The following is a 56,146-nucleotide window of genomic DNA, read 5'->3' as shown; positions in this document are numbered from 1 at the left end:
CAAGGCCCCTTCCCCACGCACGCGGGAAAGGGGCCTCGGGTTTCAACACGACCGTGGGTGATTCAGCTCCGGCGGCGGCGGCTCACCGCCAGCGGCAGCCCCGCCAGCGCGAGCGCCCAGAACGGAGCGCTGCTCGCGGCGGCGCAGCCTCCGCCCTCATCCTCGCCGCCGCCCGGCTGCTCCGCCACGGGCGAGCCATTGCCCACCTTGATGCTCAGCTTCGTGGACGCCGCGCGGTCGCCGTCGCTCTTCTGGTCCGCGTTCGCCGAGTTGCCCGCGCCGAAGAGGTTGAGCGTGACGTCCGTGGCGGGCGAGACGAGCGAGAAGTTGAAGCGCAGCTCCGTGCCCGTGAAGGCCTGGGGCGCGGAGTGGGACAGCTCGGTGCCCAGCTTCTTCAACCCGGTGCCGGCCACGAGGCTGGCCCCCGCGCCGTCCACGGCGATGCCCGCGCCGCCCGTCTTCGCGGCCCCGCCCCGGATGATGAGGGTGTACTGGCCGGTGGCGCCCTTCTCCAGCGTCGAGGGGCCCTCGAACTCCACGGTGGGGGCCTCGCCGCCCTTGTGGCAGGTGTTGCAGGTCGCCGTGTCCTTTCCGGAGTTGCCGCTGATGCCCGTGCTGGTGGCGAAGGCGGACGTCGCCCCCAACAGCGCAATGACAAACACGCCCGCGTGACGCATCGAATTGCTGTTCATGGTCTTGTGTCCTGGGACTAGCGCAGCTGGAGGAAGGAAAAGGACAGGCCCTGCGTCTTCACCGTGGGCTTGCCGTTGTCGCCCAGCACCCGGAAGGTGGTGGACGAAGCGCCGGCGCCGAACTCGGTGTAGAGCGTCTGGTTCTCGGACTCGAAGAGGAAGACGCTGCCGGAGGTGGACGGGAAGTCGGCCTTCCGCGTCGCGGTCAGCGTGGCCAGGTTCAGCTCCCACCACTGCCAGCCGGTGCCGCTCGCGAGCGTGCGCGGATGCGAACCCTCCGGCACCGGAGTGATGCTCTCGTCGAGCACGCGCACGTACGCCATTCCCGGCGTGTGGCTGGGGATGAGCGCGCCCGCGGTGCCACCGCCCACCAGCTCCGCCAGCGAGCGATAGAAGGTCTTGTCGAAGTCGCGCGTCGCAGGGTCGAACCGGAGCAGGCAGGGCTCCGGCGACTCCTCGCCCACCACCCGGCGCGACGCCGCGCCGTAGGCCTCCGTCGCGATGTACACCTTGCCGTCCGTGCCGAGCGCGGCGTCGTGCGTGTAGCCGCAGCGGTCATCCGTCGCGAGCGTGACGGCGTCCGTCGCCGTGTCGATGGAGACCACGCCCGCCTTCTTCGTGACGCTGTTGCCCTCCACCGGCCGCCAGCCCACGGGCATGAGGATCTGCCCACCGGTCTGTACGACGGCGCCGGAGAACGCCATGACCGTGTCCGGGAGGACCAGGGCATCCAGCGGGCGCGTGCCCGTCACGGTCATGTCCTTGGGGTTCCAGATGACGATCTTCGCGGCGTTACCGTCGAAGAAGTACGCCTTCGTCTCCGAGACGAACTGGAAGTTGGCCTGGTACTCGCCCAGCGACGTCACGCCCTGGGGCGCGAAGCTCACGGTGCCCGAGGCCTCCAGCTTCCCCGCGCTGTTCAGCGTGTAGCGGGTCACCGTGGCGCTCACGTCGCTCACCACGTAGACGGAGCCCGTCTTCGGGATGCCCACGCCCAGCGCGCGGCCAGAAATCTTGATGGCACCGTCCAGCGACAGCGTCGCGGCCTTCTCCGCGTCCGGCGTCACCAGGACGTAGCTGTCGGAGGGGTCCTCCGCGAGCATCTGGGTGGTGATGGCGTACAGCGGACCGTTCGTGTCCGTTCCTTCCTCTTCGTCGTCGCCGCAGCCCACGAACAGGGACAGGGCAATCGCCGCGGTGGAGAGTCGCAAGGAACGCAAGGCAAACAGATGCTTCATCAGCAATGGCCTCTTGGAGTGGGGGGATGAGCGCCTGCCCTTTCCAGCCGGGACGGGGACCCGGATATGAAAACGATAAGCATTCTCAATTTCACCCCCTCTAGAGGTCTGGACGCGTGATGTCAAGAAAGAGACGTGTTCTCCTTGAACCCGGACTACCTTGGGCCGGGTGGGCCCCGGGCACTCGCCCCTATAGTCGCCTCATGAAGGAAGCTTCCGCCCCGCTCCGCTCCATCGTCGCGCTGCCCCTGACGCCGGAGGGCTTCGCTCCGTTTGGCGACGTCGTGTCGGCCGGGCTCAAGAGCGGCGCTTCGGCGAACCAGGGCACCGCGGTGCGCTTCGACTGGTCGGCGCGGCTGGAGAACGGCCGGCCGGGTGCGCAGCCCAACCTCGCGGTGTTCCGCTCCGTGCCGCAGCCGCTTCCCTTCACCGTGAAGCTGCTCGAACACCATCCGCGGTCCAGCCAGGCGTTCCTGCCCATGCGCTGCTCGCGCTTCCTCGTCTGCGTCGCGCCGACCGCGCCTTCGGGCGGACCCGACCTGGACGGGCTCGTGGCGTTCGTCTGCGGCCCCGGCCAGGGCGTGAACTACCACCGGGGCGTGTGGCACCACCCCATCATCGCGCTCGATGAGCCGGCCGAGTTCGCGATGCTGGCGTGGGAGGACGGGGGCGCGGAGGACTGCGTCGTGCGGCAGTTCTCCACGCCCGTCTCCGTCGTCGTCGGGGGCTGAGCGGTCCCCTACCCTTCCGTCTTCGGCTGACGCGCGAGCCACGCGCGCCACTCCTCGGCCGTTTCGTACTGCTCACCGGAGAGCTGCTTCAGCACCAGGACCGCGGGGTCGCGGTTGATGGGCAACGTGAGCGCGGACATCCGGACCAGGTGGTCTCCCAGTTGGCGGAGCAGCCCGGCACGCTGCGCCTTCAGCGCCTCGGGTGAAAGGTCGTCCAGCAGGTAGTTGAGGAGGTGCGTCGCCTTGTTGCGGTCACTCGCCTTCGGCATCGTCACCGCGTCCGCCACCGTCGCCACGTCCAGCAGGGGCTTCGCCGCGGCTTCCTGCGTGGACGCCAGCACCCGCAGCACGCCGTTGCGCACGCCGGACTCCGGATCCCGGATGAAGGGCTGCAGCCGTTGCGCGGTCTCCTCGAGCGTGGGTGCGTAGGCCAGCAGGTAGGCCGCCGCGACCCGCTTCTCCGGGTCCGCATCCTCGCGCAGGACGGCGGTCAACGCGTCCAGCTGCGTTGGCACCTTCGCGAGGAACTCCGGCTCGAAGGACGCGAGGTCCGGATGGCCGAACCCACCGATGCAATTCGCGACCTTGCAGCTGGAGTCTTCAGACATCTTCCCCTGCATCTGGAGTTGCTGCAGGCGCTCCACATAGTCGTTCCACCGGGCGACCAGTCCTTCCGGATCCGGGGGGTGCCCCTTGGGCGCGGGGAGGAAGCGCAGCCGGGCTGCGTCCTCGGCGTCCACCATGTCCACCACCACGAAGGCGGAGCCCTTGCGCTCCGCGGCGAAGTAGATGGACATGCCCACCTGGGCGTAGGCGAGGCCGTACTGCTCACGCAGCGCCGCCTCCTTCTGCCTGAAGATCGCGCCGCTGTGCACGATGGGCTTGCCCACCTCCAGCCCCATCAGCCGCTGGACCGCCTCCTGGTCCACCTTCCGCGAACCAAACGCATCCACCCCCATGAGCGTCATCGTCATGAAGGGCGCTTCGGGTGCCTTCGCCAGGTTGGCGCGGGCCTCCGCCACGATGCCGCTCCACGCGGGCAGCGTGTGAAGCGCCGCCAGCTCCGGGTTGTATTCGAGGTGATCCGCGTCGTAGTAGCCGCCCTGGACCGCGCGCTTCAGCACGTCCACGGCCGCGTCCGCGTGGCCCGCGAGCGAGGCGCATCCCGCGGCCCGGTAGAAGGAATCCGCGCGATCCGGCCCCTCCTGGGACGCCTCGCCGGCAGCCTGGAACCGCTCCGCGCACCGCTCGAAGTCCAGCGCCTTGTAGGCCTGCTCTGCTTCCTCCGAGAGCTGCTGGGCCCGCGCGGCCGGGTCGTCCGCCGGCTTCGGAGCATGGGCACAGCCCGCCCCCAACGCGACCACGCTCAGCGCCATCATGAATCGCATCTGGACCAACCTTTCGAGAAAGCGCGTATCTCATGCAAGCTGCGAGCAGGTTTCAAGGAGCTCAAAGCATGGCCAACGCCATCTCGAAGACCGCGTACTACACCCTGGCCTGCCGGGCGGAGGACGCGCGCAGGCCACGGCCGCTGTGCAATGACACCTTCGCGGCCCGCTTCATGGATGACGAAGCGCGGCAGATCTGGTCCCGCTTCCAGTCGTTCGACCGGCCAAACGCGAGCAACGCCGCGCGGCATCAGATCATCGACGCGCTGGTTCAGGAGGAGTTGGACCGCGCACCCGACGCGCGGGTGGTGGTGCTGGGCGCGGGCTTCGACACGCGGGCCTACCGGCTGCGCGGAGGCCGGTGGCTGGAGGTGGACGAGCCCGCCATCCTCACGCTCAAGGACGCGAAGCTGCCGGTGACGGAGGCGAAGAACCCGCTCGAGCGGCTCTCCATCGACTTCGCGACGGAGTCACTCGCCCGGAAGCTGGAGCCATACCAGGACTCGCGGCGCACGCACGTCATCATCGAGGGCGTGCTCATGTACCTATCGCACGCGCAGCGCCGGGACATGCTCGCGGTGCTCCAGCAGGTGTTCCCCCACCACGCCGTGTACTGCGACCTGATGCGCGCAAGCTTCCAGCGCGAGTACAGCCGCGAGCTGCACGCGGTGCTCGCCAGCATGGGCGCGTCCTTCCAGGACATGACGGACACGCCGGAGTCCCTCTTCCTGGAGGCGGGCTACACGGCCGCGTCCTCCACCTCCGTCCCCCTGCGCGCCCTGGAGCTGGCCGGGAAGCGCGTCCCGGCGTTCATCGTCCGGCGGTTCATGCAGCCGGTCCGCGACGGCTACCGCATCTGGAAGTTCGAGCGGCGCTGACGCGTCACTTCGCCTTGGGCGCGGAGGAGGACTGCCCCAGCGCCACGCTCCCCAGGATGAGGGTGCCCGCCACCATCATGGTGGGCGTCAGCGGCTCGCCCAGGAGCAGCCAGGCCCAGGTCAGCGCGAACAGCGGCACCAGGTAGGTGACGACGGCGGCGCGCGGCGCGCCGATGCGCTGGATGAGGCGGTAGAACACCGCGTACCCCAGGCCGGTGCAGATGACGCCCAGGGCCGCTCCCGCCAGCCAGGGGCGCATGCCAATGGACTCCGTGGGCCACGTGGCCACCGCGAAGGGCAGCAGCAGCACCGCGCCGCAGGCCAGCGTGGCGGAGGCGACCGCGGCTGCCGGCAGTCCGGCGAAGTGGCGGCGCACCAGGTTCCCTCCGATGCCGTAGAGGAACGCGCCCGTGGTCCCCGCCGCCACGGCCCAGGCGACGCTCGCGCCCGCGGACCTGCCGCTGGCCAGGACCACCACCCCGGCGAAGCCCGTGAGCAGCGCCACCGCGCGCCGGGCCCCGATGCGCTCGCCGTAGAAGACGAAGGCCACCAGGGCGGTGAAGAGCACCGCCATGCTGTTGGTGATGGCCCCGACGCCCGCGGGGGCCTGCCGCGCGGCCCAGGCGAACAGCGAGAAGGGCACCGCCGCGTTGATGACGCCCACCAGCGCCAGCCGGGGCCACAGCGCGGGAGGAATGGACGCGCGCGCACGCCAGAGGAAGGGCATCAGCACCGCCGCGCCCAGCACCAGGCGCAGCTCCACCAGGGGGATGGGACCGAAGGCCGGCGCCGCGATGCGCAGGAACAGGAAGGACGCGCCCCAGATGGCGGCCAGCCCGCCCAGCTCCAGGGGCGTGAGCCACGCCCTGTTGAAGGTAGGAGTCACGGCCTGGGGATGGGTGAGACCGGATGCGCTCATGGCGGCCCTCGTGCGAGGAAGGAATCTGATTCCTGTCTGGCCCTCTCTTCACGCCGAGGCCCTTTCTTCACAAGCGCATCCTTTCCGTGGCAGACATGAGCCAGATTTGAGGCTCGTCCCCATGCACCTGCGCACCGACCTGCTCCCCGCCCTGGCGGCCTTCGAGTCCGCCGCCCGCCACCAGAACTTCGCCCGCGCCGCGGAGGAGCTGCACCTGACCGCGAGCGCCGTCAGCCACCACGTGCGCAAGCTGGAGGACCGGCTGGGGGTCGCCCTGTTCCAGCGGCATGCCCGGGGCGTGGCCTTGACGGCCGAGGGGCGCCAGCTCGCGGACGCCGCCAGCAGCGCGCTGTCGGACATGGACCACGTGCTCGGGGGCCTCAAGCACTCACGGGGCGAGGACGCCGTGGTGCGGGTCACCACCGTGCACTCGCTGACCTACGCGTGGCTCTTGCCGCGCATGCCGGACTTCACCACGCGGCATCCGCGCGTGCGGATCCACGTGGACACGGAGATGGCGCTCACCCGCTTCGACGAGGGCGGGCCGGACCTGGGCATCCGCTATGGCCAGGGGCCCTGGCCCGGCCTCAGCGCGCAGCCGCTCATGGACGACGCCCTGTTCCCCGTGGCCTCCCCGCGGCTCGCGGGCATCGAGCACGTGCGCGACGCGGAGGGTGTAGCGAAGCTCCCGCTCATCGCGGACCTGTCCCGTCAGGGCTGGCAGGACTGGTTCCGCTCGGCGGGCGTGCGCGGGGCCCGGTTCGAGGAGCGCTACAGCTTCAGCGACACCACCGGCGCGCTGATGGCCGCGGTGCAGGGCCTGGGCGCGGCGCTGGCGCGAGAGAAGATCGCCACGCCCTACTTCGCGGACGGCCGCCTCATCCGGCTGCCCGGGCCCATCGTGCCCACCCGCGCCAGCTACTTCGTGGTGTACCCCGCGCACCGGCGGCTGCGTCCCGCCGCGCGCCTCTTCGTGGACTGGCTGCTGGCGCAGCGCGACACCACGTCGGTACCGCCACCGCTCGCGACGCAAGGCGTTGCACCGTCACGCCGGAAAGTTTCCCAACAACACGCCCCAGCCCAGGGTGACGACAAACCCTCCCAATGACATGCATTGACTTGTCTGGGAAACAGGCTCACGGTGTCCGCGCCGTTCCCTCACGAGGAGCACGCATGCGCACGTTGGTGAAGTCCCTGTTGACTGCCTCCGCTGTGTTGTCGCTGGCCCCCACGGTTGCCTTTGCCATTCCGCCCCAGTGCAGCTACATCGGTTGTCGCACCATCCTGTGCGAGGAGTCGTGCTACATCGGACTCACGTTCGAAACGACGTGTGGCGAGTACACGAACTACATGTCCTGCGGCGGGGCCGCGATTGTCTCCGAGCCCACGGCCTCCCTGACCGAGGACGCTTCGCAAGTGTGCAGCGAGGAGCACCCCGCCGCCGAGCAGTCCGTCACCGCCGACACCTGAGCCGCTCCCCCAATCCTTCCAATGACATGCAAGGAGCACGCATGCGCACGTGGGTGAAGTCCCTGTTGACGGTCTCCGCGGTGTTGTCGCTGGCTCCCACGGCTGCCTTTGCCCTGCCGCCCCAGTGCAGCAACAGCTTCTGTGAAGCCAACTCCTGCGACACGGAGTGCTACCTGGGGCCCAAGTATTCCATGACGTGTGGTGAATACATGGGCACCCCCTGTCTGAACGGGACCCCTGCGCCCTCCGAGCCCACCGCCTCCGTGACCGGAGACGAGGCCCGCCAGGCCGAGGAGGCCTCGCAGGTGTGCAGCGAGGAGCCCCCCTCCTCCGAGCAATCCCTCACCGCCGGCACCTGAGCCACGGCGGTCCGCTTCCTCGCGAGGCCCGGGCTTCATGGCCGGGCCTCGCTGTCGTTCCAGCCGTGCCCCCTACCGGCCGTGCGCTCCGACGGTGAGTCCCCCCCTCTGCCCCTCGGCGGCCAGGCATCCCCCGTACTTTCGCTTGTGCCCGCCTCCCCTGCTCCGTAGGTTGCGGGCATTTATATGGGCTCCCATACAAATCGAACGCCGACGTCCCCCGACGTGTCCGGCGAGGTGCGCGCGGCCATGGACGCCGTGCGGCGGCTGGTACGCCTGCTGCGGGTCTCCGCTCGCGCCTCCGAACGGCTGGTGGGCATCAGCGGCGCCCAGCTCTTCATCCTCCAGGAGCTGGCGGAGTCCGGGCCCTGCTCCATCAACACGCTCGCGGAGCGCACGCTCACGCACCAGAGCAGCGTGTCCGTCGTCGTCACCAAGCTGATTGAGCAGGGGCTGGTGAGCCGCCGCCGCTCCGACGAGGACGGCCGCCGCGTGGAGGTGGCGCTGGAGCCCAAGGGCCGCGCGCTGGTGCGCAAGGCGCCGCCCATGGCCCAGGCGCGGCTCATCTCCGGGTTGCGTGGGCTGAAGCCCGACGTGCGCGCGGGACTGGTCCAGGGACTGGACGCCTGGGTGCGCGCCCTGGGGCTCGACGGGGACGTGGCCCCGCTCTTCTTCGAAGAAGAAACCTCGCGCCCTTCGCGGCGCAGCAAGACACAGGAGCACACCGATGAAGAAACCTGACGTGGAACGCATCGAAGAGGGCCTGGGTGAGGGGGCAGAGGCGCGGTCCAGCCTCCCCGTGGCCCCCTCGATGGGCCCCGCGCTCGCCAGCCTGCGCACCCCTCCCATCTCCGTGGCGGTGGACTCGCGCACCGTGCTCATCAGCGGCCTGGCGGTGGTGCTCGCGATCGCCGCGGGGCTGGTGGCGCAGGGGCTGGGCGCCCTCATCCACTTCGTCACGAACCTGGCTTTCTTCGGGCGGCTGTCCTTGCAGCCGGTGTCGCCCGGGGACAACACGCTGGGCGGCTGGGTGGTGCTGGTGCCCGTAGTGGGCGCCATCCTCGTGGGGTTGATGGCGCGCTACGGCTCGCGGGCCATCCGGGGCCACGGCATCCCGGAGGCCATGGAGCAGGTGCTGTTCAACCAGAGCCGCATCCCGCCCCGCATGACGCTGCTCAAGCCGCTGTCGGCGGCGGTCGCCATTGGCACCGGCGGTCCGTTCGGCGCGGAGGGGCCCATCATCGCCACCGGTGGCGCGCTGGGCTCGCTGCTGGGACAGGTGCTCCACGTCACGGCGGACGAGCGCAAGGCGCTGCTCGCCGCAGGCGCCGCCGCGGGCATGGCCGCCACGTTCGGCGCGCCGGTGTCCGCCGTGCTCCTGGCCGTGGAGCTGCTGCTCTTCGAGTTCAAGCCCCGCTCCGTCATCCCCGTGGCCCTGGCCACCGCCACCGCCACCGGCGTGAGAATCGCCTTCATGGGCGGCGCGCCCGCGTTCGCCATCCCGGACCTGACGACTCCGTCCGGCAGCGCGCTCGCGTTCTACGGGGTGCTGGGGCTCATCATCGGCGCCGCCTCCGTGGCGTGCACGCGCGCGGTGTACTGGCTGGAGGACATGTTCGAGAAGCTGCCCCTCCACTGGATGTGGTGGCCCGCGCTGGGCGCCATCGTCGTGGGCGTGGTGGGCTACTTCTCCCCGCGCACGCTGGGCGTGGGCTACACCAACATCGAGGACATCCTGTCCGGCCGCTTCGTGGGCACGGCGATGCTCCTCTTCTGCGCGCTCAAGTTCATCTCCTGGTCCGTCGCGCTGGGAAGCGGCACGTCAGGTGGCACGCTGGCGCCCATCTTCACGCTGGGCGGCGGCCTGGGCTCCGGCCTGGGGCTCCTGGCCACGCAGCTGTTCCCCAGCCTGGGCGTGGACGTGCGCGTCGCGGCGCTGGTGGGCATGGCCGCCCTCTTCGCGGGAGCGTCACGCGCGCTGCTCGCGTCGGTGGTGTTCGCCTTCGAGACCACGCGGCAGCCGCTGGGCCTGCTGCCGCTGCTCGCCGGCTGCGCGGCGTCCTACCTGGTGTCCGCGCTGCTCATGCGGCACTCCATCATGACGGAGAAGCTGGCCCGCCGCGGCGCCCGCATCCCCACGGAGCTGGGCGCGGACGCGCTGGGGACGGCGCTCGTGCGCGACCACGGCCTCAAGGTCGTGGTGACGCTCCAGGGGGACATGCTCCTGGAAGAGGTGCGCGCGTGGCTCGCGTCCGACGCCTCGGGCTCCAAGCACCAGGGCTTCCCCGTCGTGTCGCGGGAAGGGACGCTCGTGGGCGTCGTCACGCGCAGGGACCTGCTGGATGGCCACGGAAGCGAAGGCCGGCGGCTGCGGGACGTGGTGAAGCGGCCGCCCGCGGTCGTCTTCGATGACAGCTCCCTGCGCGAGGCGGCGGACCTGATGATGGACGAAGGAGTGGGCCGTCTGCCCGTCGTCACCCGCACGCGGCCCCAGCAGGTCGTGGGCATCCTCACCCGCAGCGACCTGCTCGCGGGCCACCGGCAGCGTCTGGCGAACGCCCGCACCCGCGAGCGCGGCCTGGGCCCCGCGCGTCCCCCGGCCCCCCGGCCCGCGTGAGCGGAGCGCTCCGGCCCAGGTCCTCGCGGCGACCCGGGCCCCGGAGGCCACACCCGCGGAGCAGTTGGCGGAGGTCTTCTGGGCAGGGCTGCACAGGATCATCCGCCTCAAGCTCACCTGCTCCGGATTCCAGGGATCTCCAGCAGAAGTGCTGGCGCAGCCCCTCGTCGCCACGCGGGTGCAGGGCCCGAAACCCGGAAAGCGCTCCCGGTAGCGTTCACCTCCACCCGCAGGGTGGCCTCTTTCGGCACGCGCGCGTCCACGTGTCCGATACCGTCTTTTTGCGTCTTGTATTGGATGGCGTCCTGTTTCATGGGGAAGGCTGGCGCGCGACCGAGGGGCCGCCAACTGGCATCCCGGCAACACGCTGTGTGAACATTGGACGTCCCATGAAAAGGTCCCATTCAACCCATCCCGGTGAGTCGGGTCAGGCGCTCGTGGAGTCCGCGCTGGTCATCCCGGTGATGGTGTTCCTCATCCTGGGCATCCTCCAGTTGGGCACGCTCCACCATGCGCGGCTGATGACGGAGTACGCGGCGTACCGGGCGGCTCGCGCGGGCATCGTCAACAGCGGCGACTGCGAGATCATGAAGAAGGCCGCCTACGTGGCGCTGCTGCCCACGCTGGGTCCTCCCAAGTCCGGCGGCAAGGGCCGCGTGGACACGCTCATCAACGTGGCGCTGGTGCATGACGCGTACACGGACGAGAACCTGGCGGACCAGAACCAGCGCTACGAGCAGGTGGACCTGGAGCGCGTGCGGGTGGAGGTGCTCAACCCCCGGCGCAGCCAGCTGCCCACCCTCTTCTCCTCCTATGGCTCGCACCTGTCGGGCCTGGAGGTGGACTTCGACGACATCCGCAACGCGCAGGTCATTGAAGCCAACCTCCTCACGGTGCGCATCACGTACTTCTACGAGATGCGCATCCCGTTCGCGAACTGGCAGCTGCACGCCTTCTACATGGGCCGCGAGGCGCTCAACGGCCTGGCCATGCGGGGCGTCAACTTCACCACCCAGAAGGTGAACGGCGGCAGCCTCACGGCCCACCTGGAGGACCAGGGCGCGGGCCAGAGCGACGACCACCAGAAGATCCGCACGCTCGCGGACAGCAACGTCTTCGCCATCCCCGTCGTGGCCACCTATTCGATGCGCATGCAGTCCAACTTCCTCAACGGCGCGCATGGCCCCACCTCGTGCGCCGTGGACGGCTAGCGTCCCCCCGGCGCTGGCCAGAAGGACCCCCTCGGATGTTCCGGATGATGCGAAGACTGCGCCGCGACGAGCGCGGGCAGGCCATGGTGCTTGGGGTGGTGGTCATGCTGGTGCTGGCCGTCACCATCATGACGTCGGTAGGCATTGGCCAGGGCGTCTACGAGAAGATCAAGCTGCAGGACGCCGCGGACGCGCAGGCGTACTCGCTGGCGGTGAAGGAGGCGCGGGCCTACAACTTCCTCGCGTACACCAACCGCGCGATGATCGTGCACTACTCCGCGATGCTCACGCTGATGTCCTACGTGAGCCACGCGGTGTACCTGGACCGCACCATCGGCGTCGCGGCCAAGTACCTGCAATACATCCCCGGCATCGGCGCCGTCTTCACGGCCGTGTCCACGGCGATAAAAGCCTGGAAGGTGACGGTAGAGACCGTCTCACGATTGCTCATACCCGTGATTACAGCGCTCAACATCGCGCTGTGGCTGGCCCAGGAGGCCATGCTCACGGGGACCCTCTTCGACCTCTACACCACGAAGGGGCACGGGGACGTCATCTCCAAGACGGACCCCCGGGCGGACGTCACCGAGGACATGGACTCCGGGCAGTCCTTCAACAACGCGTCCGTGTCCTCGCTGTTCGGCAACCCGAGCGACATCAACTACTCCAACGCCAAGAACTTCCTGCACGTCCTGGACGACGGCCCCTTCAGCAGCAGTCCCACCATGGGCGTGGACCCCACCGGCATGCTCACGCGCGGGAAGCTGGTGACGGGCAACAAGCTGTCGGATCCGAACATGGCCAAGTACCGCCTGCTGATGGGCAACCTGGCCAACGGCGTGCGTCGGCCGTGGACGGCCGAGGGCGAGGGGCCCATCCTCATCGGGCGCAGATGGGAGTTCCGGCTGTGCGTCGGCATTGGCGAGCTGCGCATCCGCAAGACGGCGGACAGTCAGATCAAGAGCTTCGACGAGAACTTCGAGAACAACCGCAAGGATCAGCTCTTCGCGTCGGACGACATCCGCATCGAGGTGCGCCCCACCTGCTTCCTGTTCGGCTGGAGCGACGTCTTCCGGCTGCGCTTCCGGGCGGCGGCGGACAACCGGGGCGGCTTCCACCAGGAATACGGCTCCAACAAGACGGATGACCACCACCCGTGGCTGGGCATCACGCCGTTCATCACGTCCGACACCAGCTTCGTCAGCCCCCGGCAGAACCACTTCGGCTACCCGTGCAACCTCATCGTCCTGGGCAAGGACATGGGCGCGGAGCGCAGCGGCAACAAGCCCGTCTACGAGCTGGAGAACCTGAAGAACAACGCGTTCATGGAGGGCAGCGGCAACGGCAAGTACAACACCGCGGAGAACAACGACGAGGGCATCCGCGAGTCGTACCTGGACATGACCTGGGAGTACGTGGGCGGCAAGCAGGACGGCTACGCGGCGGACTTCCGTCAGCGCACGGGCGGCATGATGGCCATGGCGGTGGGCCGCGCCGTCTACCACCGCCCCAACGCGTGGAAGGAGGAGCCCAACTTCTTCAACCCGCTCTGGACCGCGCGCCTGGCGCCCGTGCAGACACACTGGGACGCGGATCACCTCAGGTGGCTGGTGCCCGCATGGGAGGACAGCGAATGGCTCATTCAAGGCATCAACTACTGATGCGCCCTCGTCCCCTTCACGTCCGCCGCGCATCGCGCGGAGCGGCCACGGTGGAGCTGGCGCTGCTGGCGCCGCTGCTCGTCGTGCTCGTCCTCTGGGCGAACTACTTCTGGGAGGTCCAGCGCGCGCGCATCAAGATGGCGGAGCTGGCGCGCTTCGTCGCCTTCGAGCGCACCATGCGCCAGGACGTCTCCACCATCGCGGCGGAGGCGCGGCAGCGCTACCAGGACCTGGATGGCTCCACCAAGACGGGGAATCTGGGCACGGCCTACCGCAACGGCATCACCATCCAGGTCCAGGCCCAGAACGCGGACGCGCCGCTCGAAAGCGTGGAGATGTCCAAGATGGGTGGGCAGGCCGGCGTGGGTGGGCTGGCGGGCGCGGCCATTGGCGCGCTGGGCGGTTCGCCAGAGCAGCTGGTCCAGGACATGGGGTTCGACCCCAGCGTGGGGGCGGTCCAGGCGGACGTGCAGGTCCGGCTGGTCAACCGCATCATCCCCCGCGAGATCGCCCTCTACACGACGGGCTTCGACGGCAACCAGCTGGACCTGAACTTCCAGGAGCGCTTCTACCTCTTCCACGACACGTGGAAGGCGTGGGGGCCGGGTGATGCTCCGTCGCAGACGTATCCGCGCGTGGAGCAGCTCACGCATGACCGCTCCAGCCAGATCGTCTACGCGGGCGTCAGCGGCGGGGCGATGAACTCCATCTCGGCGGTGCTGTCCGTGCTGGGACTCGATTTCCCCTTCTCCGACGAATACATCCGCCAGTCCGTGGTCATCCGCGCGGTGCCGGACGCGGGCCGCTTCAACGCGGTCCGGCCCACGCGCACGGTGCCCGGCGACGTGCTCCAGGCCGCCTACTGGCGCAACGACACCAGCTACTGCTACGGCAACTGCGAGCCCAACGCCATCCGCACGAAGCGCGGCCTCTCCAACTCCGGAGGCCGGGGCGACAACTGGCCCATGCGCTCGTACCGGTGCCGGGGGAACTTCTTCCAGGGCGCGACCATCTCCAACCAGCCGGAGTCCGTCTACACGCAGTCCACGACGGCGGCGGCGGCGTACTTCCACTACAACAGCGACGCCTGCACCCCATGAGCGGACTGACGGACCACACGGGCGCGCTCACGCGCTGGCTGGGCCTGGGCGGGTTGCTCGCGCTCGTGGCCACCGCCGCGCTGCTGAAGGACCCGCCGGCCCCGGCGACGGACGCCCCGGCGAAGCCTCCCGCCACGCCGGAGGTCGCCCTGCCCCCAGCGCCGCCGTTTCCGGATGCGGGCGTGGGCCGGGTGACGCGGGTCATCCCGCCCTTTCCCGGCGCGGTGATGGTGCCCATGGGCCGGCTGGTGACCAACGGCAGCCCCATGGAGATGCTCTACTTCGAAACGGACCACCCGCCGGGCGAGGTGCTGGAGTTCTACGCGCGGGAGTTCCGGCTGAAGGGCCGCCACATCGTCACGCAGGACGACGGCGCGGGGGGCGGCTCCGTGAACTACTACGACGAGCGGCTGGGCGCGCTGGTGGCCGTCACCACCATCCGCGTGGGTGGCGCCAAGACGCGCACGCTCGTGTTCCCCTCATTGGTGGAGGCGCGCGAGGGCATCCACCTGCAGGGCACGGCGCCCGCGTCGCTGCCGCAGCCCCCGGGCGCGGTGACGGTGCTGCGCGTGGACGAAGGCAACGAAGGGCTGGGCGCGGGCAGCACCACGCTCACGCAGGTGGCGCACGGCACGCCCCAGATGCTCGCGGAGTTCTACCGGGCGCAGCTGCCTTCCAAAGGCTACGCGCCTTCGGGCCGGCGCCTCGCGCGCGGCGTGGAGGTGCTCGACTTCGAGCGCCCCGGTGAGCGGCTGTCGCTGACGCTGGCGCCGCTCGACAAGGACGGTCCCCCCGAATCCCTCATCACGTTCGTGCTCGAGCGTGCCCAGCTTCCCCAGGAGTCGAATCGATGAATGGCTGGTTGTCGCGTGGCTACCGGTGGATGCGGCGCTCCCGCTCGCGGGGGCAGGCCATGGCGGAGTTCACGGTGCTGCTGATGGCGTTCATGTTCGGCGTCGGCGCCATCACCACCTTCGCGCCGGAGATGTTCGCGGCGCTCACCATCTACATCCGCGGCTTCTACTGCGTGCTGGGCTACCCGTTCGGCTGAGGCCTCGGGTCAGGGCACGGGCAGCCGGGGCAGCGACAGTGGCACGGAGTCCAGCGAGGGCCGGGCCCCGGTGCCGCTCTTCTGCGCCGTCCAGGTGACCTCCGCGTCGCGCAGGGACTCCACGCCGAACACGGGCACCCGGGCCGCCGTCACCACGGTCATCTGCTGGCCGGACTCCAGGCGGAAGGTCTCCTCGCGGCCCTTGCCCGCGAAGGGGCCGGCGCGCACATCGGTGTCGCGCTGGCGGACGGGCGTCCCCCGGAGCGCGGCGTGGTCCGCGAGGAGGTCCACCGGGATGGCGACGGGGGTGTTGGGCGGCACGGTGATGGCCAGCCGCTCCACCATGGCGCGGCCGGTCCCCGCGCGAGCCACCCAGGCGATGAGGAGGGCGCGGGGCGCCGTCTGGTAGTCCAGCTCCACCTGGTAGAGCGTGTCGCGTTCGCGCGGCGTCTCACCCACGACAGCCGCGCGCACGGGGAAGGTGACCTGCTTCGAACGGACGGTGTATTCCACCCACGTGCCCACGACGGGCTGGAACTGGCCGTAGAGCAGCAGGGGCGGCACCAGGGCGCGCGCCTCCGCGAGGCGCTCGGGGGCGATGGGCGGATCCGCGGGGGCGGGCGTCCCCGCGTCGGCTGGGGCCACCGTCGTGGCGGGAGCGAGGCCCGCGTCGGGCGCGGCGGACATGGCCGGCGTGGCGGAGAGCAGTACGGCGGTGCACACGGGACACAGGAGGCGGCGCATGGGAACAGCACTATCGGTCCGGGGCTCCACGCCGGACAAGTCCGGGGGACACATGGGACGGTTCCTGACGCTGCTCGCGTTGCTGCTCGTGGGCCTGGGGGCCCTGCCCGCGCGGGCCCAGGACAGCGCGCCGGATGCGTTGTTCGGTCTGCCGCTCGTCGGGCGTGAAGGCGGCTGGGCGCGCTACGTGAACATGTCGCCGGACGGGCCCCCACAGTTCGTGATCAAGATGGGCGGTGCCGGCCGCCACGAGGGCAAGCGCGGCCGGTGGGTCATCATCGAGCTCGACGTGCCCGCCGCCGGACGCGTGGGCTTCGACTTCCTGGTGGAGGGCGAGCGCTTCAGCGCGAAGAGCGTGCTGCTCCTGCGCCTGCGCGTGCCCGGCCGTCCGCCGAAAGACACGCCCGCGCCGTTCAACCAGCCGGGCGCCGACCGGAGACCCCACCCGCTGCGGGAGACGACGGAGGACATCGCCGGAAGGAAGCTGGCGGTGTCGGAGTACTCGTACGCGGGAGGCATCATCGCCCAGTGGTCTCCCAGCGTCCCGGTGCTGGGCCTGGTGCGCGTCTCCGGCACGCAGTCCTTCCAGCTGGAGGCCTTCGGCGTGGGCGGAGACCCGTGGAAGGACGCTACCGCCGCCGGGAAGTAAGGCCGGCTCCGACGAGCGCGGTCCGCACCGCGTCCTCGTCCGCGCTCGCGAGCCGCGCGGCCAGCAGCAGCCGCGTCCCGTGCCCCGCCTGGAGGCGCACGCGGGGCAGGTCCCCCTTCTCCCGCTGGAACGTGAACCACTCCAGCCGGGAGAACGGCGTGCGCCGCCCCAGCGAATCGATGAAGCCCGTGGGGCCCAGGAACAGCGCGGGCACGCCATGCAGGCCCACCCCCGCGAGCCACCCGGCGACGCCCAGGCAGAACGTGGCGAGCGCGGGCCGCCCCTCCGAGGAGAAGAGCCGCAGGCCCACCAGCGCCAGCACGGCCATGGTCGCGAGCACCAGCGCGTAGGTGCCCATCTCCGCGCGTGAGCGCAGCGCCAGGAGTCTTCCGCTCCGCAGCAGCCCCACGAGCGCGCCCAGCGCCACGAGCGCAAGGCCCGCCGAGGCCACCGCCACGCCCAGCGCCATCATCCCGGGGCGGCCTCCCAGCTCCCGCGACTCGCGAACGAGCCACGCGGCGCAGCCCGTGAAGAAGGCCAGCGTCACGCCCTGGAAGGCGGCCGTGGAGACGGGGCGCGTGGGGAGGCTTGGAGGCGTCACGAGGTCTTCCTACACCATCGCGCCCCGCCGGGAGCACTCAGGGCGCGGTGTACTCCCGCCGGCGGTAGTCGAGCCGGACCGCCTCCGTCTGCCCATGCAGCAGCGGGTCCTGGTAGATGCAGACGCCCCCGGGCAGGTCCGCGCAGCGCGGCGGCAGCATCCGTTCCATCACCTGACGGATCAGCGCGTCCGACAGCGCCTGCCCCTCGAAGTGCGCGGACCGCGCGTGGATGAACCGGGAGAGGGCCAGCGGCGCGACCCAGGACGTGGTGGCCCGGGTGATGGGCAGGATGTCCACGCCAAAGGCATCCACCTGGAGCAGCGGCGTCCGGTTGTGCTCGAAGGGCCGCTGGGGCAGCACGCCCGTATTCACATACACGTCCGCGTTGGCCTGCCCCGGCCAACCGCCGAGGGACGCATGCGCTCCCCGGCCCTCCGCGTCCAGGCCGGACTCGAGCACCGAGAAGAACCCCACCCGCAGCCGGTTGGGAAACAGCTCCGACGCGAAGTCGAAGGGGTTCTCCTCCGGGCTGACGGCGTCGATGGCGGCCTGGGCCGTGAAGACGCCCGGCGTGTGGAAGAGCGCGGCATAGATGGGCGTATAGGCCGCCAGCTTCCCGCGCAGCACGGAGTCGTCGGGGAGGGGCCCCTGGCAGGACGCCAGCCAGTCCTCGCGCACCGAGGCCAGCGTCACGCCCGAGCTCAGGTTGACGTAGCGCACGCCGTGCTCCGCCATCAGGGTGCGCAGCCCGTCCGCGACGACCGAGGCCTTTGCCCGGAGGCGCTCGAAGGACGCAGGCGTCCCGGAGGTGTCGCAGAACTCCTCGGCCGCGAAGGTCTGGAAGCGCAACGTGTCCAGCAGGACCAGGGACTGGTGCGGATTGGTCTCCACCAGCACCGAGAACACGAAGCTGCCATGGCCCGCGCTGTCGTTGGCCTGGTCGGGGTACGTCTCCGAGAGCAGCGGCTCCAGCGAGCGCAGCTGCTCCGCGGGGATGAAGTCCGGCGACGCGAAGGACTGGAGCACCCGGTAGAGCGTGACGGGGAGCCGCCAGGAGAAGGAAACCGGCGTCAGCCGTCCCTGCCCGTCCACTCGGAAGTACCCCCGGAGGCGGTTCTGGTAGCGCAGCGTCCGGAGCGGCAGCGTGGGGAAGTCGTCGATGACGAGGATGGCCTCGCCGCTGTCGTGGCGCATCGCGAACGCGCCAGGGTCGAAGGGGAAGTCGCCCCACTCACACCCGTCCCCGCCCGGCCGCTCCCGGAAGCATGTGTCCGCCAGCACCGCCTCGCGCGCCGCCTGGAGCCGCGCGGCCAGGGCGGGATCCATCTGCTCACTCAAGGGCGGGTCCCCGGGAGGGGCCGGCTCGGGGACAGGGGTGCCGCAGGCGCAGAGCGCCCCCAGGAGCAGCGCGGAGAACCAGGACCAGGGTGGGACGGGTGGCATCACGGCCTCGCGGGAAGACGGTGTCGCCATGCATACGACCCCAGCCCCGCATCCTGGCGCGAGGAGGTCCCCTTTCGCGCGCGGCTACTTCAGCTCCGCGAGCACGTCGAACACGGAGGGCCGGTGGGGCTTCCAGCCCAGCGCGCGGGCCCGCTTCGCGCGGATGCGGCTGTTGGACGCGAGCGCCAGCCGCCCCAGCTCCACGCCCCAGCGCTTCTCCCCTTCCTGAAGCGGCACGCTGCCCACGGGCAGGTGGAGGCTCTTGCCAATGGCCGTCACCACGTCGCGGAAGTTCGCCTCGCCGTTCTCCGCGAAATAGAACGTCCCGGCCGGCGCGCGCTCCAGCACCAGGAGGTACAGGTCCGCCAGGTCCTCGATGTGCACGTTGGACCAGACGTTCTCCCCCTTGCCGATGTAGCGCGCCGTGCCCGTCTCGCGCGCGTATTGGATGAGCGGCGGCAGCTGCACGCTGTCCGGGTTCAGCCCCAGGCCCTTGCCGTAGATGAGGCACGGGCAGATGACGTTCGTGTGGATGCCGTCCTTCGCGGCGTCCAGCACCGTCTTGTCCAGCGAGATGCGCGCCACCTTCTCCGGCACGGGCTCGATGGGCGTGTCCTCGTCGTGCACCCCGGCGGTCAGCTCGCCGCCCGCGTCGGTGGCGACGATGCTGGAGCCGCTGGTGTGGATGAAGTGCTTGCCGGAGCCTTTCAGCGCGGCGAGCAGCGCCTCCACCACCTTGCGCTCGTCCGCGGACGCCGCGTTGATGACCGCGTCGGCTTCCTTCGCCAGCCGCGCGAGCGCGTCCAGGTCGTCGAACGACGCGACCGTCGCCTGGATGCCGCGCGCCTCCAGCTCCCGCGCCTTGTCCTGCGTCCGGGCGGTGCCCACCACCTGGTGTCCCGCCGCCATCAACCGCGCCGCCACCGACCCGCCGATGTACCCCGTCGCGCCCAACACGAAGACTTTCATGATCCGCTCCCGTGAATGGGAGGGAACGTGCAGTGTTCCCCCGTGGACGGGTAGTGGCTTGTCGGGCACATGTCCTGTTCCTAGAGTTCTTGAATGACCCTCATCCAGGAGCCGCTCGCCGGGCTGGGCGCCTTCGTGCGGACGCTCGAGACGGGCAGCTTCAGCGCGGCGGCCCAGGCGCTCGGCGTGTCCCCTTCCGCGGTCAGCAAGACGGTGGCCCGCCTGGAGGGCCGGCTGGGGGTGCTGCTCCTCCAGCGCGGCACCCGGCGGCTCCAGCCGACACCGGAGGGGCTGTCCCTCTTCGAGCGGGGCCAGCGCATCGTGGCGGAGCTGGAGGCGGCGCAGGGCGAGCTGCGCGAGTCGAAGGGGCCTCGCGGCCCGCTGCATGTCACCGCGCCCATGGACCTGGGCCGTCACTGGCTGGTGCCACGGCTGCCGGCGTTTCTCGCCGCGTATCCCCAGATCCAGTGCGCGCTGGGGCTCACGGACCGCTTCATCGACCTGGTGGAGGAGCGCGTGGACGTGGGGCTTCGCATGGGAGAGAGCGCGGACACGCGGCTCGTGCGGCGGCGGCTGGGAGAATCTCGCGCCGTCATCTGCGCCTCGCCCGCGTACCTGCGCCGGCACGGCACGCCCCGGAAGGTGGCGGACCTCCAGCGCCATGCGTGTCTGGCCTACCTGCGCGGCGGGCAGCGCGTCTCGTGGCGACTGGATGGCAAGGAGGTGGAAGTGCCCGGCCCCTTCGCGTCCGACAACAACGAAGCGCTGCTGACGTTGGCGCAGGAGGGCATGGGCATCGCGCGCCTCCCGGAGTTCGTCGCCACGCAGGCGCTGGCCTCCGGACGGCTGCGCGCCGTGCTCGGCGAGGTGCACTCGCCGGGGCCCGACGTGTTCGTCGTCTATCCGGAGCGCCGGCACCTGTCGCCCCGCGTCCGCGTGTTCGTGGACTTCGTGGCGGACGCGTTCGCGCGCGAGGAGGCGAGGCCGGGCACGAAGCCCCGGCCCCGCCGGTGACGGGGGTCAGTAGACCTTGTCGCCCTTCTGCACGCCGAAGCCGGAGGCCGGCATCTGGACGCCGTTCACCGACGTCCCTCCGTTGTGGATGGAGGGGAACATGGGCTCCATGCTCTGCGGGAACCCGAACGCGGGCTTCGTGAGCTCGTCCAGCCGGGCCATCTCCTCGGCCGTGAGCTTCACGTCGGCGGCCTTCACGTTGTCCTCGAGCTGCGAGATCCGCCGCGCGCCGATGATGGTCGAGCCCACGCCCGGCTTCGCCATGACCCAGGCCAGCGCCACGCGCGCCGGGGTGCTCTCATGCGCCCGCGCGATGGCCTCCAGCGCGTCGACGACGGTATAGGTCTTCTCGTTCAGGAAGGGCTCGAGGAAGGCGCCGCGGTCTCCCTTCAGCTGGCCCGCGTTCTTGCGGGTGTACTTGCCGCTGAGCGCGCCGCTCTTGAGCGGGGACCAGGGGGTGATGCCCAGCCCGTGCTCCAGGGCCATGGGAACGAGCTCCTGCTCCACGCTGCGCTCCAGCAGCGAGTACTCAATCTGCAACCCGATGAAGGCTGACCAGCCCCGGAAGCGCGCGGTGACGTTGGCCTCGACGACCTTCCAGGCAGGCGTGTCGGAGACGCCGAGGTAGCGGACCTTGCCGGCCCGGACCAGGTCTTCCAGCGCGGCCATCGTCTCGTCCATGGGCGTGTGCTTGTCCCAGTTGTGCAGCCAGTAGAGGTCGATGTAGTCGGTCTGCAGGCGGCGGAGCGAGTTCTCGCACGCAGAAATGATGGACTTGCGGCCGGAGCCGCCCCCGTTCGGGTCGCCGGGGTAGAGGTTCCCGCTGAACTTCGTGGCGATGACCAGGCGGTCGCGCCGGGCAGCGTGCTTGCCGACGTGGTCGCCGATGATCTTCTCGGAATGGCTCTTCGTGTAGAAGTTCGCGGTGTCGATGAAGTTGCCGCCCAGTTCGATGAACCGGTCGATGATCTGCTCGGACTCCTTCACGCTGGTGCCCCAGCCGAGGTCTTCACCGAACGTCATCGCACCAAGGCACAGCGGGCTCACGCGCAGGCCGGAGCGGCCGAGCGTGACGTAGTGGTCGAGAGGCATGGGGTCTCCTGGGGTTGTGTTACCGTTTCAGGGAGGCCGAATTGGTTCAGCCTTGAATTGATTTAATTTTGTACCAATTTCCGCGCAAGGGCCCATGTCGAAGATCGACCCGGCGAAGATCTGGTCGCTGAACTACAACCTGTTGATGTCGGTCATCGCGGGGGTCTCCCCTGACATCAGCGGGCTGGGGTTGGACACGAAGGAGCTGTTCGTGCTGTCGCAGGTGGAGGAGCACCCCTACCCGGCCGAGCTGGCGGCGACCCTGAGCATGCCGAAGCCGACGATCACGGTGTACGTGAAGCGGCTGGAGGCGGCGGGCTTCCTGCGCAGGGAGCTCGACGCCGAGGACCTGCGGCGGCACCGGCTGCAGGTGACCCCGGCGGGTCGCAAGGTGACGGCGAAGGGGCTCGCGATGCTGTCGGAGGCGTTCGGCGCGAGGCTCGGCCGCTTGAGCGCGGCGGAGCAGGCGGAGCTCCGGAGCCTGCTGGAGAAGATGAGCTGACGGCGGCTTGAATCCAGCCGATCCCCTGGGGCGTAATTCAGGCCATGACGCCGAGGCGGTTTCCGCACGGCCGGGAGTTCCCCACACATGCAGACGCGTCGCGCGGGTGAAGTGGTTCTGGGTGCACTGGTGTGCTGGATGCTCGCGGCCTGTGGCGGCGGCGACAAGGTGAAGGTCCGGGGCCACGTCACCAACGGAGGCGGTCAGCAGTCGCAGGGGCTCATCGACGGTGCGCCCGCGCTGGCCGGGGACGGGACGGTTTCGGCGGCGGCCACGGTGCGGATCAGCCGCGTGGTGGCGTCCGGTGACCTGGCCACGCTGGCGGAGGCCGACGTCGCGGCGGATGGCAGCTACACGCTGGAGCTGGACGACGCGGGGCAGCGGCTGGTCATCGAGGCGGTGAACCGGGCGGGTCTCACGGTGGGCTCCGCGGTGCTGGACTCCACGACGCCGCAGTCCGGTCAGGAGGTGCGCACGGCCCCGCCCATCACCAGTGAGTCCTCGCTGGAGGCGGAGGTCTTCGTCCAGATGGCACGGGACGGGGACGCGGCGAACAGCGTGGACACGGTGGACCTGCGCGCGCGGCTGAACGCGGAGCAGGCGGCGGCGGTCCGGGGGCAGCTCAAGGAGACTGCGACCGAGTCCGTGGAGGCGCTCGCCGCGGCGGTGCGCGTGGCGCAGGCGACGCGGATCAAGGCGTACACCCGGGCCGGAGTGGCCGTCACGCAGGAGCAGCTCTTCAGCGCGTCATTGGATGCGTCCGCGCAGCTGGACGCGGCGCTGGATGCCGGTGGACAGTCCGCGGCGGGTGCCTACGACACGTTCTTCGCGGCGGTACGCGCGGCCACGCCCCAGGCGAACGACGCGCAAGACCAGCAGGCGGAGCGCGAGGCCAGCGTGGCCTATCGCATGGCGGTGGATGCGCGGCTGTCGTCGGGAGCGGGGACCGCGGTCGCGGACGCGTCGATGCGGGCCGCCGCCGCGTTGGAGGCCCGGGCCACCGAGGCCGCCGTGAAGGCGCTGCTCCAGGGCGCGAGCGCCACCGACCTGACGGTGCAGCAGGCGAACACCGCCGCCACGTCGCTGCGCGCGAACCTCTCATCCGCCACGTCGGCCAGCGCCGCCGCGACGGCCTGGGCGAACTACAACGCTCAGCTCGCCACCGGCGGCAGCACGTCAGTGATGGGAGCGCAGCTGGGGGTGACAAGCAGCAACCAGCTCGCGTTCGACTCGGCGGTGCATACGGGAGCGCAGGCGGGCGCGACGCTGGAAGCCACGCTGGGCACGGTGCTGGAACAGTCCGGCAAGGCGTCCGCCACGGTGCTCTCGGACGCGGTGGTCAACGCCTTCTCCACCTATGACGCCGCGGTGCGCGGAGGTGCCACCGCCACCCTGACGGCCTTCGGCCCCAAGGCCACCACCGGAGTGGAGCTGCTGATCATCGCCGAGGGCTCGTTCCGGCTGCGGTAGGTGTGGCACCCGAGGCCGCGTCCATACGGACGTGGCCCCGGTGTCAGGTGGCGGAGTCCTCCGTCCGTGCACGGCTTCACAGGGTCCATTTGACTGTAGGAGCCTCACGGGAACGGATGTGTTCCCGGGGGGCTCCGCATGCGGATCCATTGGTCGTTACCGCTTCTGCTCCTGGCCATCGCCGGATGCAGTGGTGCCTCTCGCACGGTGCGACTGGACACAGGTGATGGGCCGTCCGTCAGGTTCCTTCCGCGCGCGGCTGACGCGCCAGTGCGGGTGGACACGCATGACTTCGTCAGAGCCGTGGAGAAACTGGCTCGTTCCGTAAGGCCCTCAAATCAGCCCCAGGAAGCAGCCCGACGCCTGTGGCAGGTGGAGCCGCGCAGCGGGTCATACCTGTTCGACCCGAGGAGCCGTCGCATCACACCGCTCGGCCCAGGCGAAAACTCGGAGGAGTACGCGTCTGCTTCGGACGCAGACCTGACGCGCGCCTACCTGCACTGGTGCGAACGCACAGGCAGACCTGGCGACTGTCTGCGACTACTGGTGGAAGGCCCCACGGTCACTGGGGATGGGCGCTATGCACTGGCCATGGCACTCGCCCAGGGTGTCGTCCTGGAGGAGTTGCAGGATGCATTCAGGGACATGGCCGATCCGCAGGCGGTGCTGACAACCGTCCTATGGACCTGGACCACGTATCTCATCCTGCTCTCGGTGCCAGAGCCCCTTTCCAAGGGGGTCGCGGCGGTGATGACCGCCACGCTCATCGCCTACGTGGGCGTCGACACCTTCTGGAACCTCATCGTGGGCTTCAAGCAACTGGTGGAAGCCGCGGACCGGGCCACCACCTTCGGAGCACTGCGGGAAGCAGGGGAACGTTACGGCAAGGTCATGGGCCGCAACGCAGCACGAGCCTTCGCCATGCTCACCACGGCGGCGATCGGCTCCACGGCCCCCTCATTGGCGACGAGGGTCCCCAGGCTCCCCGGCTCCGCACAGGCGGCCCTGCAGGCGGAGACCCAGATGGGAGTAGTGCTCACGGCAGTGGGAGACGTAACGGCGGTTTCGGTAGGTGCCTCGGCTGTCACGCTCACTCTTGCCCCCAATGCAGTAGCAATGAGCGCGCGGGACGCGCCCCCGGGTGGCACTTCCCTGATTCGCATCGGCATTCCAGAAGGAAGGGCGAAGCACATCTTCCGCTCGGCGCCTGGGCATCTCCCGGATACCCCCAGCAACCGGCGACTGCTCCAGGAACTGGCGGCGGATGAATCCGCGAGGATTGGAACCGACCGGTTCGGCAACATGTGGTCCGCGAGACTCAATCCGGATGGCACTCAACTCTGGGTCCAGGTCCGAAAAGGAGAGATCATCAACGGTGGACTGAACCCGGTGGCGCGCGACTACAACACCTAGATGGGACTCTCCGCTCCCACCCGCCCCTGAGGCCATGATGAAAGACGTGCTCACGATTAAAGAGGCCTACGCAGCGATGTACGAATACCTCAAGGGGCTGTACGCGCTGACTCCTTCGGACGAACTCGGCGGACTGCTGGGGAGCATGTCCCTGCTCGATGACGGCACTCCCGCGGACCCCGCCGTTTGGGCGGACTGGTTGCTCGCCGTGCAGAAGGCGCGGCAGGGCGCTGTCGACATGCGACTGAAGCTCAATTCGGAGTGAGCTCATCGGCAGGGCGACTTCGCCCCTGCTCCTGCTCCTCCCGCCGCAGCGAGCGGTCCAGCACAAAGTTCCCGAACGGCACCAGCGACGCACCGAACACCGCGAGCGAACGGCGCGCCGTCCAGCCGTGCTCGGACGCCGCGCGGAACAGGGACGACATGAAGAGCAGGAACAGCAGCCCGTGGACGCTGCCTGTAATCCGCACCGCTAGGGGCTGATCCAACAGGTACTTCACGGGCATCGCGATGAAGAGCAGCCCCAGGAAGGACATCCCCTCCAGGAAGGCCACCCACCGCAGCTGTCTCAGCGCATTCATGTGTCCACCCACGGCCAGCGCGGCCGGAAGACCATCAGCACCAGCACGCAGAAGAACGGCACGGCCGCCCAAAGCGCCCCCGCCACCGTGCGCTGCCCTCGGGTCGCCATGGCCACCAACGCCAGCTGCGACACCAGTGACAGCGTCAGCCCGCCCAAAACCCACGCCTCCGTCAACGCGATGTTGAACTGGAGCGTGAGCAGGTAGCCCGCCGTCCATGTCACCACCAACCCCGGTGACGCGATGGCGTGCACCGCGCGCTTGCGGTCCCGGGACTCCGTCGCGGCCAGCGCCCCCACGAGCCCGCCGCCGTAGAGCACCACACCCACGAACTTCAGCAGGAGCAGCAAGCGGTAGATCAACACCCGTCACACGTCCCCGACACGCAGTGGCGGCCATCGCCACGAAGCCCCGTCCGTATGACACGGCCCCCGCCTCCACCGTGAGTGGCGGAAACGCCATCTTTCGACGACTTCCCGCCACGGCCCCCTGGCTGGCGGGAACACCCCTGCCCTGGCATCTTCCCGCCATGCACACCGTGGCCATCGTCGCGCTGGAGGGAGTGGTGCCCTTCGACCTCTCGATTCCCACCGAGGTCTTCGGCCGCGTGCGGCTGCCGGGCGGCGGCGCGGGCTACGCGGTCCGCGTCTGCGGCGTGACGCCCGAGGTCCACGCGGGCGCGTTCCGGGTGAAGATGCAGCACGGCCTGGGCGTGCTGGCCCGCGCGGACACCATCGTCCTGCCGGGCATCGCGGATGTCTCCGCACCCTTTCCACCCCAGCTCCTGAAGGCACTGCGCGCGGCGGCCCGCCGGGGAACGCGCATCGCGTCCATCTGCTCCGGGGCCTTCATCCTGGCCGCGAGCGGGCTGCTCGACGGGCTGCGCGCCACCACCCACTGGCTGGGCACGGAGGAGCTGGCCCGGCGCCATCCCCTCATCCAGGTGGACCCGAACGTCCTCTACGTCGACAACGGCCAGCTGCTCACCTCCGCGGGCGCGGCGGCGGGCCTGGACCTGTGCCTGCACCTGGTGCGGCGCGACCATGGCTCCGCCGTGGCGGCGGACGCGGCGCGGCTGGCCGTGATGCCGCTGGAGCGCGACGGCGGCCAGTCCCAGTTCATCACCCACGCACCGCCTTCACCGGAAGGCGCGTCGCTGGAGCCGCTCCTGCGCTGGATGGAGGACCACCTGCACCGCCCGCTCACGCTCCCGGCCCTCGCCCGGAAGGCGGCGATGAGCGAGCGCACCTTGAGCCGCCGCTTCCGGGAACAGACCGGCACCACGCCGCTCCAGTGGCTCCTGCGCGCCCGCGTGCGCCGCGCCCAGCACCTGCTGGAGACCACCGGCCAGTCCGTGGAGGCCGTCGCGGCAGAAGTGGGCTTCCATTCGCCCACCACGTTCCGCGAACACTTCCAACGCTTCGTCACCACCAGCCCCCTCGCCTACCGCCGTGCGTTCCGGGGAGGAGCACGCCTCAGTGCTGGTGGCCGAAGCGCACCTCCACCCGCGGGTGCGCCGCGACGAAGGCGCGCAGCTTCTTGAAGCTCTCCACGCCGCGCGGCCCATCCTCCGTGAAGGTGCCCGGCTCCACGTCGTGCTCCCAGCCCCAGCGCGTGTGGCTGGCGTCGCCCAACAGCAGCACCGGCCCCTTCGTGGAGCGCACGAGGTACGCGGTGCTGCCCGGAGTGTGCCCCGGCACCCAGAGCGCCCACACGGAGCCGTCCCCGAAGATGTCCACCGCGCCGTCGAAGAGGCCCTTCGGGTCGGCCGTGTAGTTCCACTCCGACAGCGCCGGCTTGCCCTCCAGCGCGCGGTCCGTGGCGCCCTGCACCACCAGGTTCCGGAAGGCGCGCAGGCCCGCCTCGCCCGGGCCGGTGTAGACGGGCGTCCCCGCCGGCGCGTCCGCCATGCCGCTGATGTGATCCGGGTGCAGGTGCGTGAGGAAGACGCCGGAGAGCGGCTGGGGCTGCTTCGCCAGCCACTCGCCCAGCGGCGCCAGCACCTTCATCTTCTCCATGTGCATCGCGCTCGTGATGATGCCGCCCAGCGCCGAGCGCTCCGGCGCGTCCCGCAGCGCCGTCTCCACGCCGGTGTCCACGATGTACATCCCCTTCGTCGGGTGGCGCAGCGCGTGGAAGAAGACCTGCACGGGCTCGTCCCCGTCCTCCAACCGCGCTGCCTTCGCCGTCGGGTGGTCCAGGTTGATGAGGCCACTTCGGTCCACCGCCCAGTCGCACGAGGTGACCGTCTCCAGCTCCACCGGCCCGGGCACGTCCAGCTCCGCCAGCACCGCGTCCGCCGGCCGCGTCACGCCGAGCGCGGACTTCTGGACGGCGTGCGAGGACGTGGCGCAGCCGGTGGTGAACCCAGCGATACCGAGGCAGAGCGCGAGCAGGGAGGACTTCATGGCGGACTCCTTCTTCCTTCCGGCGCGAGGCACCGGGCGTTCGGGACAGGCGGCAAGATGCGAGATGCGCCCGTGGATGGAAATCCGCGAAAACGGCATGATGCCATCCATTCATGGATATCTCCTGGGATGACGCCCGGCTGTTCCTCGCCATCGCGGAGACGGGCAGCTTCAGCGGGGCCGCGCGGCGGCTGCGCATCGGACAGCCCACGGTGAGCCGGCGGCTGGCAGCGCTGGAGTACGCGGTGGGCTCGGCGCTGTTCCGCCGGAGCGTGGATGGCGCGGCGCTCACGGCGGCGGGAGAGCGGCTGCTCGTGCCCGCGAAGAAGATGGCGGAGTGGGCCGGAGAGCTGCACCGCGCGGCGGAGTCCGCGGACAGCTCGCCCCGGGGCATCGTGCGCGTGACGGCCACGCCCTACATGAGCTTCGACTTCGTGGCCCCCTTCGCCGCCTTCGTCTCCCAGAAGCACCCGGGCCTGCGCCTGGAGGTGCAATCCCAGATTCAGTACCTGGACCTGGGACGCGGCGAGGCGGACCTCGCGCTGCGCGGACGGCCTCCCACCAGCGCGGACCTGAAGCTCGTGGACACGCTGGAGGTCCCCAACGCCGTCTTCGTGTCCAAGGCCCTCAAGGCCCGGCTGCCAAAGAAGGTGACGCTCCAGCAGCTGCCCTGGGTGGCCTGGGCGCCTCCCTTCGAAGCCGTCCCGCCCAACCCCCAGCTGGAGTCGATGATCCCCGGCTTCAGTCCGTCATTCACGGCGGACCACTACCTGGTGATGCTCTCGGCGGCGGAGGCGGGCCTGGGCGCGATGGTGATGGCGCGCATGGAGCACCGCTTCACCCGCCCCACGCAGCTGGTGCCGCTGGAGCTGGACCTGGGGCCCTTCTCCCGGAGCCAGACCCACCTGGTGTGCGCGAAGTCCGCGCTGGACATTCCCCGCGTGCGACGCGTGTCGGAGCTGTTGTTGGAGGAGTTCCAACGAATTCGCCTGGGTCGATGAAAACCCCCAACGGCCGGAACCCCGCGTATTGTCCCCGCCATGCAATCCGTCCGCCCCGCCGCAGCATCCTACGTCCTCATCGACGCCGAGAACGTCGACTGGGCCGTCTCCAACATCGTCGGGCGCAAGCCCGAGCCCCAGGACCGGGTGCAGTTCGACCGGCTGGTCGCCTTCTGCGACACCTACTTCCCCAAGCCGGTGCGCTGCGTGGTGGTGCTCAACGCGCGCGGCGAGCAGCTGCCGGACGCGATGATTGGCTTCGTGCGCGCGCTGAAGTCCGCGGGCTGTGAGGTGGCGCTCCTGCACGGCCGTCCGGACCAGAAGGTCGTGGACCTGGGCATCCTCAAGCTGCTGGAGAACATCCGCACCCAGCGCCCGCAGGCGGCGGTGGGCCTGGCCAGCCACGACGGCGCGGACTTCGCGGAGGCGCTCAAGCCCCTGCTGGAGGAGAAGCGCCAGGTCGCCGTGCTCGGCCTGCGCGAGTACGTGAGCCAGAAATTCCGCGAGCTCACTCCGATGGGCCTGAAGGTCGTCGACCTGGAGCTCAACGCCCGCGTGTTCCAGCGCCCCCTCCCTCGGCTGCTGCCGGTCAACGTGGACGAGTTCGATCCTTCGCTGTTCGTCTAGCCGCGGTTTCCCTTCCGGAGTCCGTCCATGTCATCCGAGTCCGTCCCCCAGCGCGGCGCCGCGTCCGCTTCGCTGCACGCCCTGCTGGAAGCGGAGTGGCAGTACTCGCTCCAGCAGTACCCCACCTATGCGTCGCTCCTGGGGGACCGGCGCTGGAATGACCGGTGGGATGACCTGAGCCTCGCCGCGCTGGAGGCGGATCATCAGCACAGCCATGCCGTGCTGCGCCGGCTCCAGGACGTGGACCGCGCCGCGCTGGACAGCGACGCGGACCGGCTGCACCTGGACCTCTTCCGCCGGATGCACGAGACCTGGATTGAAGAGTACGGGGTGAAGTGGCACCTCATGCCCCTCAACCAGATGGGAGGCCTGCCGGAGGGGCTCAAGCAGCCGCCGGGGCTCCAGACGGCGTACCAGCTCGCGGACACCCTGCGCTTCGAGACGGTGCGGGACTACGAGGACTGGGTGAAGCGGCTGGAGGGCTTCGGCGCCTACGCGGATCAGGTGGTGGCGCTGATGCGCGAGGGCATGCGCCAGCACCGCATCCACCCGCGCATCGTGCTCCAGCGCATCCCGCCGCAGCTGGAGCGGCAGGTGGTGAAGGATCCGACGCAGAGCGGCTTCTACGGTCCCTTCAACCGGATGCCGAAGGGCTTCTCCGCCGAGGACGCGCGGAGGCTTTCGCAGGCGGGCCGTGACGCCATCGCGAACACGGTGGTGCCCGCGCTGAAGCGCGCCCTGGACTTCGTCACCTCGGAGTACCTGCCCGCCGCGCCGGAAGCCGTGGGCGTGTGGCAGTTCCCGGATGGCGAGGCGCTGTACACGGTGCTCGCGCGCCGGCACACGACGACGCGGATGACGCCGGAGGAGATCCACGCGGTGGGACTGGCGGAGGTCCAGCGGCTGCGCGCGGAGATGCACGCGGTGATGGCGCGCACGGGCTACACCGGCACGCTCCAGAGCTTCTTCGAAACGCTGCGCACGGAGACGCGCTTCTACGAGCCCACGGGCGAGTCGCTGCTCGCGCGCTACCGGGCGCTGGCCCGCCGCATTGATCCGCTGCTGCCTCGGCTGTTCCGGACGATGCCAAAGACCCCCTACGTCGTCGAACCCATCCCGGAGGCCATGGCCCCGGACGTGACGACGGGCTTCTACTTCCCGGCCGCCGCGGACGGCTCGCGCCCGGGCACCTTCCAGGTGAACCTCTACCGCCCGGAGACTCGGCCTGTCTGGGAGATGGTGCCCCTGACGCTGCACGAGGCCGTGCCCGGCCACCACTTCCAGGTGTGCCTGGCCAACGAGCAGACGGATGTGCCCGACTTCCGCCGCTTCACGTCCTACGTGGCCTTCGATGAAGGCTGGGCGCTCTACAGCGAATCCCTGGGCGACGAGCTGGGGCTGTACGACGACCCGCACGACAAGTTCGGCCAGCTGGCCTACGAGATGTGGCGCGCGGTGCGGCTGGTGGTGGACACCGGCCTGCACGCGAAGCGGTGGACGCGGAAGCAGGCGTTGGACTTCTTCATGGAGAACGCGCCACGCCAGGAGCTGGACATCACCAACGAGGTGGACCGCTACATCGCGTGGCCCGGCCAGGCGCTGGCGTACAAGGTCGGCCAGCTGCGCATCCGCGCGCTGCGGGACAGGGCGGAGGCCGCGCTGGGGACGCGCTTCGACGTGAAGGCCTTCCATGACGTCGTGCTGCTGACGGGCTCGCTGCCGCTGGACGTGCTGGAGGCGAAGGTCGACGCGTGGGTGGCCCGGGAGTCCGCGTGAAGCATCCGCTCGTCGCCGGGCTTCTGCTGGGCGGCGTGGCCCTGCTGGCGATGGCGGCCTGGGTCGCGGTGCGCAGCGCGCGCTACATCTCCCAGGAGGTGCACCCGCCCCGGCAACCGGTGGGCAGTCCTCCCAAGGACGCGGAGCTCGCGGGCCTGCGTGACGTGGCGTTCCAGGACCGTGATGGCCTCCAGCTCAAGGGCTGGTACCTGCCGCCGCGCGACGGGGCGCTCGTCGTCCTGGTCCATGGGCTCTCAGGCAACCGCACGCAGCTGTTGCCCGAGGCCCGCTTCCTGGCCCGGGCCGGGTACGGGCTGGTGCTCTTCGACCTGGGCGCGCACGGCGAGAGCGGCGGAACGGTGTCCACCTACGGCGACCGCGAGGCGGCCCAGGTGCGGGCTGCGGTGGACTTCGCCGCGCTCCAGCCGGAGGTGGACGCGAAGCGCATCGGCGCGCTCGGGTTCTCCCTGGGGGGCTACTCCGTGCTGAAGGCCGCGGCGGAGGATCCGCGCCTCAAGGCCGTGGTGGTGGAGGCCGCGGCGGTGGCACCCGCGCAGGCGCTCCAGGACGAGCTGGGCCACTGGGGTCCCCTGGGCCTGTGGCCGGCGCTGGGGGTGATGAAGCGCGCGGGCGTGGACGTGAACGCCGTGCAGCCCGCGCGGGACATGGCCGCGCTCGCGGGCCGCCCCGTGCTGCTGGTGGCGGGCGAGTCGGATCCGTGGGTGCCGGACGCGGCCCTGGACGACCTGCTGCGCCAGGGACAGGGGCCCTGGGAGAAGTGGCGCGTGCCGGGCGCGGGGCACGAGAGCTACCTCGCGATTTCGCCCGAAGAATATCCACGCAGGGTGCTGGCGTTCTTCTCGCGCTTTCTCTGAATGTGGTGGTTGGGGAGCGGCCGAGAGGCCGTCCGGATGTAAGGAATCTGCCCAGACGCGATCATTCCACTCCAGGCATGGCATGCTGCGTGACCGGTTTGGCCCGTCTTTCCCATCCGCTTCAATCTCAAACGCTCGGAACCTGACGGTCGGATAACCCTGGGGGAAAAGTCCGTGGACGCAGCGCTCATGCAGACAGTGGTGGTGCGTTTCACCGCGCAAGCGTCCCGGACGCCTGATGCCGAGGCGGTCCGGTTCGAGGGAGTGGGGCTGACGTACGCGGCGCTGGACCGCCGCTCCAACCAGCTCGCGCACCACCTGCGGGGCCTGGGCGTCACCACGGACGTGCTCGTGGGCGTGTGCCTGGAGCGCTCGGTGGAGATGGTGGTGGCGGTGCTGGCCGTGCTGAAGGCTGGCGGCGCATATCTGCCATTGGACCCGGCCTATCCCGCGCCACGTCTGGCTTTCATGTTGGAGGACGCGAAGGCGCCGGTGCTGCTCACCCAGGCGAAGCTGCGCGCGGGACTGCCGGCCTTCGCGGGCCCGGTGCTGTGCCTGGATGAGTCCCCTGCCCTCTTCGCTCCGGAGGCCCCGGCCTCGCCGGTGGACGCGTCCGGCCTGGAGGGGCTGGCCTACGCCATCTACACGTCCGGCTCCACGGGCACGCCCAAGGGCGTGGCCATGGGGCACCGGCCGCTCGCCAACCTCATCGCGTGGCAGCTGGGCCAGTCCATCGCGGGGCCGGGCACGCGCACGCTCCAGTTCTCCCCGCTGTCCTTCGACGTGTCGTTCCAGGAGCTGTTCGGCACCTGGTGCTCCGGCGGAACGCTGGTGCTGGTGCGGGACGAGTTGCGGCTGGACGCCGTGCTGCTGTTGCAGCTGCTGGCGGACGAGCGCGTGGAGCGGCTGTTCCTGCCCTTCATCGCGCTACAGAACGTGGCGGAGATCGCCACCTCGCACCAGAAGGTGCCACCCGCCCTGCGCGAGGTCGTCACCGCGGGCGAGCAGCTCCAGGTGACGCACCACCTGCGCGCGTTCTTCGCCGCGCTGCCGGGCTGCGCGCTGCACAACCACTACGGCCCGTCGGAGACGCACGTCGTCTCCAGCTACGTGCTCCGGGGCTCGCCCGACACGTGGCCCGCGCTGCCGCCCATTGGCAAGGCGGTGGACGGCTGCGAGCTGCTGGTGCTGGACGAGCAGCAGAAGCCCGTGCCGCAGGGCGAGTCCGGCGAGCTGTTCCTCGCGGGCGTGTGCCTGGCGAAGGGCTACCTGCACCGCGAGGCGCTGACGGCGGAGCGCTTCGTGCCGCACCCGCTCAAGCCCGCTACCGGCGAGCGCGCGTACAAGACGGGCGACCTGGCGCGCGTGCTGCCGGACGGCAACGTGGAGTTCCTGGGCCGCATCGACGGACAGGTGAAGGTGCGCGGCTACCGCATCGAGCTGGGCGAGATTGAAGTCGCGCTGGGCAGCCACCCGGCGGTGAAGCAGGTGGCGGTGGTGGCGCGCGAGGACGTGCCCGGCGACAAGCGTCTGGTCGCCTACGTCGTCCCGGACGGCACGCTGGAGCACGCGGCCGGGGCGCTGCGGCGCCACCTGTCCACGCGGGTGCCGGACTACATGGTGCCCTCCGCGTTCGTGGTCATGGACGCGCTGCCGCGCACGCCCAGCGGGAAGATTGATCGCCGCGGCCTGCCCGCCCCGCTGCCCACACGGCCGGAGCTGCAACAGGCGTTCGTCGCGCCGCGCTCGCCGCTGGAGCGCACCATCGCGGACGCGTGGGCGCAGCTGCTCCGCATCGACCGGGTGGGCGTGCACGACAGCTTCTTCGAGCTGGGCGGCAACTCGCTGCTCGCGCTCCAGTGCGTGGCGCGGCTGCGGCAGGCGCACGGGCTGGAGATCCCCATCGTCCAGCTGTTCCAGTCCCCCACCGTGGCGCAGCTGGCGGCGGTGCTGACGGGGGATGCGTCGCGCCCCTCGCTCAAGCAGCTGGCGGAGGCGCGGCAGGCGAAGCGGCGGCAGGCCGCGGGCGGCGCGGAGCCGGTGGCCATCATCGGCATGGCGGGCCGCTTCCCGGACGCGCCGGACATCGAGACGTTCTGGAAGAACCTGGTGGGCGGCGTGGAGTCCGTCGCCACCTTCACGCGCGAGGAGTTGGACCCGTCCGTGCCCGCCGCCGAGCGCGACGCCCCCGAGTACGTGCGGGCGCGCGGCATCCTGGACGGCGTGGAGCTGTTCGACGCGGCCTTCTTCGGCATCATGCCGAAGGAAGCGCAGGTGATGGATCCGCAGCAGCGCCTGTTCCTGGAGACGGCGTGGGAGGCGCTGGAGTCCGCCGGCTGCGTGCCGGAGACGTACCCCGGCCTCATCGGCGTCTTCGCGGGCACGCACAACAACAGCTACCAGCCGCTGCACGTGCTGCCCCGGCAGGACATCGTGGGCCGGGTGGGCGCCTTCCAGGCGATGGTCGCCAACGAGAAGGACTACGTAGCCACCCGCGTCGCGCACAAGCTGGACCTGCGCGGGCCCGCGCTGTCGCTCAACACGGCGTGCTCCACGTCGCTGGTCGCGGTGGCGCAGGCCTTCTGGGCGCTCCAGACGCACCAGTGCGACGTGGCGCTCGCGGGCGGCGCGTCCGTGACGGTGCCGCAGAGGTCCGGCCACCTGTACCAGGAGGGCGGCATGCTCTCCCAGGACGGGCACTGCCGCCCCTTCGACGCGAACGCCACCGGCACCCTCTTCAGCGACGGCCTGGGCGCGGTGGTGCTCAAGCGCCTGTCGGACGCGCAGGCGGACGGCGACGTCATCCACGCGGTGCTGCGCGGCGTGGGCATCAACAACGACGGCGCGGCCAAGGTGAGCTTCGCGGCGCCGGGCGTGGAGGGCCAGGCCACCGCCATCGCGACGGCGCACGCGAACGCGGGCATCGACCCGCGCACCATCCGCTACGTGGAGGCGCACGGCACGGCGACGCCGCTGGGTGACCCCATCGAAGTGGAGGCGCTGTCGCAGGCGTTCCGCGCGCACACGTCCGACACGGGCTTCTGCGCCATCGGCTCGGTGAAGAGCAACTTCGGCCACCTCACCGCCGCGGCGGGCGTGGCGGGCCTCTTGAAGACGGTGCTCTCGCTGAAGCACCGCGAGCTGCCGCCGACGCTGCACTTCCAGACGCCCAACCCGAAGATCGACTTCCCGCGCAGCCCCTTCTTCGTGCAGGCGAAGCGCTCCGCGTGGCCGGAGGGCACGGGCCCCCTGCGCGCGGGGGTGAGCTCGTTCGGCGTGGGCGGCACCAACGCGCACGTCGTGGTGGAGGAGGCGCCGGAGCGTCCCGCCTCCGGCCCGTCGAAGCCGCGCCAGCTCCTGACGATTTCGGCGAAGACGCCCGCGGCCGTGACGCAGGCGGCGCTGCGGCTGGCCGCGCACCTCCAGGCGCATCCGGAGGATTCGCTCGCGGACGTGGCGCACACGCTGGCCACGGGCCGCAAGGCGTTCCCGTTCCGCCGCGCCGTGGTGGCGGGCACCCACGAGGAAGCGGTGCGGGCGCTGACGGCCGCGGAGCCGGAGGCCTCCGGGCTGGAGTCCACGCCGCCGGTCGCGTTCCTCTTCCCGGGTCAGGGCTCGCAGCACCCGGACATGGCGCACGGGCTGTACCGCCACGCGCCGGCCTTCCGCGCCACGGTGGATGCGTGCGCGGAGGTGCTCAAGCCGCTGCTCGGGCGCGACCTGCGGGAGGTGCTCTTCCCCAAGGACCCGGAGTCCCCCGAGGCCGCGGAGGCGCTGCGCCAGACGTCGTTCGCGCAGGCGGCGCTGTTCACGGTGGAGTACGCGCTCGCGCAGCTCTGGTGGAGCTGGGGCGTGCGGCCGGGCGCGCTCGTGGGCCACAGCGTGGGCGAGTTCGTCGCCGCGTGCCTCGCGGGCGTCTTCACGCTGGAGGACGCGCTGCACCTGGTGGCGAAGCGCGGCCAGCTGATGCAGGCGCAGGCGCCGGGCAGCATGCTGTCGGTGCGCCTGTCCGCCGAAGCCGTGGCTCCCAAGCTGACGGACGGACTGGCCATCGCGTCGGACAACGGGCCGCGCTTGTGCGTGGTGTCCGGGCCCACGGAGGCCGTGCAGCGGCTTCAGGCCGCGCTGGAGGCGGAGGGCACCGCGTGCCGGATGCTCCAGACGTCGCACGCGTTCCACTCGCCGATGATGGACGCCGCGGTGGCGCCCTTCCTGGAGACGGTGAAGGGCATGCGCCTGTCCGAGCCGCGCATCCCCATTGTGTCCACCGCCACGGGCACGTGGCTGAAGGCCTCCGAGGCGACGTCCCCTGAGTACTGGGCGCGACACCTGCGCGACACGGTCCGCTTCTCCCCCGCGTTGCGCACGCTCTGGGACAAGGGCGACCACCTGCTGTTGGAGGTGGGCCCGCGCGTGACGCTCGCCACGCTGGCGCGGCAGCAGGCCACGGCCGACCAGCGCTCGCGGGTGTTTGCCTCCCTGGGCGAGTCCACCGGCGATGCCGCGGACTGGACCGCCCTTTTGACTGCCGCGGGCCAGCTCTGGCGCCGGGGCGTGGCCCTGGATTGGCGGGCCTTCCACGCCGACGAGCAGCGCCAGCGCGTCACCCTCCCCACGTATCCCTTCCAGCGGCAGCGCCACTGGATCGACCTTGAGCGGGCGTCCGTGCCCGCCCCCATCCTCTCCACCGGAGCCTCCGTGAGTCCCGCCCCTGTTCCCCGTGCCGAGCGTCTCGTGCCCACCCTGCGCAACCTGTTCGAGGAGCTGAGCGGCCTGGAGCTGGCCGACGCGGATCCGGGCGCGAGCTTCCTGGAGCTGGGGCTCGACTCGCTGGTGCTCACGCAGGCGGCGCTCGCGGTGCAGAAGCAGTTCGGCGTGAAGGTGACGTTCCGGCAGCTCTTGGAAGAGGTCCCGTCGCTGGGACAGCTCGCCGCGTTCCTCGACGGCCGCATGCCCCCTGAGGCCGCGCCCGCGCCGGTGGCCGCCGCGCCGACCGCGCAGCTCACCGCGAACATCCTCGGACAGCCGCAGGTCGCCCCGTCCGCGGGTGCCGCGTTCCCAGTCCAGGCCGCTGGCGCCTTCCCCGCGCAGGCCGTGCCCGCGCAGTTCGCCTCCGCCGGTGCCGCGTTCCAGGCCCAGGCGATGGCCGCGCCCGCCGGGAGCCTCCAGGCGGTCGTCGCGCAGCAGCTCTGGTTGATGACCCAGCAGCTCGCGCTGCTCTCCGGTCAGCCCGCGCAGGCCGTGGCCCCGCAGGCCTTCGCTCCGGCGCCCACCGCGCAGCCGCAACCCGCTCAGGCGCCCATCGCGCAGGCCCAGGCCGAGCAGGCTTCCGCCGCGCAGCCGCAGGCCGCACAGGCCGCCCCTGCTCCGGCCGCCGCGACGGATGAGGCCGACCTCAAGGGCCCGGTGAAGTACGACGTGAAGAAGGCCTTCGGCGCCATCGCGCGCATCAGCCTGGCGCCGAAGGACGCGCTCACGCCCCGCCAGCAGACGTTCCTGGAGGACTTCACCCGCCGCTACAACGCGAAGACGCAGGGCTCCAAGCGCTACGCCCAGGACAACCGGAGCCAGCTGTCGGATCCGCGCGTGGTGACGGGCTTCCGCCCACTGCTCAAGGAGCTCATCTACCCGCTCGCGGTGAACCGCTCCAAGGGCTCCAAGCTCTGGGACATGGACGGTAACGAGTACCTGGACGCGCTCAACGGCTTCGGGTCCGTGATGTTCGGCCACGCGCCGGACTTCATCACCCAGGCCGTGCACCAGCAGGTGAACGACGGCTACGAGTTGGGGCCCATGCACCCCTTGGCCGGCGAGGTCGCGAAGCTCGTCTGTGAGTTCACCGGCGCGGACCGCGCGGCGCTCTGTAACACCGGCTCCGAGGCGGTGATGGGCGCGATGCGCATCGCCCGTACCGTCACCGGCCGCAGCACCATCGCCATCTTCAGCGGCAGCTACCACGGCATCTTCGACGAGGTGCTGGTGCGCGGCACCAAGAGCCTGCGCACCGTGCCGGCCGCCCCGGGCATCATGGCGGGCGCGGTGCAGGACGTGCTGGTGCTGGACTACGGCACGCCGGAGTCGCTCGAAATCCTGCGCGCCCGCGCGGACTCGCTGGCCGCCATCATGGTGGAGCCCGTGCAGAGCCGCCGCCCGGACTTCCAGCCGCGCGAGTTCCTGCACCAACTGCGCGACCTCACCCAGAAGTCCGGCTCCGTCTACATCTTCGACGAGGTCATCACCGGCTTCCGCATGCACCCGGGCGGCGCGCAGGCCCTCTTCGGCGTGCAGGCGGACGTGGCCACCTACGGCAAGGTCGTGGGCGGCGGCATGCCCATTGGCGTCATCGCGGGCAAGCGCCCGTTCATGGACGCGCTGGACGGCGGCCACTGGCAGTTCGGCGACGACTCCGTCCCCACGGTGGGCGTGACCTACTTCGCGGGCACGTTCGTGCGCCACCCGCTGGCGCTCGCCGCCGCGAAGGCCGCGCTGGAGCACATGAAGGCCGCGGGCCCGGAGCTCCAGCGCGGCGTGAGCGCCAAGGCGGACACGCTCGCCAGCACGCTCAACGCCTTCTTCGACGAGGTGGGCGCCCCGCTGCGCATCAAGCACTTCGGGTCGCTGTGGAAGACGTTCGTCACGTCGGACGTCGCCAACGCGGACCTGCTGTTCTGCCTGCTGCGCGACAAGGGCATCCACATCTGGGATGGCTTCCCGTGCTTCTTCACCACGGCGCACTCGGACGCGGACCTGCAGCGCCTCATCACCGCGTTCCAGGACAGCGTCACGGAGCTGCAGGACGCGGGCTTCCTGCCCGGCACGGCCCGGCCCCAGCCGCAGGCCCCCGCCGCCTTTGATTCCAACCAGCCCCCCGTCCCCGGCGCGCGCCTGGGGCGTGATCCGCAGGGCAACCCCGCCTGGTTCGTCCCGCACCCCACGGTGCCCGGCAAGTTCGTCAAGCTGAGCGAGACCCGATGAAGACCCCCGCGACCCCGATGCAGGACCTGCCCGACGACTTCGACCCGTTCGCCGGGCCCGCGCTGCTGCTCACCGCGCCGTCCACCGAGCCCCAGCGCGAGGTGTGGACCGGCGTGCAGATGGGCCCGGACGCGTCGTGCGCCTTCAACGAGTCCATGTCCGTGCGGCTGCACGGCTCGCTGAACGTCGAGTGCCTGCGCGCCGCGCTCCAGGACCTGAGCGAGCGGCACGAAGCGCTGCGCACCACGTTCAGCGCGGATGGCCTCACGCTGTGCGTGGCCGCCTCCACGCCCTTCCCGCTGGAGGTGCTCGCGCTGGACGCGCTGCCGTCCTCCGAGCGCGACGCCCGCGTCCGCGAGCTCGTGGCCCAGGAGGTGGAGACGCCGCTGCCCCTGGAGTCCGGGCCGCTCTTGCGTCCGCGCCTGGCCCGGCTGTCCGCGGAAGAGCACCTGCTGACGCTGACCGCGCACCACATCGTGTGCGACGGCTGGTCCATGGCGGTGATGCTGCGCGACCTGGCGACGTTCTATTCGGCGCACGCGCGGCGCACCCCGCATACGCTGGCGCCCGCGCCCACGTTCAGCGACTACGCCCGCGCGCAGGCCCAGCTGGCCACGACGCCGGAGTACGCCGAGCACGAGCGCTACTGGCTGAAGCAGTTCTCCGGCTCGCTCCCGGTGCTGGAGCTGCCGTTGGACCGGCGCCGTCCGCCGTCCAAGACGTACAGCTCCCGGCGTGAGGACTACACCCTGGAGCCCGCGCTCGTGGAGCAGCTCAAGCGCGTGGGCGCGCGCCACGGTGGCAGCTTCTTCACCACGCTGCTCGCGGGCTTCAAGGCGCTCCTGCACCGGCTGACGGGGCTGGAGGACGTGGTGGTGGCCATCCCCGCCGCGGGCCAGTCCGTGGCCGGGCTGAAGGACCTGGTGGGCCACTGCGTGAACTCGCTGCCCCTGCGCAGCAACGTCTCCGCGGAGGCGCCCTTCACGCAGGTGCTCAAGCAGCTGCGCACCACGATGCTCGATGCCTACGAGCACCAGGAGTACACGTTCGGCACGCTGCTCAAGCAGCTGGCGCTGCCGCGCGACCCCAGCCGCCTGCCGCTGGTCAACGTGCTGTTCAACGTGGACCAGGCCGTCACGGGCGAGCAGCTGGAGTTCCAGGGCCTCACCTGCACCCTGGCGAGCAACCCGCGCCACTACGAGAACTTCGACCTCTTCATCAACGCGGCCGAGGCCCACGGCCGCGTGGTGCTGGAGTGCCAGTACAACACCGACCTCTTCGATGGCTCCACGGTTCGCCGCTGGATGTCATGTTACGAAGAATTGCTGCGGGGCGTGGTCGCCGACGCGGAAGCGCCCGTGTCGCGCCTGCCGCTCTTGCCCGCCGCGGAGAAGCAGCGCGTGCTGGTGGACTGGAACGCCACGGAGAAGGCGTTCGACCGGAGCGCCTTCGTCCACACGCTCGTGGCCGCCCAGGCCCAGGCCACGCCCGACGCGGTGGCCCTGCGCGCGGGGGACGTGACGCTCACGTACCAGCAGCTGATCCAGCGCGCCCATCAGGTGGCGAACGCGCTGAAGCAGGAGGGCGTCGCGGCGGGAAGCCTCGTCGGCCTCTTCACGAACCGCGGCGCGGACATGGTCGTGGGCCTCTTGGGCATCCTCGAAGCGGGCGCTGGCTACGTCCCGCTCGACCCCGGCTTCCCGCCCGAGCGTCTGGCCTTCATGGTCGAGGACGCGAAGCTCTCCACCATCCTCACGCAGCAGGCCCTGGTGGCGTCCCTGCCGTCCACGAGCGTGAAGCCCCTGCTCATCGAGGACACGGCCTCGCAGCCCGAGTCCGCGCTCCCGGCGCAGGACGTCACGCCGGAGGCCGTGGCGTACGTCATCTACACGTCGGGTTCGACGGGCAAGCCCAAGGGCGTGCGCGTTCCGCACCGCGCGGTGGTGAACTTCCTGGGCACCATGCAGGAGGCCCCCAGCCTCTCCGCCCAGGACGTGCTGCTGGCCGTCACCACGCTCTCCTTCGACATCGCCGTACTGGAGCTGCTGCTGCCGCTCTCCACCGGCGCCCAGGTGGTGCTCGCTTCCCGTGACACCGCCTCCGACGGTGCGCTCCTCAAGGCGGCCATCGAGTCCAACGCCGTCACCGTCATGCAGGCCACACCCTCCACCTGGCGTCTGTTGCTGGAGGCCGGCTGGCAGCCGCGTCCCGGCTTCAAGGCGCTCGTCGGTGGTGAGGCCCTTCCTCGCGAGCTGGCCGAAGCGCTGCTCGCTCGCGTCGGAAGCCTGTGGAACATGTACGGCCCCACGGAGACCACTGTCTGGTCCACCACGTGGCGCGTGCAGCCTCCCCTCTCCTCCATCCGCATCGGCCGGCCCATCGCCAACACCCAGCTCTATCTCCTCGATGCGCACCTGGCCCCCGTGCCGGTGGGTGTCGCGGGCGAGCTGTACATCGGCGGCGATGGCGTCACGCTGGGCTACCTCCACCGTCCGGAGCTGACGCAGGAGCGCTTCCTGCCCAACCCCTTCCGCGCGGGCGAGCGCATGTACCGCACGGGTGACCTGGCCCGGTGGCTGGCCGACGGCACCGTGGAGTACCTGGGCCGCAACGACTCGCAGGTGAAGCTGCGCGGCTTCCGCATCGAGCTGGGCGAAGTCGAGGCGGCGCTCGCCTCGCATCCGTCGCTGGCCCAGGCCGTGGCCCTCGTTCGCGAGGATCGCCCCGGTGACCGCCGCCTTGTCGCATACCTCATCGCGCGGCCCGGTCAGACGATTCCGGCGGATGAAGCCCTGCGCGCGCACCTCAAGCAGGGGCTGCCGGAGTACATGGTGCCGCAGCACTTCGTGGCCCTGCCCGCGCTGCCGCTCACGCCCAACGGCAAGGTGGACCGCAAGGCCCTGCCGTCGCCGCAGGTGGAGTCGCAGGAGGACGCCTTCGTCGCGCCTCGCGACGAGACGGAGCAGAAGCTCGCGGCCATCTTCGCGGACGTGCTGGGGCTGCGCCGGGTGAGCGTCACGGCGGACTTCTTCCGCCTGGGCGGCCACTCGCTGCTGGCGTCGCAGGCCCTCACTCGCGCGAGCCGCGACCTGGACGTCAGCCTCACGCTGCGCCGCATGTTCGAAGCGCCCACCGTGGAGAAGCTGGCCCGGCTGGTGCGCGGCGACGACGGGGCCACGAGCCCCGCGCAGCGCATCTCGCCCCGTGCCGGCACCGCGCCCGCGCCGCTGTCCCTCATGCAGCAGCGGCTGTGGTTCCTGGAGCAGCTCAACCCGGGCACGGCCGTCTACAACCTGCCCTCCGCGTTCCGCCTCCACGGCGCGCTGGACGTGGGCGCGCTGCGCTTCAGCTTCAACAAGCTGCTGGAGCGCCAGTCGTCGCTGCGCACCTTCGTGCGGTGGGATGAAGGCACGCCGGTGCAGCACCTGGCCCCGTCCCTCACGGTGGAGCTGGAGCCGGTGGACCTGGAGTCCGTCCCCGCGAACACGCGCGAGGAGGACCTGCTGCGCCGCCTCCTGGCGCTGGCGGACGAGTCCATCCCCATCACCGCCGCCCCGCTGTTCCGGCTGACCCTGTTCCGGCTGGGCGCCAACGAGCACGTCCTCTTCTTCATGCCCCATCACCTCATCTGGGATGGGTGGTCGTTCGACGTGTTCCTGCGCGAGCTGGACGTCATCTACTCCGCGCTCACGAAGGGCCAGGAGCCCAAGCTCCCCGCCCTGCCCATCCAGTACGCGGACTTCACCGAGTGGCACCGCAACTGGCTCCAGGGCGAGGAGCTGGAGCGGCAGGCCCGCTACTGGAAGGGGAAGCTCTCCGGGAACCTGCCCGCGCTGGAGCTGCCCACGGACAAGCCTCGCCCCGCGCAGATGAGCCTCAAGGGCGGCACGGAGCCCTTCGTGCTCACCGGCGCGGAGGTGGACGCCCTCACGAAGCTGGGCCGCGAGTCCAACGCGACGCTGTACATGGTGCTGCTCACGGCGTTCAAGACGCTGCTGCACCGCTACAGCGGCCAGGAGGACCTGGTGGTGGGCACGCCCATCCGGGGCCGCTCGCATCCGGAGGTCGAGGACCTGCTGGGCTTCTTCGTCAACACGCTCGTCCTGCGCACGCAGCTGGCGCCGGAGCAGACGTTCCGGCAGCTGCTGGAGCGCGTGCGCACCACGTGCATGGAGGCCTTCGGCCACCAGGACATGCCCATTGAGCTGCTGATGCAGCAACTGGGCGTGCAGCGCGACCTGAGCCGCACGCCGCTGTTCCAGACGTTCTTCACCTTCCAGGACGTGCGCAACCGAGGCTCCAGCCTGGGTGACCTCACCTACGGCCAGGTGCACGTGCACGCGCACGCGACGCCGCTGGACCTGAGCTTCTGGGTGAAGGAGACGGCGAACGGCATCGTCGGTGGCATGGACTACAACACCGACCTGTTCGAGCGGGACACCGTCGTCCGCATGCTCGAGCAGATCCGCACGCTGCTGCGAGCCGCGGTGTCCGACGCGGAGGTGCCGGTGTCGCGCATGCCGCTGCTCCCCGAATCGGAGAAGCAGCGCGTGCTGGTGGACTGGAACGCCACCGAGAAGGCGTTCGACCGGAACGCCTTCGTCCACACGCTCGTGGCCGCGCAGGCCCGGGCCACGCCCGACGCGGTGGCCCTGCGCTCCGGCGCCGTGACGCTCACGTACCAGCAGCTGATCCAGCGCAGCCACCAGGTGGCGAACGCGCTGAAGCAGGAGGGCGTCACCGCCGGAAGCCTCGTCGGCCTCTTCACCGAGCGCGGTCCGGACATGGTCGTGGGCCTGCTGGGCATCCTCGAAGCGGGTGCCGGTTACGTCCCGCTCGACCCCGGCTTCCCGCCCGAGCGTCTGGCCTTCATGGTCGAGGACGCGAAGCTCTCGCTCATCGTCACGCAGCGCGCGCTCCAGAGCGCCCTGCCCTCCACCACGGCGAAGTCCCTCTTCGTCGAGGACACCACGTCGCAGGCGGACACGGCCCCCGAGGTTCCCGGCGTCACGCCCGAAGCCGTCGCGTACGTCATCTACACATCGGGTTCGACGGGCAAGCCCAAGGGCGTGCGCGTGCCGCACCGGGCGGTGGTGAACTTCCTGGGCACCATGCAGGAGGCCCCCAGCCTCTCCGCGCAGGACGTGCTGCTGGCCGTCACCACGCTCTCCTTCGACATCGCCGTACTGGAGCTGCTGCTGCCGCTCACCACCGGCGCCCAGGTGGTGCTCGCCTCGCGTGACACCGCCTCCGACGGTGCGCTCCTCAAGGCCGCGCTGGAGTCCAACGCCGTCACCGTCATGCAGGCCACGCCCTCCACCTGGCGTCTGCTGCTGGAGGCCGGCTGGCAGCCGCGTCCCGGCTTCAAGGCGCTCGTCGGTGGTGAGGCCCTTCCTCGCGAGCTGGCCGAAGCGCTGCTCGCTCGCGTCGGAAGCCTGTGGAACATGTACGGCCCCACGGAGACCACTGTCTGGTCCACCACGTGGCGCGTGCAGCCTCCCCTCTCCTCCATCCGCATCGGCCGGCCCATCGCCAACACCCAGATCTATCTCCTCGATGCGCACCTGGCCCCCGTGCCGGTGGGCGTCGCGGGCGAGCTGTACATCGGCGGCGATGGCGTCACGCTGGGCTACCTCCACCGTCCGGAGCTGACGCAGGAGCGCTTCCTGCCCAATCCCTTCCGCGCGGGCGAGCGTATGTACCGCACGGGCGATTTGGCCCGGTGGCTGGCCGACGGCACCGTGGAGTACCTGGGCCGCAACGACTCGCAGGTGAAGCTGCGTGGCTTCCGCATCGAGCTGGGCGAAGTGGAGGCGGCGCTCGCCTCGCACCCGTCGCTGGCCCAGGCCGTGGCCCTCGTTCGCGAGGACCGGCCCGGGGACCGCCGCCTCGTCGCGTACCTGGTGACGAAGCCGGGACAGGCCTACACGGACACGGAGCTGCGCAAGCACCTGCGCTCGCAACTGCCGCAGTACATGGTGCCGCAGCACTTCGTGGAGCTGGAGTCGCTGCCGCTCACGCCGAACGGCAAGGTGGACCGCAAGGCCCTGCCGCCTCCGGCGGGTACCACGCGCCCCGTCGAGGACGCCTTCGTCGCGCCGCGCACGCCGACGGAGCAGCACCTGGCGCGCATCTGGCGGGAGGTGCTCGGCATCGCGCAGGTGGGCGTGCACGACAACTTCTTCAACATCGGCGGGCACTCGCTCCTGTCCTTCCAGGTGGTGATGCGCGTGCGGAAGGAGCTGAACCAGGAACTGCACCCGCGCACGCTCCTGCTCAACACGCTGGAGCAGGTGGCCTCGCAGCTGGCGCCCGCGGCGGTGGCTCCCTCGCCCGCTCCCAGGACCCAGCCCGTCACGCAGCCAAAGGCTTCCGCTCCGGAGACTTCTGTTCCCCTGGCGCAACGCTTGTTCAATAAGCTGAAGGGGAAACTTCCGGGGCGCTCGGACTGAGCACCCCATGAGGAGAGTGGTCAGACCGTGACGCCCTGCTTCTTCGGCACCTCCGAACGACAGCTCTTTGGCATCCACCACCCCGCGCAGGGTGCCGAGCGCTCCACCGGGGTGGTGCTCTGCTATCCCGCCGCGCAGGAGTACATGTTGACGCACTGGGCCTTCCGGAAGCTGGCCGGGATGCTCGCGCGCGAGGGCTTCCACGTCTTCCGCTTCGACTACTACGGCACGGGTGACTCGGCCGGCGAGGTCCACGAGGGCCGCGTCGCCACGTGGGTCCAGGACATCCGCAACGCCGTCAATGAATTGCAGGACGTGACGGGCGTGCAGCGCGTGGCGCTCGTGGGGCTGCGGCTGGGCGCGGCGCTCGCGGTGCGCGCCGCGATGGAAGGACTGTCCACCGCCGCGCTCGTGCTCTGGGAGCCGCTGGTGGAGGGCGAGGCGTGGCTCCAGGAGCTGGAGCTGCTCCAGGCACGCCGGGACACCCGCACCCTCTTCCCCCGGCCCGAAAGCCCGCTGGAGGTGCGCGAGGAGCTGCTCGGCTTCCAGTTCCCCCGCGCCCTGCGTGACGACATCGTCGCGCTGGACCTGGCCGCGCTGCCCGCGTGGCCCTCGACGCGCACCCACCTGGTGGTCAGCGCGCGGAAGCCCGAGTACCAGCGGCTCCAGGAACGCCTGGAAACGACGGGCCTGCCCTTCCAGCACCACCTGGTGCCCGAGGAGGGCGCGGGCGGCCAGGAGTCCGCGCTCCTGTCCAACCGCATCCTGCAGACCATCACCACGCTGCTGAAGGAGGCCGCGTGATGCGCGAGCGCATCTGTACCTTCGGCCCCGAGCAGAGCCTCGTGGGCATCCTCACGGAACCGGACCCGGCGAAGGTCCTGCCGGAAGCGCCCACGGTGGTGCTCTCCAACGTGGGCCTCAACCACCACGTGGGCCCGTACCGGCTGTGGGTGGAGCTGGCGCGCCAGCTGGCGGGCCGCGGCTTCTCCACGCTGCGCTTCGACTTGTCCGGCCTGGGGGACAGCCGCCCCCGCCGCGAGGGCGGCGCCGACGAGTTCCAGCGCGCTCGCGAGGAGACGCGCGCGGCGCTCGACTACCTGGAGCAGAAGAAGGGCCAGAAGCGCTTCGTGCTCATGGGCCTGTGCTCCGGCGTGGACAGCGCGCACGCGGTGACGGTGGCGGATCCGCGCGTGGTGGGCGCGGCCTTCATCGACGGCTACACGTACCGCACGCTGGGCTACCACCTGCGCTTCCAGCTGCGCTACCTGAGCCCCCGCCGGTGGACCCGCTTCCTGCGCAAGCGCAAGCTGCCCGCCCAGCTGCGCGAGGCCGGCGAGGCCGACGAGGTCTACACGCGCGAGTACCCGGAGCGGTCGCAGCTGGTGCAGGACTACAAGCACCTCCTGGAGCGCGGCGTCAGCCTGTGCTTCGTGTTCTCCGGAGGCATGGGGCTGTCCTTCAACCACGAGGGCCAGTTCTACGAGATGCTCTCGCCGCTGAAGCTGGAGGGCCGCGTCACCTACGCCTTCTATCCGCGCGCGGATCACCTCTTCTCCGTGCCGGAGGACCGCGCGGAGCTCCTGCGCAAGCTCACGGCCTGGGCCGTGGGCACGGTGCCGCCGCGAGCACTGGCGGGCTGACGACCGGCTGCCCGCTCAGCAGGCGGGGACGCGGCTGGGGGCCGGGTGTGCGTCAAGCGCTTGTTTCCCACCCAACGGTCGCCACCTTCGAAGCACACACGTTCTTCGAAGGAGAGCCACCCATGAAGCTCCCCCTGATGGCAGCACTGGCAGCCCTCGCGTTCTCGGGTCAGGCGTTCGCGCAGAGCCACACCGACCACGAGACGCCGCCCATGCAGGACCCGTCCACGGACGCGCCCCAGGACAGCGCGGAGCGCTGGGACAAGGCCACGGGCGGCTCGGGCACCGCCTCGGAGGATCTCCAGTCGGCGGATGAAGTGGATGACAACGCCGTGGACCCGGGCCGCGTCGATGAAGGCGTGGGCGGCTCCGGCTCCACCGAGCAGGGGAGCAACAGCACCAGCGACCACTCGTCCTCCGCGGAGCCGGGGGACCTGAACTCGGGTACTCCGGGCAACAAGGGCGCACAGATGGACGTGACGCCGCCGGCCTGGGACCAGAACAAGGAGATCGGCAGCCCCGTCAGCCCCACCACGGGCACCCCGCCGGTGGAAGGCAGCGCGGGCAACTAGCTTCCGCCCCGCTTCGACAGACACCGCAATGGCAGACGTGGACGGGCTTCGCGTGAGCGGGGCCCGTCCATACCCATTGTGGGGGACAGACCTCCGGGCCTTCCGACCACTAAGTCCTTGCATGGACCGGTTGGAAGGAGGCCCGTGGGATGAACCTTACCGCGCACGAACAGGGGCTCGTGCTCGAGCTGACCCGGGCACTCTCCAGCTCGCTGGATTTGACCGAGGTCCTGGCTCGCGCCCAGGGAATCCTCACGCAGCTCGTGCCCTGCGACTACGCGGCCCTGTGCGTGTCCAGGCCGGAGCGGCCCGGAGACTACGAGTGGCTGGGGCTGGGGGCCCCGGGCATCCTCTTCGCTCACTACCCGGAGCTGGCCACGGGCCTGATGTCGCGCAAGGAATTGAAGCGCAATCTCCTGTACCTGCGCTGCCGGGAGATGGGACTCCCCCTGGAGCATGTCCTGGCGGTGCTGCTGGACCTGCGGCAGGACTGGCACGGCGGCTTCACGCTGTACCGGGAGCACGCCCTGCCCTTCTCCGAACGGGAGCAGGCCCTGCTGGAGGACCTGACGCCCTACCTGGCGAACACGGTGCGCAACTGCCGGATGTTCGGGCACGAGGCGACGCGGGGAGACCTGCTGGACGCCCTCTTCCGCCACCAGGGCGCCGAGTGCGTCGTGATGGAGCCCCCCGAGCACGAGAAGCTGAGGACCCCGGGAGCCACGGAGCTCTTGCGGCGCTGGTACCCGGAGGAGCTGAAGGCGGAGGACTCGCGCCTGCCCCAGGAGCTGCGCGAGCACCTGACGCGCCTCCAGGTCCTGGGAACGAAGCGGGCCCCGGGCATGGACACGTGGACGCGCTCCGGAGCGAAGCTCGACCTGAAGGTGACGTTCGTGGAGCTGCCGGAGCAGCGCGGCCACCCAACCTGGGGGCTGGTGTTGCAGGAGTGCTCGAGGGGCATCCCGATGCCGGAGCCCTGGCGCCAGAAGCTCTCCCGGCGGGAGGTGGAAGTAGTTCAAGGGGTCCTCAGCAACTGGACGAACGAGCTCATCGCCGAGGACCTGGGCCTGACGCTCAACACGGTGAAGACGCACCTGCGCAACATCTTCCCCAAGCTGGGCATCGAGAGCCGCACGGACCTCCTCTACCAGGCCGCCTGGAGGCAGAAGCCGGGGTGAGGAGGTCCGGACGCACGCTCAGGGCTCCCGGAAGAACTTCGGGAACAGGGTGCGCGTGGTGCGGGCGGAGAGGAGCAGCGCGGCCTGCTCCTCCGGGGACGTGAGCTTGCGCAGCTCCATTTCCAGATCAGCCACGTGGTCACCGTCCGCGGCGCCGTGGCCGCGCAGGAACAGGACGGCCTTGTGGATGTTGGGGATGCCGCTCTCCGCGATGAGCCGGTCCACGGAGCCCGGGGCCCGGTTCACGGACAGGTACTCCAGCACGTAGGCCGTGCCCAGGAACGCGGTGGGCACGCCCGACTGCGTAGTGAAGCGGTTCCACTCCACGTAGGCGCGCACGGCGGGGCAGATGGGCGCGCGCTCCACACGCTCCTCCGTCCAGCCCAGGGCCTTCAGGTCCTTGAGCAACCACTGCTCATGGCCCTTCTCCTCGCGCGCCTTCTGGAACAGCAGGTCCGCGAGCGCGGGATTCTGGCCCTCGCGCTTCGTGCGCTCGCCGGACTCGGTGAAGAACCCCTCGCTCCACCGCACGTACTGGTACGTCTGGATGAGGTAGTGGACGTAGTCGTCCTGGCGGATGCGCCCCTCGAAGAGGCGCCGGACGCCCGGCGTCACATCCAGCTCATGCACGAGCATCCGCGCCTCGTGCCGCAGGGAGTCCAGCCAGTCCATCTTCGCCGTCTGCTCATGCCTGGGCTGCTTGCACATACACGTCTCCTGACAGGGGCCCCGTGAAGGCCCGGTGGGTGTTGCGTTGAGGGTGAAGGGGGGAAGGAAGGAGCGCGCCTGCCTTGAGTCAGGCGGCGTCGGCGTCCAGCGAGGCGAAGAGGTTCAGCGTCCGCTGCGGAATGGCATCCAGCGCGGCGACGAGCGGCACGGTGAAGCGGTTGAAGGCAGGATCGAAGTGCGGCGGCGCGATGAAGCGCGCGCCCATCTTGTCCGCGAACAGCGACAGCACGGGCGGCATGCGCAGGGCGTCCAGGTGGCCCTCACGGGCCTGGGCGCGCTCCTCCGCGGTGAGCCGGGCGGCCAGGGGCTCCGAGGGTGACGGGGGAAACTCCCGGGTCCGCACGCGGAAGCCGTCGCTCACCCAGCCCCGGCGCGCGGCGGCGAGGAAGTAGAGGTCCGCCTCCTCCTGGCTGTCCGTCTCCATGTTCGCGGCGGCGATCCAGTGGGTGACGCCGCGCCGGCGGCTCTCGCGGTACAGGCCGGCCTGGAGACGCAGCACGGCGGAGTTCCGGTAGCTCCGGGTGACGCAGTAGCGCGTGGTCTCCGCGAACACGCGGCCCGGCGCGACGAGCTCCGACAGGTCGAGCTTCTTCTCGATGTCCAGGCCCATGACCGTGTCCGCGAAGGCCGCCACCTCCGCGTTGGGCGTCAGCAGCCGCGCGGTGGCCACCGGCTCCGCGCCCGCGTAGACGACGACGTGAGAGGTGCTGCGGAGCGTGTCGAAGCAGTCCGCTTCGCGCGGGGCCCGGGGCCGCTTGGGCCCCAGCATCCGCATCTCCTCGCCAAAAACCCGGTAACGGATGCGGAGCGCGTCATCCAGTTCGCGCTGCGCGGTGGCGACTCGGCAACTCAATGAAGACATGGCGGGTCTCGCTTCCACGGTGCTTGCCGGACTTGTGTGTCCGGCCCCGACCTTTCATTCGTTGCTGCTCGGTCGAGTGCGCTCGCGGGTCGTCTTTTTTCGCTGAGGCCGGCCAACCGCCCGCCACCTCCGCCCGCCCCACCCCGTGGCGCATGGTCCACGTCCCCGGGAATGGCTCACCTTGGACAGACGATGGAGGAGGACACCATGACCGAGCAGACGCCCGAGGCCCCGGGAGCCCCTTCCGAACGCAAGCTCAACAAGCTCAGCCCCTTCGAGCTGAAGGACGAGCTCCTCCCGGTCTCGGACGAGGCCGTGAAGACCCGCGAGGCCGTGATGCTCAACGCCGGCCGGGGCAATCCCAACTGGATTGCCACCACGCCGCGCGAGGCCTTCTTCCTCCTGGGCCAGTTCGCGCTCGCGGAGAGCCGGCGGGCGTGGGACGTCCCCGGGGTGGGGCTCGCGGGCATGCCCCGGTCCCCGGGCATCGCCAGACGCCTGCAGGACTTCCTGGAGGCCAGCGATGACGAGCCCGCGGTGGAGCTGTTGCGCGGCGCGCTGACGTACGGGGTGCACACGCTCGGCTTCAACCCGGACCAGTTCGTCTGGGAGCTCACGGACGCCGTCATCGGAGACAACTATCCGGTGCCGGACCGGATGCTCGCCCACGGTGAGCGCATCGTGCAGGAGTACCTGGCGCAGGAGCTGTTCGCGGGACGGCCGCCGTCCGGCCGCTTCGACCTGTTCGCGGTGGAGGGGGGCACCGCCGGGATGACCTACCTCTTCCACTCCCTGATGGTGAATGGCCTCTTGCGCAAGGGAGACACCCTCGCGCTGGGCGCGCCCCTCGTCACGCCCTACCTGGAGATTCCCCGCCTGGAGGAGTTCAGCCTGCGCACGGTGGACATCCAGCAGAGCGCCACCTCGAAGGATGGCCGCCACACCTGGCAGTACCCGGACGCGGAGCTGCGCAAGCTGGAGGACCCGCGCGTCAAGGCGTTCTTCGTCGTCAACCCGTCCAACCCGGGCGCGGTGGCGATGCGCAAGGAGTCCGTCCACAAGCTGGTGGAGCTGGTGCGCAAGCGCCGGCCGGACCTGTTGATCATCACCGATGATGTCTACGGCACGTTCGTCAACGGCTTCCGCTCGCTGGCCGCGGACCTGCCGCGCAACACGCTGCTGGTGTACTCGTACTCCAAGCACTTCGGCTGCACGGGCTGGCGGTTGGGCGTGGTGGCGCTCCACGAGGACAACATCCTGGATGAGGCGCTGGCGAAGCAGCCCGCGTCGGAGCGTGCGCGGCTGGAGGCGCGGTATGGCGCCATCTCGCTGCACCCGGGGCGGCTGAAGTTCATTGACCGGATGGTGGCGGACAGCCGGGCCGTGGCGTTGAGCCACACGGCGGGCCTGTCGCTGCCGCAGCAACTCCAGATGACCTTGTTTTCGCTGTTCGCGGTGTTGGACAAGGACGGCGCCTACAAGAAGTACTGCCAGCGCATCTGCCAGGACCGGCTCCAGGCCCTGTTCGAAGGCATGGGCATCCCGCTGCATGAGGACCCGCTGCGCACGGCCTACTACCAGACGCTCGACCTGGAAGCGTGGTGCCGCGAGCACATTGGCGAGGACTTCGTCCGCTTCATCGAGGACCACCACGACCCGCTGGACATCGTCTTCACGCTGGCCCGGCGCTACGGCGTGGTGCTGCTCAACGGCAGCGGCATTGACGGACCTCCCTGGTCGGCCCGTGTGTCATTGGCGAACCTGGAGGACGGCGCGTATCCACGGATTGGCAGGGACCTCCTGGACGAGGTGCGCCGCGTCATCGATGCGTGGAAGAAGGCTGGCGGGGACCTGCCCTGAAACACGTCTCAACGGGATGAAACGGACCCTGGTCTCCCTGCACGGAGGCCAGGGTCTTTTTCGATCCCCGGGGGATCACGCAAGACCCTGACCCCAAAGGCAGTACCACCTCCGAGGTACAGACACGGATCCTCGACCTCGCCAACCTGCCGGCTTGGAAAAGCGACATGTCGCCGTCGAACTCAGCAGGGCTGTTGCGAAGGTTCAGGCGGGCCGATTTCCAACCTGAAAGCGGGGCACGCATGCCGGTGAGGAGTGGGGGATGACCAGTCCATCTCGAAAACGAGGGTGGAACCTTCACGAGCGGATGATGAGTCACGATCCGACCGCGACCCTCGACGTCTTCATGACCTTCATGGGTCCCCTGGTCCGGGCGCTGGAACGCAATCCAGGCTGTTCCCATGACGATGCCAATGATTCCGCCATCGACGCGGTGCTCCACTACCGGGACAACCCCAGCCTCTATGAGGAACAGAAGTCCAGCCTGGTGACGTTCCTCACCTTCATCGCCCGGCGCAAGGCCCAGGACCGCTTCCGCTCCGCCTCCGCGAGAACCCGGCGAGAACAGGATCCCAGAACGTTCGTCGAACTTCTTCCATCGGCTCCGAATGTGTCCTTGGAGGAGCGCGTGGACCTGAAGCGGACGGTGGAGCGGATTGAAGGCGCGGGGCTGGCGGAACGGGACCTGGCCTGTATCCGGTTGCTGCTGCTGGGGGTCCGCTCCACCGAACAACTGGCGGAGGCGTTGAACCTCCCACCGTTGTCCCTGGAAGAGATGCGGCGGGAGGTGAAGCGCCATACCGACCGTCTGAAGAAGCGATTGAAGAGCCTCTGCAAGGAGGACACCGATGACGAATCTTGATTGGTTGAAGCGAGCGGCAGAGCGCAGCACCACCGAGCACGGGCTCATGGGTCAGGTGTTCGCGGCCTATCAGTCGCTGGAGGACTGCTCCGCGAACGCGCTGGCTGACGAACTGGGTTGCGATGAGCAGACGCTGAACATGCTGGCGCTGTGTCGCAGGCCGGCCGGTGACGCGTTCGCCGAGCAGGTGCAGATCCTCTGTGGCCGCTTCGGACTGGAGCCGTTCGCGCTCGTCAACGTCCTGCGGCAGGTGGAGATCATGGGCCCCGGCGATTCCGTTGCCACAGCCGGGGTGCCGCGCCAGGGAGTCATGCTCCAGCTCGCCGCGCGCGACCGGCGCAAGAAGGAAGAGTCCTCTTCATGAAGCCGGCCTGGCTGAGGGAGGCGGTGGAGGCCAGCGGCTTCCCTCCGCCGGAGGCCTTTCCCTACGACATCGCCGCGGATGCGCCCCTGCGCCTCCCCGTGAGGCCCGTGGGGCTGCGGGACCTGTCCTCGGAGAAGGTGCGCCAGTGGCTGGCCCAGCGAGGCCGCACCGTGGAGGTCGGCTACCACCGCGAGATGCACGGCTGCATGGTGGCGTGGGAGGGAAAGGGGCTCGTGTTCTTCGACCGGGACGATGGCCCGGCCGAGCAGCGCTTCACGGTGGCGCATGAGCTGGGCCACTTCTTTCTCGACCATCTGCTGCCGCGCAAGCGGGCACTCGAGTTCTTCGGCGATGGCATCCGGGACGTCCTGGACCAGAAGCGGCCTCCCACCCGGGAGGAATCACTGACCTCCGTGCTGGAGGGCGTTCCCATTGGCGTGCAGATCCACCTGATGGACCGGGGGCCGACAGGGGACATCGGCAAGGGAGTGGTGGCCCGCTCCGAACAGCGCGCGGACCGGCTGGCCCTGGAATGGCTCGCGCCCTCGAAGCACGCACGCCAGGTGATGCAGGACGGCCCCGAGGACACGCAGGAGCTGCGATTGGGGCAGTACTTCGGGCTGCCGGAGCACATGGCGGAAACCTACGCGCGGATCCTGCGCCGCGAAGAGGGCCGCTCCCGCTTTTCCATTGTTTCATTTCTCGGTGAGGACGCAGGGTGACCATGGCGGGCCACAGGCGCTTTGACGACGATGACGATGAGGAGTTGACCGGCGATGAGGACTTCCGCGGCTCGTTCCGCGAGGACCTGGAGCGCACGCTCAATCTGGAGACGTGGGCGGAGGGCCTGGATCTCCAGGTCATCATGGAGCGCTACCGGAAGGAGATTGGCGGCGCCATCCAGAAAGAGGATGAGCTCCGGTCCATCATCCGCCAGGAGCTGCTCCCCCGGCTCCAGACACGCCCCGGAGCGCCCGAGGGCGCGGGGCTCTACCAGCTGAGCCCCGAGCAACTGGCGGACATCCACTCGGGCCTGCTCTTCGCCGGGCAGGTGGAGGCGGTCAACGGCATCTCCGTGACACACGAGACGCTCCCGCTGGACATCACCCAGCTGGGCATCGCGGCGATTGGCTATGGCGGCACGGCGGGCACCTTCTCCCAGCGGTTGTTCCGCCGCGAGGTCACGGTCGACGCGCCGGACCCCTACCAGGAGGCGCTGTCCTATATCGAGATGCGCCAGAACCGCTCCCACCCGGGGCGAGGCGGGCCGGACAGCCTGTCGCGGCTCGCGCGTCGAGGCATCCGCGCCTACGCGGAGCGCGCCATCCTGGTGGAGAAGCTGAAGGCCCCCTGGCGCATGGGCCAGGGCAACCCCTTCTCCCGCGAGCTCATCACCGGCTCTGGCTACAAGAGCCTGCTGAAGGTGTCGCTGGACATGCTCCAGCGGCTGATGGATGCGCATCCCCGCTTCGTCTTCGTCTCCGCGCGGATGGAGGACCGGGGCTTCCTCACCATGGGCCACGCGCTCAAGCCGGGCGAGTTCGTCATCCTCGAGTCGCTGAAGCAGGAGGGGAAGGACATCCTGGACGGATGGCAGTACGACCTGGAGGAGTACGGCCTGGCGCGCGACTTCATCAGCACGTACTCGCACAAGGTCGTGAAGGGCTTGTTCCGCGCCTCGGACAACGCCCCGCCCCGCGTCTTCTACGCGCACGTCGACCACGCCCACATGGCCGCGTGCGTGGCCATCGCGGACAGCATGCTGCGCCCGGAGCAGGGCTACCCCATGCTGCTCGACGTCGCGGAGGCCACGTGCCGCAGCGCCTTCGGCGTCGACGGCTTCGAGGGCCTGGTCCAGGACGCCTACGCACAAGCCGATGCACGCCTTCAGTACTTCAACGGTCGCAAGCCACGTCGCTGATGGGGGAACGACAGCATGTCTGACAATGGAAACACCACCGTACCCGGCCGCGGTCCCGCGCAGAACGGCGTGGCCCCCAACGGCAGGCCCGTGAATGGCCACGCCGCCCCCGGTCCCAATGGCCAGCGGCCGGCCACGCCCCCGCAGGGAGCCCGTCCTCCGGGCCTCGTGCCCATGAACACCCAGATGACCGGGCCGCGCCCGGCGCCGGCCCCCGGCGCCCCCACGAAGCCGCCCGCCAGTGCGG

At 70.2% G+C, this 56,146-nt stretch carries 48 protein-coding genes and 1 pseudogene; 35 read left to right on the top strand and 14 right to left on the bottom strand.

Going from position 1 to position 56,146, the window contains the following annotated elements; genetic code table 11:
• Positions 1-62: 62 nt before the first annotated feature.
• Positions 63-692 carry an MXAN_6652 family MXYO-CTERM-anchored protein gene (locus D7V80_RS05665; protein WP_120587181.1) on the bottom strand — a complete coding sequence of 210 codons (630 nt, stop codon included), beginning with the start codon at positions 690-692 and terminating at the stop codon, positions 63-65.
• Positions 693-709: 17 nt separating this feature from the next.
• Positions 710-1,930: an MxcI protein gene (locus D7V80_RS05660; RefSeq protein WP_120587198.1), complete on the bottom strand. Its 1,221-nt coding sequence runs from the start codon at positions 1,928-1,930 to the stop codon at positions 710-712.
• A gap of 203 nt (positions 1,931-2,133) precedes the next feature.
• On the opposite strand from D7V80_RS05660, the gene D7V80_RS05655 reads away from it, so the two are divergent.
• Positions 2,134-2,661 carry an ureidoglycolate lyase gene (locus tag D7V80_RS05655; RefSeq protein WP_120587180.1) on the top strand — a complete coding sequence of 176 codons (528 nt, stop codon included), beginning with the start codon at positions 2,134-2,136 and terminating at the stop codon, positions 2,659-2,661.
• Positions 2,662-2,669: 8 nt separating this feature from the next.
• Here the strand turns inward: D7V80_RS05655 and D7V80_RS05650 are convergent, their stop codons facing one another.
• Entirely contained in the window at positions 2,670-4,049 is a 1,380-nt protein-coding gene (locus tag D7V80_RS05650; protein WP_120587179.1) for a HEAT repeat domain-containing protein, read from the bottom strand.
• Between the two features lie 68 nt (positions 4,050-4,117).
• Here D7V80_RS05650 and D7V80_RS05645 point away from each other — a divergent pair, with 68 nt between their 5' ends.
• On the top strand, positions 4,118-4,927 hold the full coding sequence (locus D7V80_RS05645) for an SAM-dependent methyltransferase (protein ID WP_158616551.1): 810 nt from the start codon (positions 4,118-4,120) through the stop codon (positions 4,925-4,927).
• 4 nt (positions 4,928-4,931) lie between these two features.
• Here D7V80_RS05645 and D7V80_RS05640 read toward each other — a convergent pair whose 3' ends face one another.
• On the bottom strand, positions 4,932-5,846 hold the full coding sequence (locus D7V80_RS05640; protein WP_120587177.1) for a DMT family transporter: 915 nt from the start codon (positions 5,844-5,846) through the stop codon (positions 4,932-4,934).
• A 121-nt stretch (positions 5,847-5,967) separates the two neighbouring features.
• Between D7V80_RS05640 and D7V80_RS05635 the strand changes: the two genes are divergently transcribed.
• From D7V80_RS05635 to D7V80_RS05585, 10 genes are all read left to right on the top strand, one after another.
• Complete coding sequence (locus D7V80_RS05635) at positions 5,968-6,954, top strand: LysR substrate-binding domain-containing protein (protein ID WP_120587176.1); 987 nt, start codon at positions 5,968-5,970, stop codon at positions 6,952-6,954.
• 65 nt (positions 6,955-7,019) lie between these two features.
• Positions 7,020-7,316 carry a hypothetical protein gene (locus D7V80_RS05630; RefSeq protein WP_120587175.1) on the top strand — a complete coding sequence of 99 codons (297 nt, stop codon included), beginning with the start codon at positions 7,020-7,022 and terminating at the stop codon, positions 7,314-7,316.
• A gap of 41 nt (positions 7,317-7,357) precedes the next feature.
• Positions 7,358-7,675, top strand: a complete 318-nt coding sequence (locus tag D7V80_RS05625) for a hypothetical protein (RefSeq protein ID WP_120587174.1) — start codon at positions 7,358-7,360, stop codon at positions 7,673-7,675.
• 186 nt (positions 7,676-7,861) lie between these two features.
• The gene (locus D7V80_RS05620) at positions 7,862-8,416 is read left to right on the top strand and encodes a MarR family winged helix-turn-helix transcriptional regulator (RefSeq protein WP_120587173.1); all 555 of its coding nucleotides are present in this window, start codon (positions 7,862-7,864) and stop codon (positions 8,414-8,416) included.
• On the top strand, positions 8,403-10,292 hold the full coding sequence (locus tag D7V80_RS05615) for a chloride channel protein (protein ID WP_120587172.1): 1,890 nt from the start codon (positions 8,403-8,405) through the stop codon (positions 10,290-10,292). The genes D7V80_RS05620 and D7V80_RS05615 overlap by 14 nt, the downstream gene beginning before the upstream one ends.
• 389 nt (positions 10,293-10,681) lie before the next feature.
• Positions 10,682-11,503: a TadE family protein gene (locus D7V80_RS05605; protein ID WP_120587171.1), complete on the top strand. Its 822-nt coding sequence runs from the start codon at positions 10,682-10,684 to the stop codon at positions 11,501-11,503.
• Between the two features lie 35 nt (positions 11,504-11,538).
• Complete coding sequence (locus D7V80_RS05600; protein WP_120587170.1) at positions 11,539-13,164, top strand: pilus assembly protein; 1,626 nt, start codon at positions 11,539-11,541, stop codon at positions 13,162-13,164.
• Positions 13,164-14,264 carry a pilus assembly protein gene (locus D7V80_RS05595; protein ID WP_233585156.1) on the top strand — a complete coding sequence of 367 codons (1,101 nt, stop codon included), beginning with the start codon at positions 13,164-13,166 and terminating at the stop codon, positions 14,262-14,264. Before D7V80_RS05600 ends, D7V80_RS05595 begins: the two co-directional genes overlap by 1 nt.
• Positions 14,261-15,118, top strand: a complete 858-nt coding sequence (locus tag D7V80_RS05590; protein ID WP_120587168.1) for a hypothetical protein — start codon at positions 14,261-14,263, stop codon at positions 15,116-15,118. Before D7V80_RS05595 ends, D7V80_RS05590 begins: the two co-directional genes overlap by 4 nt.
• The gene (locus D7V80_RS05585; protein ID WP_014395637.1) at positions 15,115-15,315 is read left to right on the top strand and encodes a hypothetical protein; all 201 of its coding nucleotides are present in this window, start codon (positions 15,115-15,117) and stop codon (positions 15,313-15,315) included. The genes D7V80_RS05590 and D7V80_RS05585 overlap by 4 nt, the downstream gene beginning before the upstream one ends.
• Positions 15,316-15,324: 9 nt before the next feature.
• Here the strand turns inward: D7V80_RS05585 and D7V80_RS05580 are convergent, their stop codons facing one another.
• Positions 15,325-16,059: a hypothetical protein gene (locus D7V80_RS05580; protein WP_120587167.1), complete on the bottom strand. Its 735-nt coding sequence runs from the start codon at positions 16,057-16,059 to the stop codon at positions 15,325-15,327.
• Here D7V80_RS05580 and D7V80_RS05575 point away from each other — a divergent pair.
• Positions 16,058-16,708, top strand: coding sequence for a hypothetical protein (locus D7V80_RS05575; RefSeq protein ID WP_233585155.1), 651 nt, complete (start codon positions 16,058-16,060; stop codon positions 16,706-16,708). The genes D7V80_RS05580 and D7V80_RS05575 overlap by 2 nt on opposite strands.
• Here the strand turns inward: D7V80_RS05575 and D7V80_RS05570 are convergent.
• Genes D7V80_RS05570 through D7V80_RS05560 form a run of 3 tightly spaced genes read right to left on the bottom strand, consistent with a single transcriptional unit; the run spans position 16,689 to position 19,722 of the window.
• Entirely contained in the window at positions 16,689-17,309 is a 621-nt protein-coding gene (locus D7V80_RS05570) for a hypothetical protein (protein ID WP_120587165.1), read from the bottom strand. The two genes, D7V80_RS05575 and D7V80_RS05570, sit on opposite strands and share 20 nt — an antisense overlap.
• Before the next feature lie 37 nt (positions 17,310-17,346).
• Positions 17,347-18,783: a hypothetical protein gene (locus tag D7V80_RS05565; RefSeq protein WP_233585154.1), complete on the bottom strand. Its 1,437-nt coding sequence runs from the start codon at positions 18,781-18,783 to the stop codon at positions 17,347-17,349.
• A 54-nt stretch (positions 18,784-18,837) separates the two neighbouring features.
• Positions 18,838-19,722: an NAD-dependent epimerase/dehydratase family protein gene (locus tag D7V80_RS05560; protein WP_120587163.1), complete on the bottom strand. Its 885-nt coding sequence runs from the start codon at positions 19,720-19,722 to the stop codon at positions 18,838-18,840.
• Between the two features lie 93 nt (positions 19,723-19,815).
• On the opposite strand from D7V80_RS05560, the gene D7V80_RS05555 reads away from it, so the two are divergent.
• Positions 19,816-20,736: a LysR family transcriptional regulator gene (locus D7V80_RS05555; protein ID WP_120587162.1), complete on the top strand. Its 921-nt coding sequence runs from the start codon at positions 19,816-19,818 to the stop codon at positions 20,734-20,736.
• Positions 20,737-20,742: 6 nt separating this feature from the next.
• Here D7V80_RS05555 and D7V80_RS05550 read toward each other — a convergent pair whose 3' ends face one another.
• A complete protein-coding gene (locus tag D7V80_RS05550; protein WP_120587161.1) occupies positions 20,743-21,828 on the bottom strand; it encodes an aldo/keto reductase in 1,086 nt (361 codons plus the stop codon).
• 94 nt (positions 21,829-21,922) lie between these two features.
• Between D7V80_RS05550 and D7V80_RS05545 the strand changes: the two genes are divergently transcribed.
• The 4 genes from D7V80_RS05545 (at position 21,923) to D7V80_RS05530 (ending at position 25,478) form a co-directional block, all read left to right on the top strand.
• The gene (locus D7V80_RS05545; RefSeq protein WP_120587160.1) at positions 21,923-22,330 is read left to right on the top strand and encodes a MarR family winged helix-turn-helix transcriptional regulator; all 408 of its coding nucleotides are present in this window, start codon (positions 21,923-21,925) and stop codon (positions 22,328-22,330) included.
• 87 nt (positions 22,331-22,417) lie between these two features.
• Positions 22,418-23,800, top strand: a complete 1,383-nt coding sequence (locus D7V80_RS05540) for a hypothetical protein (RefSeq protein WP_147446994.1) — start codon at positions 22,418-22,420, stop codon at positions 23,798-23,800.
• A 591-nt stretch (positions 23,801-24,391) separates the two neighbouring features.
• Positions 24,392-25,213, top strand: coding sequence for a hypothetical protein (locus D7V80_RS42155; RefSeq protein ID WP_199738390.1), 822 nt, complete (start codon positions 24,392-24,394; stop codon positions 25,211-25,213).
• Between the two features lie 34 nt (positions 25,214-25,247).
• Positions 25,248-25,478, top strand: a complete 231-nt coding sequence (locus D7V80_RS05530; protein ID WP_233585153.1) for a hypothetical protein — start codon at positions 25,248-25,250, stop codon at positions 25,476-25,478.
• Here the strand turns inward: D7V80_RS05530 and D7V80_RS05525 are convergent.
• A complete protein-coding gene (locus tag D7V80_RS05525; protein WP_120587158.1) occupies positions 25,465-25,794 on the bottom strand; it encodes a DUF3817 domain-containing protein in 330 nt (109 codons plus the stop codon). The genes D7V80_RS05530 and D7V80_RS05525 overlap by 14 nt on opposite strands.
• A complete protein-coding gene (locus D7V80_RS05520; RefSeq protein WP_120587157.1) occupies positions 25,791-26,159 on the bottom strand; it encodes a hypothetical protein in 369 nt (122 codons plus the stop codon). The genes D7V80_RS05525 and D7V80_RS05520 overlap by 4 nt, the downstream gene beginning before the upstream one ends.
• A 164-nt stretch (positions 26,160-26,323) precedes the next feature.
• Between D7V80_RS05520 and D7V80_RS05515 the strand changes: the two genes are divergently transcribed.
• Positions 26,324-27,337, top strand: coding sequence for a GlxA family transcriptional regulator (locus D7V80_RS05515; protein ID WP_120587156.1), 1,014 nt, complete (start codon positions 26,324-26,326; stop codon positions 27,335-27,337).
• Here D7V80_RS05515 and D7V80_RS05510 read toward each other — a convergent pair.
• A complete protein-coding gene (locus tag D7V80_RS05510; protein ID WP_120587196.1) occupies positions 27,270-28,202 on the bottom strand; it encodes an MBL fold metallo-hydrolase in 933 nt (310 codons plus the stop codon). The genes D7V80_RS05515 and D7V80_RS05510 overlap by 68 nt on opposite strands.
• A 113-nt stretch (positions 28,203-28,315) precedes the next feature.
• Here D7V80_RS05510 and D7V80_RS05505 point away from each other — a divergent pair, with 113 nt between their 5' ends.
• From D7V80_RS05505 to D7V80_RS05460, 10 genes are all read left to right on the top strand, one after another.
• Complete coding sequence (locus tag D7V80_RS05505) at positions 28,316-29,203, top strand: LysR family transcriptional regulator (RefSeq protein ID WP_120587155.1); 888 nt, start codon at positions 28,316-28,318, stop codon at positions 29,201-29,203.
• 39 nt (positions 29,204-29,242) lie between these two features.
• The gene (locus D7V80_RS05500) at positions 29,243-29,830 is read left to right on the top strand and encodes an NYN domain-containing protein (RefSeq protein WP_120587154.1); all 588 of its coding nucleotides are present in this window, start codon (positions 29,243-29,245) and stop codon (positions 29,828-29,830) included.
• A 27-nt stretch (positions 29,831-29,857) separates the two neighbouring features.
• A complete protein-coding gene (locus tag D7V80_RS05495) occupies positions 29,858-31,606 on the top strand; it encodes a DUF885 family protein (protein ID WP_120587153.1) in 1,749 nt (582 codons plus the stop codon).
• Complete coding sequence (locus tag D7V80_RS05490; protein WP_147446993.1) at positions 31,603-32,481, top strand: alpha/beta hydrolase; 879 nt, start codon at positions 31,603-31,605, stop codon at positions 32,479-32,481. The genes D7V80_RS05495 and D7V80_RS05490 overlap by 4 nt, the downstream gene beginning before the upstream one ends.
• A 174-nt stretch (positions 32,482-32,655) precedes the next feature.
• Positions 32,656-39,456, top strand: a complete 6,801-nt coding sequence (locus tag D7V80_RS05485) for a polyketide synthase (protein WP_120587151.1) — start codon at positions 32,656-32,658, stop codon at positions 39,454-39,456.
• Positions 39,453-45,908 (top strand): non-ribosomal peptide synthetase, encoded by a 6,456-nt coding sequence (locus D7V80_RS05480; RefSeq protein ID WP_120587150.1) that lies wholly within the window; start codon positions 39,453-39,455, stop codon positions 45,906-45,908. Before D7V80_RS05485 ends, D7V80_RS05480 begins: the two co-directional genes overlap by 4 nt.
• Before the next feature lie 27 nt (positions 45,909-45,935).
• On the top strand, positions 45,936-46,712 hold the full coding sequence (locus D7V80_RS05475; protein WP_120587149.1) for an alpha/beta fold hydrolase: 777 nt from the start codon (positions 45,936-45,938) through the stop codon (positions 46,710-46,712).
• A complete protein-coding gene (locus D7V80_RS05470) occupies positions 46,712-47,551 on the top strand; it encodes an alpha/beta fold hydrolase (protein WP_120587148.1) in 840 nt (279 codons plus the stop codon). The genes D7V80_RS05475 and D7V80_RS05470 overlap by 1 nt, the downstream gene beginning before the upstream one ends.
• A gap of 122 nt (positions 47,552-47,673) precedes the next feature.
• Positions 47,674-48,123, top strand: coding sequence for a hypothetical protein (locus tag D7V80_RS05465; RefSeq protein WP_120587147.1), 450 nt, complete (start codon positions 47,674-47,676; stop codon positions 48,121-48,123).
• 149 nt (positions 48,124-48,272) lie between these two features.
• Positions 48,273-49,301: a helix-turn-helix transcriptional regulator gene (locus D7V80_RS05460; protein ID WP_120587146.1), complete on the top strand. Its 1,029-nt coding sequence runs from the start codon at positions 48,273-48,275 to the stop codon at positions 49,299-49,301.
• 18 nt (positions 49,302-49,319) lie between these two features.
• Here the strand turns inward: D7V80_RS05460 and D7V80_RS05455 are convergent, their stop codons facing one another.
• Together D7V80_RS05455 and D7V80_RS05450 are read right to left on the bottom strand one after the other, a co-directional pair.
• Complete coding sequence (locus tag D7V80_RS05455) at positions 49,320-50,009, bottom strand: iron-containing redox enzyme family protein (protein ID WP_120587145.1); 690 nt, start codon at positions 50,007-50,009, stop codon at positions 49,320-49,322.
• 88 nt (positions 50,010-50,097) lie between these two features.
• Complete coding sequence (locus D7V80_RS05450) at positions 50,098-50,892, bottom strand: GNAT family N-acetyltransferase (RefSeq protein ID WP_120587144.1); 795 nt, start codon at positions 50,890-50,892, stop codon at positions 50,098-50,100.
• A 207-nt stretch (positions 50,893-51,099) separates the two neighbouring features.
• On the opposite strand from D7V80_RS05450, the gene aspD reads away from it, so the two are divergent.
• The 6 genes and pseudogenes from aspD to D7V80_RS42580 all read left to right on the top strand — a co-directional run.
• Complete coding sequence (gene aspD, locus D7V80_RS05445) at positions 51,100-52,752, top strand: aspartate 4-decarboxylase (RefSeq protein WP_120587195.1); 1,653 nt, start codon at positions 51,100-51,102, stop codon at positions 52,750-52,752.
• Positions 52,753-53,062: 310 nt separating this feature from the next.
• Positions 53,063-53,614, top strand: coding sequence for an RNA polymerase sigma factor (locus tag D7V80_RS05440; protein ID WP_147446992.1), 552 nt, complete (start codon positions 53,063-53,065; stop codon positions 53,612-53,614).
• Entirely contained in the window at positions 53,601-53,978 is a 378-nt protein-coding gene (locus D7V80_RS05435; RefSeq protein WP_147446991.1) for a hypothetical protein, read from the top strand. The genes D7V80_RS05440 and D7V80_RS05435 overlap by 14 nt, the downstream gene beginning before the upstream one ends.
• On the top strand, positions 53,975-54,700 hold the full coding sequence (locus tag D7V80_RS05430) for an ImmA/IrrE family metallo-endopeptidase (RefSeq protein ID WP_120587141.1): 726 nt from the start codon (positions 53,975-53,977) through the stop codon (positions 54,698-54,700). Before D7V80_RS05435 ends, D7V80_RS05430 begins: the two co-directional genes overlap by 4 nt.
• Positions 54,701-54,702: 2 nt before the next feature.
• The gene (locus D7V80_RS05425; protein WP_120587140.1) at positions 54,703-55,899 is read left to right on the top strand and encodes a hypothetical protein; all 1,197 of its coding nucleotides are present in this window, start codon (positions 54,703-54,705) and stop codon (positions 55,897-55,899) included.
• A 15-nt stretch (positions 55,900-55,914) separates the two neighbouring features.
• Positions 55,915-56,146: pseudogene (locus D7V80_RS42580) on the top strand (DUF853 domain-containing protein); the annotation flags it as partial.

The sequence above is a fragment of the Corallococcus sp. CA054B genome (genome assembly GCF_003611625.1).
Taxonomy (GTDB): Bacteria; Myxococcota; Myxococcia; order Myxococcales; family Myxococcaceae; genus Corallococcus; species Corallococcus coralloides.
The sequence above is the reverse complement of the archived record's forward strand: the minus strand, read 5'-3'. Positions and strand labels throughout refer to the sequence as shown.

What these genes read in the sequence shown, in the direction of transcription:
- D7V80_RS05665 (WP_120587181.1), bottom strand. Translation starts at nt 692, where the DNA reads ATGAACAGCAATTCGATGCGTCACGCGGGCGTGTTTGTCATTGCGCTG.
- D7V80_RS05660 (WP_120587198.1), bottom strand. Translation starts at nt 1,930, where the DNA reads ATGAAGCATCTGTTTGCCTTGCGTTCCTTGCGACTCTCCACCGCGGCG.
- D7V80_RS05655 (WP_120587180.1), top strand. Translation starts at nt 2,134, where the DNA reads ATGAAGGAAGCTTCCGCCCCGCTCCGCTCCATCGTCGCGCTGCCCCTG.
- D7V80_RS05650 (WP_120587179.1), bottom strand. Translation starts at nt 4,049, where the DNA reads ATGCGATTCATGATGGCGCTGAGCGTGGTCGCGTTGGGGGCGGGCTGT.
- D7V80_RS05645 (WP_158616551.1), top strand. Translation starts at nt 4,118, where the DNA reads ATGGCCAACGCCATCTCGAAGACCGCGTACTACACCCTGGCCTGCCGG.
- D7V80_RS05640 (WP_120587177.1), bottom strand. Translation starts at nt 5,846, where the DNA reads ATGAGCGCATCCGGTCTCACCCATCCCCAGGCCGTGACTCCTACCTTC.
- D7V80_RS05635 (WP_120587176.1), top strand. Translation starts at nt 5,968, where the DNA reads ATGCACCTGCGCACCGACCTGCTCCCCGCCCTGGCGGCCTTCGAGTCC.
- D7V80_RS05630 (WP_120587175.1), top strand. Translation starts at nt 7,020, where the DNA reads ATGCGCACGTTGGTGAAGTCCCTGTTGACTGCCTCCGCTGTGTTGTCG.
- D7V80_RS05625 (WP_120587174.1), top strand. Translation starts at nt 7,358, where the DNA reads ATGCGCACGTGGGTGAAGTCCCTGTTGACGGTCTCCGCGGTGTTGTCG.
- D7V80_RS05620 (WP_120587173.1), top strand. Translation starts at nt 7,862, where the DNA reads ATGGGCTCCCATACAAATCGAACGCCGACGTCCCCCGACGTGTCCGGC.
- D7V80_RS05615 (WP_120587172.1), top strand. Translation starts at nt 8,403, where the DNA reads ATGAAGAAACCTGACGTGGAACGCATCGAAGAGGGCCTGGGTGAGGGG.
- D7V80_RS05605 (WP_120587171.1), top strand. Translation starts at nt 10,682, where the DNA reads ATGAAAAGGTCCCATTCAACCCATCCCGGTGAGTCGGGTCAGGCGCTC.
- D7V80_RS05600 (WP_120587170.1), top strand. Translation starts at nt 11,539, where the DNA reads ATGTTCCGGATGATGCGAAGACTGCGCCGCGACGAGCGCGGGCAGGCC.
- D7V80_RS05595 (WP_233585156.1), top strand. Translation starts at nt 13,164, where the DNA reads ATGCGCCCTCGTCCCCTTCACGTCCGCCGCGCATCGCGCGGAGCGGCC.
- D7V80_RS05590 (WP_120587168.1), top strand. Translation starts at nt 14,261, where the DNA reads ATGAGCGGACTGACGGACCACACGGGCGCGCTCACGCGCTGGCTGGGC.
- D7V80_RS05585 (WP_014395637.1), top strand. Translation starts at nt 15,115, where the DNA reads ATGAATGGCTGGTTGTCGCGTGGCTACCGGTGGATGCGGCGCTCCCGC.
- D7V80_RS05575 (WP_233585155.1), top strand. Translation starts at nt 16,058, where the DNA reads ATGGGAACAGCACTATCGGTCCGGGGCTCCACGCCGGACAAGTCCGGG.
- D7V80_RS05580 (WP_120587167.1), bottom strand. Translation starts at nt 16,059, where the DNA reads ATGCGCCGCCTCCTGTGTCCCGTGTGCACCGCCGTACTGCTCTCCGCC.
- D7V80_RS05565 (WP_233585154.1), bottom strand. Translation starts at nt 18,783, where the DNA reads ATGGCGACACCGTCTTCCCGCGAGGCCGTGATGCCACCCGTCCCACCC.
- D7V80_RS05560 (WP_120587163.1), bottom strand. Translation starts at nt 19,722, where the DNA reads ATGAAAGTCTTCGTGTTGGGCGCGACGGGGTACATCGGCGGGTCGGTG.
- D7V80_RS05555 (WP_120587162.1), top strand. Translation starts at nt 19,816, where the DNA reads ATGACCCTCATCCAGGAGCCGCTCGCCGGGCTGGGCGCCTTCGTGCGG.
- D7V80_RS05550 (WP_120587161.1), bottom strand. Translation starts at nt 21,828, where the DNA reads ATGCCTCTCGACCACTACGTCACGCTCGGCCGCTCCGGCCTGCGCGTG.
- D7V80_RS05545 (WP_120587160.1), top strand. Translation starts at nt 21,923, where the DNA reads ATGTCGAAGATCGACCCGGCGAAGATCTGGTCGCTGAACTACAACCTG.
- D7V80_RS05540 (WP_147446994.1), top strand. Translation starts at nt 22,418, where the DNA reads ATGCAGACGCGTCGCGCGGGTGAAGTGGTTCTGGGTGCACTGGTGTGC.
- D7V80_RS42155 (WP_199738390.1), top strand. Translation starts at nt 24,392, where the DNA reads ATGGCACTCGCCCAGGGTGTCGTCCTGGAGGAGTTGCAGGATGCATTC.
- D7V80_RS05530 (WP_233585153.1), top strand. Translation starts at nt 25,248, where the DNA reads ATGATGAAAGACGTGCTCACGATTAAAGAGGCCTACGCAGCGATGTAC.
- D7V80_RS05525 (WP_120587158.1), bottom strand. Translation starts at nt 25,794, where the DNA reads ATGAATGCGCTGAGACAGCTGCGGTGGGTGGCCTTCCTGGAGGGGATG.
- D7V80_RS05515 (WP_120587156.1), top strand. Translation starts at nt 26,324, where the DNA reads ATGCACACCGTGGCCATCGTCGCGCTGGAGGGAGTGGTGCCCTTCGAC.
- D7V80_RS05510 (WP_120587196.1), bottom strand. Translation starts at nt 28,202, where the DNA reads ATGAAGTCCTCCCTGCTCGCGCTCTGCCTCGGTATCGCTGGGTTCACC.
- D7V80_RS05505 (WP_120587155.1), top strand. Translation starts at nt 28,316, where the DNA reads ATGGATATCTCCTGGGATGACGCCCGGCTGTTCCTCGCCATCGCGGAG.
- D7V80_RS05500 (WP_120587154.1), top strand. Translation starts at nt 29,243, where the DNA reads ATGCAATCCGTCCGCCCCGCCGCAGCATCCTACGTCCTCATCGACGCC.
- D7V80_RS05495 (WP_120587153.1), top strand. Translation starts at nt 29,858, where the DNA reads ATGTCATCCGAGTCCGTCCCCCAGCGCGGCGCCGCGTCCGCTTCGCTG.
- D7V80_RS05480 (WP_120587150.1), top strand. Translation starts at nt 39,453, where the DNA reads ATGAAGACCCCCGCGACCCCGATGCAGGACCTGCCCGACGACTTCGAC.
- D7V80_RS05470 (WP_120587148.1), top strand. Translation starts at nt 46,712, where the DNA reads ATGCGCGAGCGCATCTGTACCTTCGGCCCCGAGCAGAGCCTCGTGGGC.
- D7V80_RS05465 (WP_120587147.1), top strand. Translation starts at nt 47,674, where the DNA reads ATGAAGCTCCCCCTGATGGCAGCACTGGCAGCCCTCGCGTTCTCGGGT.
- D7V80_RS05460 (WP_120587146.1), top strand. Translation starts at nt 48,273, where the DNA reads ATGAACCTTACCGCGCACGAACAGGGGCTCGTGCTCGAGCTGACCCGG.
- D7V80_RS05455 (WP_120587145.1), bottom strand. Translation starts at nt 50,009, where the DNA reads ATGTGCAAGCAGCCCAGGCATGAGCAGACGGCGAAGATGGACTGGCTG.
- D7V80_RS05450 (WP_120587144.1), bottom strand. Translation starts at nt 50,892, where the DNA reads ATGTCTTCATTGAGTTGCCGAGTCGCCACCGCGCAGCGCGAACTGGAT.
- aspD (WP_120587195.1), top strand. Translation starts at nt 51,100, where the DNA reads ATGACCGAGCAGACGCCCGAGGCCCCGGGAGCCCCTTCCGAACGCAAG.
- D7V80_RS05440 (WP_147446992.1), top strand. Translation starts at nt 53,063, where the DNA reads ATGAGTCACGATCCGACCGCGACCCTCGACGTCTTCATGACCTTCATG.
- D7V80_RS05435 (WP_147446991.1), top strand. Translation starts at nt 53,601, where the DNA reads ATGACGAATCTTGATTGGTTGAAGCGAGCGGCAGAGCGCAGCACCACC.
- D7V80_RS05430 (WP_120587141.1), top strand. Translation starts at nt 53,975, where the DNA reads ATGAAGCCGGCCTGGCTGAGGGAGGCGGTGGAGGCCAGCGGCTTCCCT.
- D7V80_RS05425 (WP_120587140.1), top strand. Translation starts at nt 54,703, where the DNA reads ATGGCGGGCCACAGGCGCTTTGACGACGATGACGATGAGGAGTTGACC.